Origin of the sequence: Falsiroseomonas sp. (assembly GCF_041690465.1) — a bacterium.
In the GTDB taxonomy this organism is placed as follows: Bacteria; Pseudomonadota; Alphaproteobacteria; order Acetobacterales; family Acetobacteraceae; genus Falsiroseomonas.
Map to the genome: position 1 here is coordinate 1 of NZ_JAWLHG010000033.1, position 55,494 is coordinate 55,494.

The window sequence follows — 55,494 nt, forward strand, 5'->3', positions numbered from 1 at the left end:
ATCTCCGCCTCCAGCCAAAGCTGGACGCCTACGAATCACACCCTGCCGCGCCGCATCCAATCACAAGCCGATTCCAGCCTGGGCTACTCGGGTCTAGCGAAAAACCCGCGCACCGTGTGCGGCGCCCAGCCGGGCGCCTCGGCGATCTGCGCCACTGTCGCCCCCGGAGCATGGCCAGCCCCCGCTCATGCTTCGTGCCCTCGCGCGGGTTGCGCGCGGCGCGCGGCTTCCGCAGGGCGCGGGCGGGCTTGCCCGCCAGTGCACCTCGGAGCGCCTGCCTGGGGCCGTCCAGGGCGCCCCGCGCGGTTGTCTTCGTCAGCCCAGGCGGCCAGCACCGCCGCAGCGGCGTCGCGGAGGCTGGCGCGGGGCGTGGCAGTGGCGGCTGCGAGGGCCTCGTCGAGGAGGGCCACCTTCTCCGCCAGGCGCGGCCTGGGTGGCTTCGGCGGCGGCCGCAGGGCTTTCCCCCGGCGCGACGTCGGGCGCCGTCGTGGACTCCGTGGTGCCAACCGCGTCGCCCGCGTTCGGGTCGAAGCCGATCGCGCGCAGCCCCTCGTCCGTTATGCGCGCCACATTCCAGGTGCCCTCGTCATCCTGCCGCCAGCCGAGCCCGACATGCTCCCGCGGGGCGTTGATCTCGGTGAGCAGGTTGTTCTTCATCAGACTGCGGAACACCGCGTTGCGCAGAGCGGCGGGCAGGAGCGGAGCGCCGGACGGGCCGCGCAAGCAGTGTAGCTGAAGAGAGAGAGTAGTCGGTTCATACGGTCCGGATTGGCTTGCGGCTATGCCTTCTCCACGCGCACCCGCAGCGTCCCGCGGCCCAGATCGACTGCGCCTGCTGTCCCGTTCTGAAACCGCGCGCTGACAGCGTCCGCCGCGGACACCCACGCCGTCAGCGTGACGCCCTGCAGTTCGATCGAGAAACGCGCGCACGCGAAGTCGCCGAGCGCCGCACCGGGCACAGGCACTGTGGTGGTGACGCCTTCGCCGGCGGCCAGGCTGGGAGGATCGAAGCTGACCCGCGCCTGCCGCAGCCCCGGTGCGACCAGCACCCACGCGTTGCCGATCCAGCCCCACTGCGGCAGCGTGGCTGCATCGAACACCACCAGCCCAACAAACGGCGCATAAAACAACCATGCGCCACCAATACGCTGCGCCAGCTGGTTCGGCTGGCCGGCCCAGGCACCGGTCGGGCTGGTGCCGACGATCCAGCATGCTCCCTGTGCCGGCGAGCGGGGCGGCGCATTCAGCCCGATCTGCTGCACGACGGGCTGGACGCGCGCGTCGAGCCGGTTCAGCCCGGCAGCGTGCGTGACCTCCTTCGATGCCTGCCGGAGTGGTGCAAATGGGATCGAACCGTCCCTGGCGCACTCCGCCTAGTAGAATGGCGGCGTAACCGCCCAGAGCACGACGGTTCGGCTCGAGGCCGCGTTTTCGAACCGGTGGAGTAGGCTGCTCCGGAAACGGAAGGCGTCGCCGGCCAACAGGACGCAACCCTGCCCATCAACTTCAAGACGCAAGCTGCCCTCGATCACCAGTCCCGCATCTTCACCGGCATGTGCATATGGCGTAGGGCCCGACGAACCGCCTGGCTCCAACGTGACGTACAGCAACTCGATGGCGCCATCGCCGGCCGGCGCAAGGAGCTCCTTCGTCACGCCACTGGCACCGAGCGAGAGCCTGCGGCGGTCGGCGCGGCGCAGCACCCAGGGCGGTGCGCCGCTGGAGGATGGCGCATCGGAGAAGAACCAGCCGATCGGAACTTCCAGCGCCTCCGCCACGCGCTGCAGCGTACGGATGGACGGCGCGGAGACGCCGCGTTCCATCTGGCTCAGCATGCCGGTCGAGACGCCGCTTTCTTCCGACAGCGCCTGCAGCGTCAAGGAACGCCGGCGACGCAGGTCGCGCAGGCGTCGGCCGATGCCGGCCAGGGCCTGGCCGTCCTGACCGACGGATGCCGCGCCGCCTTCATCCATTGAAATTCTGCCGCCTCCATTTTCACCCTTGCTGTAAGTCCAGCGGGTATGCCTACCATAGCGTTGAAGGGTGGGTCCTTGGAAGGAGAACTATGAGGGTCGGCATCGAGGTTGGCGGCACCTTCACCGATCTCGTCGCGCTCGACGGCGGGCGAGCCGTTGTCGCCAAGGTGGCGAGCACGCCTCGCAGCCCCGACATCGGCGCCTTCAACGCCCTGCTCGCCGGCGACATACCCGCCAGCGCCGTGACCGACCTCGTGCACGGCTCGACCGTGGCCACCAATGCCATCCTGGAGCGCCGCGGTGCGCCGGTGGCGTTCGTCACCACGCGCGGCTTCCGCGACATCCTTTTCCTGCAGCGCCATGACCGGCGCAGCATCTATGACCTGCGCTATGCGAAGCCCGCGCCGCCAGTGCGCCGGCGCGACTGCTTCGAGGTGACCGAACGCGTGGACGCCCGCGGCGAGGTCGTGCTGCCGCTGGACGAGGCGGAGGTCGCGCGCGATCTGATCCCCGCCCTCGCCGCCGGCGACTACGCCGCCGTCGCCATCTGCCTGCTCTCCTCCTATGCGGCACCGCAGCACGAGATGCGGCTTGCCGAGATGATCGGCGCCGCGCTGCCTGGCCTGCGCGTCGCGCCGAGCCATGCGGTCGCGCCCGAGTTCCGCGAGTTCGAGCGCGCCTCCACCACGCTGCTGTCGGCCTATGTGCAGCCGGTGATCGATGGCTACCTGGACCGCTTCGGCAAGACGCTGGCGGAGGCCGGCTTCCGCGGCCGCTTCAGCGTCATGCAGTCCAATGGCGGGCGGCTGCCGGCGGCGGCGATGCGCCGCAACGCCATCACGGCGCTGTTCAGTGGCCCCGCTGCCGGCGTGGTCGGCGCGATCCGCCAGGCCGCGCGGTCCGGGTGCGGGGACCTCATCACCTTCGACATGGGCGGAACCTCCACCGACGTCTCGCTCGTGCAGCGCGGCGAGGCCGCGCTGGCGCCGGAGACCGAGGTGGATGGGCTGCCGATCCGTACGCCGGTCCTCGACATCGTCTCCGTCGGGGCGGGTGGCGGCAGCCTCGTCTGGATCGACGAGGGCGGCATGCTGCGCGTCGGTCCGCGCAGCGCCGGCGCGGATCCCGGGCCGGCCTGCTACGGCCGTGGCGGCACGCTGCCGACGGTCACGGATGCGCATGTGGTGCGCGGCACGATCCGGCCGGAGAGCTTCCTCGGCGGCACGATGCGGCTGGACGAGGAGGCGGCGCACCGCGCCTTCACCGATGTGGCCGCGCGGCTCGGTACCGATGTGCGTGGGGCTGCAGCGGCAGCGATCCGGCTGGCCGTGGCCAACATCGTGCGCGCCATCCAGCTGGTCTCGACGGAGCGCGGGCGGGATCCGCGCGACTACGCCCTGCTTCCCTTCGGTGGCGCCGGCCCGCTGCTGGCGGCCGAGATCGCGGAAGAACTCGGCATCTCCGAGATCCTCGTTCCCCCGAATCCCGGCGTGATCTCGGCACTCGGCCTGCTCTCGGCCGACTACGTGAAGGTCTATGGCGTCACCCGGCGCATGGCGCTGGACGGCGCCGCGCCTGCGGCGCTGCGCGAGGCCGAGGCCAGGCTGCGCCGGATGGCGGAGGAGGAGTTCCGCTCCCTGGACCTCGACGGCGCGTTGGAGTTCGGCCTCGAGGCCGACATGCGCTTCGTCGGCCAGGCGTTCGAGATCCCGGTCGCGATCGAGCAGGGCGCGCTGGCCGGCCTCACCGCCGCCGACCTGGCGGAGCGTTTCACCGCAGCGCATCGCCGCGTCTACCTGCATGGCGGCGAGCCCGGGCGGAAGGCCGAGATCGTCTCGCTGCGCTACGGCGTGCGCCGGCGCCTCGACTCGCTTCCCGAGGTGCGCGAGCGCGAAGGCTCCCCGCCGCGCGCCGCGAGCACGCCGGTGCGCACCGCCGATGGTCGCACCATCGAGGTGCAGCAGATCGCCGCCGCGTCCTTCGCCGGGCAGGTCGCGGGCCCCGCCCTGATCGAGGGCTATTCCTCCACGACCTGGGTGCCGGAAGGCTGGAGCGCCAGCCGCGACACGGCTGGGAACCTGATCCTGCGGAGGGCCGCCTGATGCGCCTCGATCCGGTCGAATACGCCATCCTCAGCCAGTCGCTCATTGCCGCGGCGCGGGAGATGGGCGCGAAGCTGATCCGCTCCGCCTATTCCACCATCCTGCGCGAGGCGCGCGACGGCTCCGCCGCACTGCTCGATGCGCGTGGCCAGACCGTGGCGCAGGCCGAGCTCATCCCGATGCAGCTCGGCACCATCGGGCGCATCTTCGGCCCTTGCGCCGAGATGTTCCCGCCGCAGACGCTGAAGCCGGGCGAGGCGCTGTTCATCAACGATCCCTATTCCGGCGGGCAGCACCTGCAGGACGTGTTCATCTTCCACCCTATCCATGTGGACGGCGAGGTGATCGGCTTCGCCGCCTCCGTGGCGCATCACCTCGATCTCGGCGGCGGCAGCCCGGGGCTGAACCCGGCGGCGGTGGATGTCTATTCCGAAGGCCTCATCATCCCGCCGATGAAGATCGACCTGGCGCGGGACTGGCATGGCGGCGGCTTCGAGCGGCTGCTGCGCGCCAATGTGCGCGTGCCGCACCAGACCATGGGCGACTTCGACGCGCAGATGGCGGCCAATGCCGTCGGCGTGCTGCGCGTTCAGGAACTTGCGAGGCGCTACGGCACGGAGAAGTTGCGCGCGACCATGGCGGCGCTGCAGGACTATTCCGAGACACGCATGCGCGCCGCCATCGCCGCCGTGCCCGACGGCGTCTATGTCGGCGAGGATGCGGTGGACGACGACGGCATCTCCGACACGCCGCTGCCGGTGCGCGCCACCGTGACCGTGAAGGGCGAGAGCATCGCGGTGGATTTCACCGGCACGTCGCCGCAGGTCCGCACCAACCTGAACGCACCCTTCGCTTCCACCGTCTCCGCCACCGTCTCCGCCATCAAGGCGGCGCTGACCAGCCCGGACATCCCGTTCAACGACGGCGCGATGCGGCCCGTCGCGGTGGAGGCGCCGCACGGCTCGCTGCTCAATCCGCGCCACCCGGCGCCGGTGCGCGCGCGCATGGAAGCCTGCTCCCGCGCCTGGAACGCCGTGATGAAGGCGCTCGCCCAGGCGGTGCCGGATCGCGTGATCGCCTGCGGATTCGACACCACGACCTCCTTCTGCCTGTCGCACCTGCGCTCGCATGGCTGGTCCGTCTATCTCGAGGTCTATGGAGGTGGGTTCGGCGCGACGGCGACGAGCGATGGCTGCGACGGCGTGGACAATCCGCTGTCCAACTGTTCGAACACGCCGGTCGAAGCGATGGACCAGGATTTCTCCTTCTTCCGCGTCACCGATTACGCGCTGCGCCCGGACAGCGCCGGCCCGGGCCGGCATCGCGGCGGCGCGGGGTTCATCCGCCGCTTCGAGATCCTGGAGGATGGCACGCGGCTCGCGCTGTACTCCGATCGCTTCCGCCGCGCGCCGGAGGGCCTGTTCGGCGGCGGCCACGGCACGACCGGCTGGTGCGAGGTGCTGCGCGGCGGCCAGCGCATGGCGCTGCGTTCCAAGGACCAGATCGAGCTGCACAAGGGCGATGTGGTGACGCTCGCGCTCGGCGGCGGCGGCGGCTACGGCGATCCGGCGGAGCGCGATCCGGCCGCGCTGGAGCGCGACCGTGCCGATGGCCTGGTCGGCGCGGCAACCGGGGCCGGCTGACGGCATGGGACGCTCGGCGGACAGCCATCGCGACTCGCTCTGGTCCGCCACGGCCGAGGAGCCGGCGGCGGAGGCGCGTTCCCTGGTCGGTGAGGCAACGGCGGAGGTGGCCGTCATCGGCGGCGGCTATACGGGCCTCTCGGCGGCGCTGAACCTGGCGGAGGCCGGGGCGCGCGTCACCCTTGTCGAGGGGCGGGAGATCGGCTGGGGCGGATCGGGCCGCAATGGCGGGCAGGTGATCCCCGGCGTGAAGCTCGACCCTTCGGAACTGCGCGCCCGCTTCGGCGAGGAGCGCGGCGCCGCATTGGCATCGTCTGTCGGCGCCTCGGCCGATGCCGTCTTCGCCCGCATCGCGCGCCATGCGATCCGCTGCGCCCCGGTGCGCCATGGCTGGATCCAGGCCGCGCACGCCGCGCCGGCACTGGCGCGCGTGCAGCGCCGCGGCGCGGAGTGGCAGCAGGCCGGCGCGCCGGTGGAGATGCTGGACGCCCGCGCCATCGCGGCGCGGACCGGCACCGAGGAGTATGTCGGCGGCTGGCGCGACGGGCGCGCGGGCACGGTGCATCCGCTGTCCTATGCCCGTGGCCTCGCCCGCGCCGCGCGGGCGGCCGGCGCGACCTTGCATGCCGACAGCCCGGCGCAGCGCCTCGTACGGGAACAGGGCGGCTGGCGCATCGAGACGCCGCGGGGCGCGTTGCGTGCGCGCAGTGTCGTCGTCGCGACCAATGCCTACACCGATGGCCTTGTGCCCGGCCTGGCGAAGACGCTGCTGACGCTGCAGAGCATCCAGATCGCGACCGCGCCGCTGCGGGAGCCCCTGGCGGCGCGCATCCTGCCCGGCGGCGAATGCGTCTCCGAGACGCGGCGGCTGGCCTTCTACTTCCGCCGCTCGCCGGACGGCCGCCTCATTCTCGGTGGCCGCGGGGCGGCCGGCGAGGAGGAGCGCGCTGCGCTGTTCCGCGCGCTCCGGGGCGCGCTGGCGCGCCTCTACCCGGAGGCGGCGCGGCTGCCGATCGAGTACCGCTGGTCCGGCCAGGTGGCATTGACGCTGGACGGCATGCCGCGCGTGCACGAGCCTGCGCCGGGGCTCTTCGTCGGCCTGGGCTACAACGGCCGCGGCGTCGCGATGGCGACGTTGATGGGGGAATGGCTCGCCGCGCGCATCCATGCCGGCAGGGAGGCGCCCCTGCCGCGCACCGACATTGCGCCGATCGCCTGGCATGCGGCACGCAAGCCGGCCATCGCGCTCGGCATCGCATGGGCCTGGGCCCGCGACAGGATGGGATTCGCCGGATGACCGACGCCGCCCTCTTCACCCCGCTCACGATCCGCGGCGTCACCTTCCGCAATCGCGTGATGGTCTCGCCGATGCAACAGTACATGGCAGAGCGCGACGGACTGCCCAATGCCTTCCACGCGCAGCATTACGGCCGGCAGGCGATCGGTGGCGCGGGCACGGTGATGACGGAAGCGCTGGGCGTGACGCCGGAAGGCCGCGTCACCTGGCATGATCTCGGCATCTGGACCGACGAGCAGGCCGAGACGCTGAAGCCGATCGCGGAGACGCTCGGCGCTGCGGGCGCGGTGCCGGCGACGCAGCTCATCCATGCCGGGCGCAAGGGAAGCGTCGGCCGGCCATGGGAGGGCTACAACCCGCTGAGCGAGGCAGATGCCGCACGGGGCTTCCCGCCCTGGCCGACCCTGGCCGCCAGCGCAGCCCCGGCCAACCCCGGCTGGCACGAGCCGCGCGCGATGGACGAGGACGACATCGCCCGCACCATCGACGCCTACCATGCGGCGACGCGCCGCGCCGCGCGCGCGGGGTTCCGCTTCCTCGAGATCCATGCCGCGCATGGCTATCTCATCCACTCCTTCCTCTCGCCGCTCTCGAACCGGCGCGAGGACCGGTGGGGCGGCGACCGTGCGGGACGCATGCGCTTCCTCCTCGCCGTGACCGAGGCGGTGCGCGCCGCATGGCCGGGCGATCTGCCGCTCTCCGTCCGCCTGTCCTGCATCGACGACCAGCCGGAAGGCTGGACGCTCGAGGACAGCGTGGCGGCGGCGTGCGCGCTGAAGGCCCTCGGCGTGGACCTCGTGGACTGCTCCTCCGGCGGCCTTGGCGAGCGGACAACGACGCGCATGATCCGCCGGCCGGAGGGCTACCAGGTCCCCTTCGCCGAGCGCATCCGGGAAGCGGCCGGGGTGCCGACCATCGCGGTCGGGCTCATCACCACGCCGGCCTTCGCCGATGCGGTGATCCGCGAAGGCCGCGCCGACATCGTGGCGATCGGACGCGAGGCGCTTTTCAATCCGCATTGGGCCCTGCACGCTGCGCAGGCGCTCGGCGCGGATCCGGGCTTCTCGGACTGGCATCCCTCCTGGGGATGGTGGCTGGAGAAGCGGGCGCGCGCCGCCCGCGCACCGGCTCAGTAGGGCGGAACGAGGGAGGAGGACATGAACATGCAACGCAGGACCTTGCTGGGCGCGGGAGCCGGGCTTCTCGCCGCGCCTACCGTCGCGCGGGCGCAGGGCGATCCGCTGAGGGTGGTGGGCGTCTACTCGCTCTCCGGCACCTTCGCCAACATCGGCGACCTGCTCCACAAGGGCACCCAATGGGCCTTCGAGCACTACCGCACGGCGGCCGGACGCCCGATCAGCTACACGCTGCTCGACGACCAGGGCGATCCCGGCCGTGCCGTCCGCCATGTCCAGGAGGCGATGGGCCAGGGCGTGCGCCACGTGGTGGGCTGCACGCTCTCCTCCATCGCGTTGCCGGTGGCCAAGGAAGTGCACGCCCGCGGCGGCGTCTACATCCACATGGCCGGCGCCGACGAGGCGACGGGGTCGGAGTGCAATCGCTCCTCCTTCCGCTGGCCGGGCGCGAGCTACACGGCGATCAACGCAACGCTGCGGCCCTTCATCGAACGCAACCCGAATGCGAAGCGCTGGTACACCATCACCGGCCAATACGTCTTCGGCGACAGCCTGCTGACGAACCTGAAAGCCGTCCTGCAGGGCGCCGGGCACCAGCATGTCGGCAACTCCTACCACGCGCTCAGCGAGCGGGAGTATTCCGGCTACATCACTGCGGCGATCGCCGCGCAGCCCGACGTGCTCGCGATCTGCAACTTCGGCAACCAGACGCTCGACGTCGTGCGCCAGGCCGTCTCCTTCGGCATGAAGCGCAACACGAAGATCGTCGTGCCGTGGTCCACCGGCCTCGACCAGTACCAGGCCTGGGGCCCCAGCATCTGCGAGGGCGTCCATTTCGGCGTGAACTACTGGCACGGGGTGGACGCGCCGGGGAACCGCGTGCTGCAGCAGGTGGTGCGGCAGAAGACGAACGGGCCGACGAATTACCTCCAGGCCTGCGGCTGGGCCGTGGCGCAGATGCTGGTGGAAGGCGTCAACAAGGCCGGCACAGCCGAAGTGCCGGCGCTGATCCGCGCGCTCGAGGGGCTGAGCTACGACGGCCCCACGGGCAGAGAGATCATCCGGGCCGACGACCACCAAGTGATCAAGGACTACTACCTAATGCTCGGCAAGGCGCGCTCAGCCATGCGCGACCCGAACGACTTCGCAGAGATCGTGGCCGGCACCAAGGCCTTCCAGCCGCCGGAGCAGACCGGCTGCCGGATGAGCTGAGCCGGGAACGCGGGCGTGTCGGGCCAGGTCCTCGTCTTCCAGGTGCTGAACGGCATCGGCATCGGGATGATCTATTTCCTGCTGTCGGTCGGGCTGACGATGATCTTCGGCCTGATGCGCTTCGTGAACTTCGCGCACGGGGCGCTGTACCTGGTCGCCGCCTATACGGCCTATGTCATCAGCCAGCTGACCGGCTCGATGCTGTGGGCGCTGCTGGCAGGCCCGCTGGTTGCCGCCCTGGTGGCGGTGACGGCGGAGCGGCTGCTGCTGCGGCACACCTATGCCATGCCGCACGAGGCGCAGATCCTGATCACCTTCGCCGTCGCCCTGATCGTGCAGGAGACGGTGATCCTGATCTTCGACCCGCTCGCGAAGAACGTGCCGGTGCCGGACTTCCTCTCCGGCATCGTGTTCATCGGGCCCTTCGTCTACCCGGCGTACCGCCTCGCGGTCGTGGCGGTTGCGGCCGTCGTGGCGCTCCTGCTCTGGCTGGTGCTGGAGCGCACGCGCTTCGGCGCCATCCTGCGCGCCGGGTCGGAGAGCACGGAAATGGTGAGCCTGCTCGGCATCAACATCCATCGTGTGTTCCTCGGCGCCTTTGCGCTCGGCGGCGCGCTCGCGGGCCTTGCGGGCGCCCTCGCCGCCCCGCTGCGGGGCGTGGAACCCTTCATGGGGCTGGAGGCGCTGGGCATCGCCTTCGTCGTCGTGGTGGTCGGCGGCATCGGCTCCTTCACCGGCGCGCTGCTCGGCGGGCTGCTGATCGGGATCGTGCAGAGCGTGATGAGCAGCCTCTGGCCGGAAGGCGCGCGGCTGATGATCTACGGCGCCATGGCGCTCGTGCTGCTGGCGCGGCCCGCCGGCCTGATGGGGCGCGCATGAGCGCCTTCCGCGAAGGGGGACGCTTCCCCGACTTGAGCACGGCTGGCGTGGCCGTCGCGCTGGTCGCGCTGCCCTTCGTCCTGCCGACCGTGACGCTTGCCTCGGAGCTCGTGGTCTTCGCCGTGGCGGCAATGTCCTGCGCCTTCCTGCTGGGCATGGTCGGGCTGCTGTCCTTCGGCCAGGGCCTCTTCTTCGGCATCGGCGCCTATGTCTCCGCCATCCTGCTGCGGGAGCATGGCTGGGCGACGCTGCCGGCGGTTGCGGTCGGCGCCGCGGCGTCCGGCCTGGCGGCGGGGATGCTCGCCGTGCTCGCCGTCGGCCGGAGGGGCGTGTACTTCGTGATGCTGACGCTCGCCTTTGCGCAGATGGGCTATTTCGCGATGCTCGCGCTGAAGGACTACACGGGAGGCGAGAATGGCCTGACGGGCGTCCCGCGACCGCCGCTGCTCGGCGGGCTTGGGACGCTGGCGACCGCCGAGACGGCCTATGGTCTGCTCGCCCTCCTGGCCTTCGCCGCCTTCCTGCTCGTGCAGCGGGTCAGCGCATCGCCCTTCGGTTCGGTGCTCCGCGCGATCCGGGAGAACGAGGCGCGGGCCGAGGCGCTGGGCTACGACGTCCGCGCCTTCAAGATCGCCGCCTTCGCGCTGGCGGGGATGCTGGGCGGGCTCGCCGGTGCGATGCACACCATCTTCCTCGGCTTCGTGCCCCCCAATGTCATCGAGCTCGAGATCAGCGAGCGGCTGATCATCATGGCGATCATCGGCGGCACCGGGGCGCCGGCGGCCCCCTTCCTGGGCGCGGGCTTCTACGTGCTGATGGCGGACCTGCTCTCCTCCCTGTGGCCGCGCTGGCTCATGCTGGTCGGCTTCATGCTGATCGCCATCGTCCTTTTCATGCGCGGCGGGCTCTGGGGCGGGGCGGCGAGCCTGTTCCGCCGCCTCCGGCCAGGGAGGACGCGCTCGTGACCGAGCCTCTCCTGGCGACCCAGGACATCGGCGTCCGATTCGGCGATTTCCGCGCGCTGTCCGAGGTGACGCTGAGCGTGATGTCCGGCACCGTGCATTCCGTCATCGGCCCGAACGGCGCCGGCAAGACCACGCTCTTCAACGTGCTCACCGGCAGGCTCTCGCCAAGCGAGGGCCGGGTGGTGCTGGCCGGGCGCGACGTCACGCGGCTGCCGGCGCATCGGCGCGTCCATCTCGGCATGGCGCGCTCCTTCCAGGTGACGAACATCTTCCCCGAGCTGACGGTGGGAGAGAATCTCCGCCTCGCCCTGCAGGCCGTCTCCGGCGCGCAGCCCTGGATCTTCTGGCGCGGCGTGGACCCCGACCTCGGGCGCATGCAGGCGGTGGCCGAGGAGGTGGGGCTGACGGCGCGGATCTCGTGGCGGGCCGGCGACCTCTCGCATGGCGGCCAGCGCGCGCTCGAGATCGGGATGGCGCTTGCGGCGGATCCGCGGATCATCTTCCTCGACGAGCCGCTCGCCGGGATGGGCATCGACGACGTGCATCGCACGAAGGAGCTGATCCGCGGCCTCGCACCGGCACGCACCGTCGTCCTGATCGAGCACAACATGCGCGTCGTGCTCGACATCTCGGAGCAGGTCACGGTGCTTGCGCAGGGTCGGACGATTGCGGAGGGCCCCCCTGCCCTGATCCGCGGCGACGCCGCCGTGCGTGAGGCCTATCTGGGGTCCGGGATGTGACAGCGCTGCTGGAACTCGATGCAATGGAGGCCGGTTACGGCAAGAGCCGGGTCCTGCATGGCGTGACGCTCAGCATCGGCGCCGGCGAGACGGTCGCATTGCTGGGCCGCAACGGGGCGGGGAAGTCCACCACGATGCGCTGCATCACGGGGCTGCTGCGCCTGCAGGCAGGCCGCGTGGTCTTCGGCGGGCGCGACCTGCGCGGCATGCCCCCGCATGCGGTGGCGCGCCTGGGCCTGTCCTTGGTGCCCGAGCATCGCGGCATCTTCGCCGCGCTGACCGTCGAGGAGAATCTGCGCATCGCGGCTCGCCGCGGCTCGCGCTGGACCTTCGAGGCGGCGATGGCGATGTTCCCGCAACTCGCCGCGCGCCGCCGCACGCCGGGCGGCAAGCTCTCGGGTGGCGAACAGCAGATGCTCGCGATCGCGCGGGCGCTGATGCCCGGCCCGCGCCTGCTGCTGCTCGACGAGCCGACCGAAGGCCTTGCACCGGTGATCGTGGAGCGCCTGGTCGCGCTGCTCCGCACGCTGAAGGACGAGGGGCTGCCGATGCTCCTCGTCGAGCAGAGCCTCGAGGTCTGCCGTGCCGTCGCCGATCGTCACGCCATGATCGACGAGGGGCGGATCGTCTGGACCGGCGACACGCAGGCGCTTGCCGCGGCGGATGATGCGGTGCGGCGGCATCTGACGCTGGAGGAAGCATGAGCGACGGGCGGTTCAGCGGCCGCGCCGCCATCGTCACGGGTGGCGCCCGTGGCATCGGGGCCGCGACCGCCGAGCGGCTTGCGCGCGAGGGCGCCTCTGTCCTGCTGGTGGATCGCGACGAGGCGGTTTCGGACCGCGCCCGCGCGCTCGACTGTCATCCGCTCCGCATCGATGTTGCGGAAACAGGCGCAGGTGAGCGCATCGTCGAGGAAGCGCTTCGCAACTTTGGCCGCCTCGACATCCTCGTCAACAACGCCGGCATCAGCGGCTCGCGTCCGCTGCGGGACTGCGACGACGAGCTGCTTGACCTCATCATCGGCACCAATCTGACGGCCGTGTTGCGCGTGACGCGGGCAGCATTGCCGCATCTGCCGCGGCCTGGCGGACGGATCATCAATGTAGCGTCGGTATTTGGTCTGGCGGGTTATCCCGGCTCTACGCCCTATGCCGTGGCCAAAGCCGGGGTGGCGCAACTCACGCGCCAACTCGCGGCCGACCTGGCGCCTGAAGGGATAGCTGTGAACGGCGTTGCGCCCGGCCTGATCGAGACGGCGATGACGGCCGACCGTCTGCATAACGACCGCTATTATCAGCGCGCCATGCTCGAGCCGACACCGATGCGTCGTGCCGGACGACCGGAAGAGGTGGCTGCCGTCATCGCGTTCTTGGCCTCTTCGGACGCATCCTTCGTCACCGGCGAGGTGGTCGCCGTAGATGGCGGCTGGCTTTCAGGCCGCCATCCGCCACGCGATCCATCTTGACGAGACGAGATCCTCCAAAGGGGGTGGTGGGGTTCCCGCGTGCCTCTCCCTCGTGTCTTCCTCAACCTTGCTCCACCCGCACCCGCAGCATGCTGCTGCCGAGATCGATCGCGCCGCCCGTCCCGTCTTGAAACCTGACGCTGACGATGTTCGCCGCCGACACCCACGCCGTCAGCTTGATCCCCTGCAGAACGATCGAGAAGCTCGCGCGCGAAGTCGCCAAGCGCGGCGCCGGTGACGGTCAGGTCGGTGGTGACGCCTTCACCGTCAGCGAGGCTCGGCGGATCGTAGGTCACGCTTGCCTGCGGCAGCCGCGGCGCGACAATCACCCAGGCGCTGCCGTCCCAGCGCACCTGCGCGAGCGCGATGACATCGAACACCACCAGCCCGACGAAGGGCGCGAAGAAGGCTCATGTGCCGCCGATGCGCTGCGCCAGCCGGTTCGCCTCGAGCCGGTTCACCGGAACGCCTTCCTCCGCTTCCGGCGCGAGTTGGTTCGCCGGAGGCTGAACCGAGCGTTGTTCGAGTGATCAGGCGCCCGTTCGAGCTGAAGGGAGTAATGGTTCGAACCGACAAGGTTTCTGACACCACGCCAGTCCCAGCCGCCAGCATCCGCGGCGACGGGAAAGGCACGCTGGGCGGGTCATCGGCGGCGCAAGTCCGTGCACGGCTGCAAGGCGCACGTGGCAGCGGACGAGGACGCCGGCCTGCGCCGGCGTGTCGAGGTTGCCACCGAACAGCGATTGCCCTCCCCCGGGCCAGCCCCGACCCGCTGGTCGCGTGGACGACAACGCTGGAAAGTCGCTCGGCCGATGGTGGTGGGCCTTATCTTCCGGGCCGTGGCCCTGCCTATCCGAGCAGTGCATCCGACGCGGCCGGCGGCCCGGCAGCCGGCGCGAGCGAGATGTAGTCACCCCCGCCGCTGCTGTTCGGGAAGACCACGAGGTCCTCGATAAGTCGCGTGCCCCCCGTCGTACCATCGCTGGTCCAGGGCTCTGCACCATGCGCCACGTCCGTGGCGACAAAGACAGCGACACCTTCGCGCAGCAACGCCAGACCCGTTGGATCGCTGCCCTGCTCCCCGGGCTCGATGTCGCGCGCCAAGCACGTACCCTGCGCCGTACCATTCGTCTGCCAGAGCTCACGCCCATGCGCCGCATCCGTTGCTGCGAACAACACGGAGCCGTCGCCGAACGCCAGGAAGCCGGCCGGATTGCTGCCCTCCTGCCCCGGCTCGATATCCGCCAGGAGATGCGTGCCGGGACGCGTCCCATCCGTGACCCAAAGTTCCATTCCGCGCTTGCCGTCATCCGCGCCGAACAGCGCGCGCCCGTCGCCCGCTGCGCCGATGTCGCCCGTAGCGCCAGAGACCGAGCCGCGGGCAAGATCGCGTAGCAGGAAGGTGCCGGACAGCGTGCCGTCCGTGACCCACAACTCCGTCCCATGCTTGCCGTCATCGGCACGGAACACCGCGCGGCCGTCGCCGAGCGCGACGAAGCCCGAGGGATCGCTGCCCGCCTCCCCGGGCGCGATATCGGCGAGCAGGCGCGTGCCGGCTTCCGTGCCGTCACTGATCCAGGCCTCGCGTCCTGCCACGCCGTCATCTGCGGTGAAGAGCAGAACCCCCTCGCCAAGCGCCGCGAAGCCCGCCGGATCGCTGCTCGCAACACCCGGCGCGATGTCGGCAAGCCGGCGCGTGCCCGCCTCCGTGCCGTCCGTAACCCAGGCTTCGGTACCAATCCCCGGCGCGTGCGCGGCGAAGGCGGCGAGCCCTTCGCCGAAGGCGATGATGCCCAAAGGATCGCTGCTTGCCTCCCCGGACGCGATATCGGCGAGTAGGCGCGTGCCGGCTTCCGTGCCATCGCTGACCCACAGTTCGCGCCCCGCTTCTGGCGTGCTCGCGCTGAGGACCGCGTGTCCGCCGCTGAGCGGCGTGATCTCCCCCGGCCGGCTGCCCGGCTGACCGGGGTAGATGTCCGCGACCAGCCGCGTCCCTTCGCGCGTGCCGTCGCTCACCCACAGCTCGTCATAGGCTTGGTTCGATGGAAAAGAGCCGCCCCCCGGGCTGTAGGTGGCGGCATAGAGCGCACGCCCATCCCCGAGTGCGGCGAAGCCGTGCGGCTGGGCGCCGCCAAGGAACGGCGTCGGAAAGATCTGCGTTCCCTCCGGCGTGCCGTCGGTAACGTAGACCTCGGGGCTGCTGCCCGGAGCGTATCCACCCGGATTTCCCGCGCCGAACAGGGCCCGACCGTCGCCGAGTGGCGCTGGCGGGGTAGGGTTGCTCCCCCAGTTGCCTGGGGTGAGGTCCACCAGCAGTCGGGTGCCCTCCGGCGTTCCGTCGGTCACCCAGGGCTCGATCCCATACTCCGGATGACGTGCTGTGAAGGCCACGCGCCCGTCGGCGAGTGCGACGAAGCGATAGGGCGAGGGGATCTTTTGTCCCACCTGAGTAGGCGTGCCAATATCGCTCACCAGCAGCAGCGTGCCCTCCTCGGTGCCGTCCGTGACCCGGAGCGGGCCGCCGCCGCTGAACACGACCCTGCCGTCGCCGAGCCGGGCGGCGGCGCCGATTGAACTCAGGGAACCCCCGGGCCCCGGCGTGGCATCGAGCACCCGGGTACCTTCCGCCGTGCCGTCACTGACCCAGAACTCCGCACCATGTTCCGCATCGCTTGCGCCGAACAGGAAACGTCCGCCGGACAGCAGCCCATACCACCGCGGGATGCTCAGGCTGGCATCCTCCACGTCGAGGTAGCGTTCGGTGCCCTCGGCGGTGCCATCCGTGATCCAGAGCGAGAAGCCGCCTGCCGGGCCTCCTTGAGACACGATTGCGGCGACGCGCCCGTCATCGAGTGCCACGAAGGTGCCCGGCGCCAGGTCGGGGAGCAGCCTGGTGCCCTGCGGCGTCCCGTCGGTGATCCAGGGTAACCGGCCATGTTCCTCATCCGTTGCGAGGAAGATCGCCTGCCCGGTCCCGAGCCGCGTGAACTGCGACGGATCGCTGCTGCCTGCCGCGATGTCGCGGAGCAAGCGCGTGCCTTCCGGCGTGCCGTCCGTTACCCACGGCTCCGCGCCGTGCGCCGCATCACGCCCATTCAGCAGGACCAGCCCCGAGCCGAGTTCCAGCGCGGCAGTCGCATCCACACCGCCGAGCGGCCGCGTTCCGGCGGGAGTGCCGTCAGTCACCCAGAGTTGCTCGCCGCTGCGGAACAGCGCCAGCTCGTCGCCGAGGGCGAGGACGTGCGTGAAGTCACTGCCATCCGGGCCCGGTGTGAGGTCGCCCAGCAGACGCGTGCCCTGCGCCGTGCCGTCGGTGACCCAGGGCTCTGGCCCCGTCACGCCGTCATCGGCGCGGAACAGCGCAAGACCATCGCGGAACGGGCGGAAGGAGAAGCTTGGCGGCGGCGCTTCCGGCGACAGGGTCCCCGGCCGAATGTCGCGCAACAGCTGCGTTCCCTCTGGCGTGCCGTCCGTCACCCAGGGTTCGATATCGCCGCGCGGCCCGCCGGCGAACACCGCGACGCCTTCACCGAGCGCGGTCACCTGAGCGGGAATGATCGAAATGGGCGCCAGGCGGACCGTGCCTTCCGCCGTCCCGCCGCTTGCCCACAGGGCATGCGAGAATCCGCCTGCCTCGTCGGGTCCGGCGGCAGTGAAGAGGATCAGTGGCTCGGCGGGGGGCTGAGGCGGCTCCGGCGGCTCGGGAGGGTCCGGCGCCTCGCTGTGCTTCCGTCCGTAGTTCGGCCCATGCTCCTCGCGAGGCCTTGGGTGGTCGTGACGTGGGTGGTGCCCAGTCTCGTCACGGTGCGGATGGTCGGTTTGTCCGTGGCTGCGCATGGCACGGCTCATTCCCTCATCCTGCGAAGGCAGTCGCTAAAGTAACCAGCGCCGGAGGGTTCGGATCCAGGACTACGGCACGCCAAGGCGGCCACGCTCCATCACCTGCACGCGAGAGTCTTGTCGCCGGAAGCACCCTTGTTGCCAACCGGCTGGGGCTCAGACGACCCTCCTCCAGGAGCTCGCAACCGCTGGTATACAGCCTCTCCCTTCCACGCCTCCGCAGGCGTCGGAGCAGGGCACGCACAGCGTGGCCGACATCACCCGATTCTTTTTGCGTAGCCAGGGGCGCCGCGGCGAGATCAATCGTCGAAGCTGACGTCGTGTCGTCATGCGCACCTTGTCGGTCCGCTAGACGTGGTAGTTGAGCACGAGGGCAATGTTGCTGGTGTCGAGCGAGGCATCCGCGACGGCGCCCCGCCACGGCCTGGGCACCGTGACATCGACATTCGCCGTCGCACCGGCGGCGAGGTTCGGCAGGTCCCAGCACGTCGCCAGCGCCAGGGTGCACGTCCCTGCCGGCAGTCCGAGGCACCTCGCCGGCGCGTCATCCGGCAGGCCGCAGAGCCGCAGAGCCTCGAAATCGAACTGGCGTCGTCCGCCGATCCGATACGCTATGCCTTCCCCACGCGCACTCGCAGCGTCCCGTTCGACAGATCGATGGCGCCCCCCGTCCCGTTCTGAAACCGCACGCTGACCGTGTCCGCTGCCGACACTCATGCGGTGAGCGTGATCCCCTGCAGATCGAGCGAGAAACTCGCGCGCGCATAGCCGCCGAGTACTGCGCCGGTGCCGGTCAGGCTGGTGGTGACGCCAGTGCTGGCGGCGAGGGTCGGCGGATCGTCGGTGACGCTCGCCTGCAGCAGCTGTGGCGCGGCAAGCGTCCAGGCGATGCCGTTCCAACTCCACTGCGCCAGCCGGTTCGCCTGCCCGGCCCAGACGCCGGTCGGGCTGGTGCCGATGATCCAGCATGCACCATCTGCCGGCGAAGCTGGCGGCTTGTTCAGCCTGATCTGCTGCACGATCGGCTGCACCGGCGCATCGAGCCGGTTCAGCCCGGCCGCGTGCGTGACCTCCTTCTGCGCCCGCTGGGTGAGGATGTAGGGCAGCGCGAGACGCGGGGCGGTGGTCATAGGATGGCCTCCCAGGCCGCGCCGCGGCCGACGGTGTCGCTGATCTGCTGGATGCGCGCGCGGATCGCCCCGGGCGGCCCGCCGATGGTGCCGCCGACGATGCTGTCGGCGACGGAGAGGGCGAGCGCGGCCATGGGTCAGAGCCTGTCTCGGGAGGACCGCGAGTTTGTGGTGGTTGGGCGGGAAGCAAACCCCACGGGCGGCCTTAGCATTTGACCGGCCGGCGAAGGGTCCAGAATGCGAGCGCGCCCAGCGCATAGGCCGCCATGGAGAGCCAGAAGCCGAGGCGATAAGATCCTGTCAGGTCGAACAGCAGCCCCGCCGCCCAGGAGCCGATCCCGGCGCCGAGCCCCGAGCCGATGGTGATCACGCCGAGAATGGTGCCCAGCCGCGGGCCGGGGAACAGGTCCGCCGTCTTGGCGGTGATCGCCGGCCCGCGGGCGCCCCAGGTGATGCCGAAGAAGCAGGCGTGCAGCCAGAACATGACGTGCTGCGAGGAATCCTCGATGAACAGGGCGCAGGCCACGCCGAAGATCGAGATGCCGTAGGTCACCAGGGCGGCGGTCTCCCGCCCGATGCGGTCGGACAGCGTGCCGGTGACGATCACGCCGGGCAGCGCCAGGAAGGCGCCAAGCCCGAGCACGCCGGCGGCGTAGAGCGGTTCGAACCCCATCCCCACGGCGAAGGCCATCTGGTGCAGAGAAACGAGGAAGCTGCCGATGCTGGTCAGCATGTAGACGAGGCCCAGCACCCAGAACTGCCAGGTCGCCGCCGCCTCGGCGAGCGTCCAGTCCCGCACGCCCGCCGTCGCGCCGGCCGCCGGCGGCTCCCGCTCGCGGCGTGGCAGCAATCTCGCCAGCGGCACCAGCACTGTCAGCACGGCTGCCAGCAGCAGGTAGGCGTTACGCCAGCCCATACCGCTGACCAGCAGTTGCGCCACCGGCGCGGAGATGGCGCGGCCCACGCCGTTGGCAGACTGCAGCACCGAGACCGCCATGCCCCGCCGGGTGGCGAACAGCCGCGAGATCAGCGGCACGAAGACCACCATGCCGACGAAGTTCGCGCCCAGCGTCATCACTACGCCGTAGAGCACCACCACCTGCCACAACGTCTGCGCGAAGGCGCTGAGCAGAAGGCCCAGCGCCAGAAGGCAGCCGCCGAGCATGACCATGCGGCGCGAGCCCAGACGGTCTGCCAGTCCGCCCGCGAGCGGCGAGCTGACGCCGGCGACCACCTGCCCCACCGAGTAGGCGATGCTGGCCTCGGCGCGGGTCCAGCCGAACTCCACCACGAAGGCCAGCAGGAACACCGTGTAGGCGTGCATCAGACTGGCGCTGAGGGTGAAGGCGAGGAAGCAGCCCCCGAGCACCCACCATGCCAGGCGGGTGCGGTCGCGCTCCGAGAGTGCGGGAATGGCGGCGGGCGGTTCGGTCATTGCGCCACCCTAGTCCGCGATCACCCTGACGTGCAGGCCGCAGGCGGGCACACCAGGGCAGTCAAGGCGTCCCGCGTGTCCGCGTTCCCGACGAGCTGCGAGGACCGCTCTGGAACCCAGAAGTCGCATCCATCAGTGCGGATCTTCCCGGGAGACCACACCGGGCAGGCGGTACATCAGCGCTCTTGCGTTGTCCTGCACGATTCTATCCTGCCATTCGGGCGTGAGGCCGTGCTCGACGACGCGGCGGATGCCGGCCCAGGCGTGAATCATGCCCAAGCCCTCTGAAAGAGTGGTGACGCTCGCGAGATGCTGCGGCTGCCGCCCAGCGCATGAGCAGCACGGCACCGGATTCCAGGTCCGCAGTCCGGCTGCACTGGCGCTCGACGCAGGTGCGCAGGCTGATGCCGTCCGGCAGGCGAGTGTAGCCGGGCGGCTGATCCTGCACGGGCAGGCCGAGCGCCTGGGCGACGCAAACCACCAGGCCGCCGCAGTCCACGCCGACGCCGCGGAGCCGGGCCTGTTGCCGCAGTGGCGTGCCGAGCCAGCGCCTCGCCTCAGCGACAACGTCGTGCCCCGTCATCTGCCTCATCCCTTACTGTTCGCGGACAGCATGATCATGGCGCTCGTGATCGGCGACGGCTGATTGCATGGATTACCTGCGGGTCAGCGGCCCATTGCCTTGCGCGATCCACAGGCGCGCCATAGGCTTCTTCGGAGCAAGTCTGGAAGGCACGCCCCATGCGCCTGATCGTCACCTCCTTGCTCGCCGCCCTGGCCTTCGCCGCCGTGGGTCCAGCCTCCGCGCCAGCGCAGAATCTGGCGATCGCAGTACAGCAGGAGCCGACCTCGATCGACCCGCATTTCCATTATGCGGCGCCGAACAATCAGGTTGCGCGGCACGTCTTCGACAATCTGATCCACACCGATGCGCGGCTGCAGCCCATGCCGGGGCTGGCGGAATCCTGGCGCGTGGTGGATGACCGCACCTGGGAGTTCCGCCTGAGGCGGGGCGTATCCTTCCACGACGGCTCGCCCTTTACGGCAGAGGACGTCGCCTTCACATTCCAGCGTGTGCCGCAGGTGCAGAACAGCCCCGGCAGCTTCGCGCTGTTCACGCGCGGCAAGATGGTGACGGTGATCGATCCGCACACCATCCGCATCACGACCGCCGCGCCCTATCCGCTCATGCTGAACGACCTTGGCATGGTGGCAATCGTGTCCCGCCGCGCGGCGGAGGGCGCGACGACCGAGCAGTTCAACAGCGGTCGCGCGGCGATCGGAACGGGCCCCTTCCGCCTCGGCGAGTTCCGGCCGGGCGAGCGCGTTGAACTTGCGGTGAATGACGGCTACTGGGGCGAGCGGCCGGGGTGGCGGCAGGTGATGATCCGCCTGATCCGCTCCAATCCGGCCCGCGTTGCGGCGCTGCTCGGCGGCCAGGTGGACGTGATCGACCATGTCCCGACCACCGACATCACGCGGCTGCGCGGCACCGCCGGCGTCTCCGTGGTGCAGGTGCCCTCGAGCTACGTCGTCTTCCTCTCGCTCGACAGCAACCGCGACGTCACCCCGCATGTCCGGGACAACCAGGGCCGGCTGCTGCACCCCAACCCGCTGCGCGACGCGCGCGTGCGCCGGGCAATGTCGCTCGCGGTCAATCGCGATGCGATTGTCGAGCGCATCATGGACGGCGCCGCCGTCCCGGCCGGGCAACTCGTGCAGGAAGGCTTCCTCGGTCATGATCCGGCGCTGCGCCCTGATCGCTTCGATCCGGCGCAGGCGCGCGCCCTGCTGACCCAGGCCGGCTATCCCGAGGGCTTCCATATCACGCTGCATTCGCCGAACGACCGCTACGTAAACGATGCGCGCATCGCCGAGGCGGTGGCGCAAATGTTCACCCGCGCCGGCATCCGCACGACGCTCGAGACCTATACGCGCAACGTCTTCTTCACCCGAGCAACATCGGGCGGGGAACTCGGCACGCCGGAATTCAGCGTCTACCTCACTGCCTTCCCCGCAAACGGCGAGGCGCTGTCGGCGCTGACAGCAACACTGGCGACGCAGAACATGGCCGCCGGGCTCGGCACCAACAACCGAGGGCGCTATTCGAACGTACGTCTCGATGCGCGGATCGCGCTTGCCGCGCGCACCACGGACAGCGCCGAGCGCGGCCGCATACTGGCCGAGGCGCAGCGCATCGCGATGCAAGATGCCGCGCTGATCCCGCTGCATTTCCAGATGAACACCTGGGCGCTGCGCGGCCGGCTCACCATGGTCGGGCGCGCCGACGAATCCACCTTCGCTTTCGACATCAAGCGACAGCCATAGGAACGCGCACAGTGCAGGAGATCAGCGTCGTCATCACCATGGACTGTGAGCCGAGCACGGCGACCAGCCATCCGAAGGCCACCGGCCCGCGCGACTGGGCGATGGGCGAGCGCGCGGTCACCGGCTATGTCGGCATCGCGCGCGAATACGGCTTCCCCTGCACCTTCTTCGTCCATCCCGAGACGATCACCGCCCAGGCGGCGATGTTCAGATCGCTGGAGGCCGACGGCCATTGCGTCGGGCTGCACATGCATCCCTGGAAATACGCCTTCTCGCGCTACCAGGGTGCGAAATACCGCTGCCATTTCGGCGACCTCACCGAGCAGGAAGGCACGGCGCTCCTCGCCGAGGCCTCTGTGCTGTTCCACGAGGCGATGGGCCGCCATCCAAGCTGGTTCCGCCCGGGCACCTTCTCGGCCAATGACAGCACCTTTCGCGTGCTCGCCGCGCTCGGCTTCCGCGGCGGCTCGATCTCGGCGCCAGAGCGAGTGTATCGTGCGACGCGCTCGGTCTGGACCGGCTGCGAGCCGGACCCGCACCGCGCCAACGCCACGTTTCGCCAGCTCGCGGGCGAGCTCGAGTTCGGCAACATGCCGCTCTCAGCGGATTTTTCGCAGGTCCTGACGGCGCCGAACGGCCGCCGCATGCCAGCGGACTTCCGCCCCGACACGGATTGGAAGGGTCAGTTTGGCATCACCTATCGCAGCATCGCCGAGAACATCGTCGACCAGGTAAAGGCGCGCGCGCCGGCAGTGCCGGTGCTGAACGCGATCAGCCACAACATGTTCGAGTTCCGGGACGCCGCCGATCCTTTCACGCAGCGCTTTCGCGAAATGCTGGACGAGATGTGTGCTGCTTGCGCACGGGCCGGGCTGAAGCCCGTTGGCACCACGCTCGCCGACATCGTCGAACGCGCACTGCAGGTCCGGCCGCCGGAGGAGGAGTTCGCCTATATCTGAGGCGCGCATCAGCGTGCTCTCCTGTCGTCCGGGTCATCGTGCGTCGGGATAGCGGCAGGTGGCGTCGGTGCCGGGGAGGTGCGGGAGGCTGCGGAAACTGGCGCCATTGGCGAGGCGATCGCGGCAGGTGGCCAGGCGCTTGTCGCAGCCGGCAGTGATCGAGACGGTGTCGCCGACGACGAGCGGCGCCGCAAAGGGCTCCCACAGCTCGATCAGCCCGTCCGCGCCATGGCTGCGCACCTCGCGCCGAGCGCCGGCATTGGCGCCGCTGTTGATGGTGACCCGGCCGTAGTCCGCCCAGCCCGCCTGCCGGGTGAAGGCGGCCGCGACAAAATCGGTGTCCGACAGCCCGGCCGTGATCGCCGCCGTACGGGTCCAGGTTGCTTCCGAGACGCCGCACGCCGACGAGAACAAATCGACACCCGGCATTCCGGCGTGTGGGGGTCGAGCACCGACCGATCGAGCAAGGCGGAGGGCAGCAGCAGTTCCGCCTCGAGACGGGTCTGGCCGGCCGTGACTCGCCCGATGCGTTCCGGCAGCACCACCTCCGGCGCCGGCGGCCAAAAGCCCGCGCGCGAACACCGCGGGAAACCCGCTGCTCGCGGCGAGGCCGAAAGGCCGAGATAGGCGTTCCGGTCTGCGGGGGTGGCGTAGCGGTGAGAACTGGGAACACAACTCTCTCTGGCCTCTCGGCCTGCTGGCGCCCGCGAGGCGTCTCGCCCGAACCATCCGCCTCACGTCGCGAGCCTCGCCGCGACGGCGTGTTCCAGCACCTCCGGCGCAAGGATCACCAGGGCGCCGCGGCTGCGTGCCAAGACACCCTCGCGCAGCAGCCGCGCCACCTCGCGCGACACTGCCTCGCGCCGGGCGCCGATGCGCAGCGCGAGGATTTGCTGAACCGGCGGAGGCGACATGCTGCGGCTGCCATCCGCGGCGGGCGGCGCCGCGGCGCGCAGCAACTCGCTATAGAGACGGTGACGGATATCGAGGCTTGTCAATTCCAGCATCCGGGCGTTCGCCTCGCGGATGCGCGCGGTCAGAACCTGCATCATCCGTCGGGACAACACCGGCGCCTCGGCGAGGATCGCCATGAAGGCCGCCCCCGGCAGGCGGCATATCCGAGTTCGATGGAGAGCCGTGACGGACGCCGAGCGCGGCGCGCCGTCGATCGCCGCCATGTCCCCAAAGAAGCCGCCCGCGGGCACGTCATCCAGGATCAGCTCGCGTCCACCGGGCGTGCGCACCGTGACGCGCACGCCACCCGACAACACGAAGAACACGTCGTCCGACGGATCGTCGAAATCAAGGATCAGCCGTCCCGGCGCGGCGACAAGCCACAGCGCGCGATCGCCATGGGGGCGCAGCGTCTCGGCGGGCAGGCCGCGGAAGAACGGGATGTCCGCCAGCGTGCCGCTCATGCGGTGACGTCCCGCGTGCGGCTCGGCCGGGCAGGCCGTGGATCGAGGCCGAGGGCATTCGGCGGCTTGCGCTCCCGCACCACCGCGCGCGATGGCGGCACGACCGGCAGGCCAGGCCCGGCACGCTGCCCGGACGCCGCGCTGCACCCTCCGTCCTGCCGCATCCTCGCCTCCCGAGCCGGCGGCCGCACCGCCCGCGGCACGACGTCATGTGCGGTTTCGCACATCCGGGGCGCCGGCGCGACGGCAGGCTGGAAGGCGTCGAGCGTCCTCTCCCTGCCGGAGGTCCCCGCAATGCCCGCCCACCTTTCCCGCCGCGCGGTGGCCGCGGCCGCGCCGGAGGTAGTGACCGCCGCCGGGCAGGGCTGTCCGCAGTATGCCTTCCAGGACTTCGTCGGCGTCGGTGGCCCGCCGCGATGACGCCCGGCGAGCCGTCATGCCGGCCGCCACGCATGGCTGGGGGTTCGGAAGGGCGCATGACGGGACGGCAGCGGGAGGACCGGACGGGGCGGCGGGCGGCGATGCTCGGCGCGCTCGGGCTGGCGCTCGCCGCGCCCGCGCGCGCGCAGAGACGCATCCATCGCCTCGGCGTGCTCGCGCCCGGACGCTTCTCGATTGAGGGCGTGCGGCGCTGGACGCTGCCCGAGCTCGCCCGCCTCGGCTTTGTCGAGGGTCGCAACCTCGAGGTCATGCTGCGCAGCACGGATGGCGAGGCGACGCCGCTGCCCGCGCTGGCGGCGGAGCTCGGCGCAGCGCGGCTCGATGTCGCGATCGCGGTAAGCAACCCGGTGGCGCGGCTGCTGCGCGCCGCCGATCCGCGCCTGCCCATCGTCATGGGCTTCGCCGGCAACGACCCGGTGGCCAATGGCCTCGCGGAGAGCCTGGCGCGGCCGGGCGGCCTGGTGACGGGCATCGTCATGCTGGGCGAGGAGCTGGACACCAAGCGGCTGGAATTCGCGCGCGCCCTTGCCCCCGGCGCGGCGCCGATCGGATTCCTTGCCGGCGCCACGCTGGCGCCCGACCGCATCGAGGCCGAGGCCGCCGCGCTCGGCATCCCGATCGCGCTGGCGCGGGCCGGCGGCCCGGAGACCTACGCAGCCGCGCTTGCCAAGCTGCGCGACGGCGGCGCGCGCGTGGTCGTGGTCGGCTCCTTCCCTGGCTTCGCCGGCAATCCTGCGCTGCTCGCGGCCCACGCGGCCGAGGTCGGGCTGCCGCTGCTCTGCGACTGGCGGCACATGGCGGAAGCCGGCTGCGCGGTGAGCTATGGCGCGAGCAATGCGGAGCTGCGCCGGCGCAACGCCGCGCAGGTGGCGCGCATCCTGCGCGGCGAGCCGCCCGGCGCGGTTCCCATGGAGCGGCCGGAGCGCTTCGAGCTGGTGGTGAACATGGCGGTCGCGACGCGCCTCGGCTTCGACATCCCGCCCCTGCTGCTCGCCCGTGCCGATGAGGTACTGCCATGAAGCGGCGCGAAGTCCTCGCCATCCCGCTCGCATCGGCGGTGCCCGCCCTGGCCCAGACCCGCCGGCCCCGCCGCATCGGCTATCTCCATTCCGTCAGTATCGCGCCCACCAACAACGCCCTGCGCATCATCTCGACGGACTGGCAGCACGCGGGATTCGTGGCGGGCCAGAACGCCTTCCTGCGGGCCGGCGGCGGCATGCCGGAGCGTCTGCCCGGCCTGGTTGCCGAGTTGCTGGCGCACGACCCCGGTGTTCTGATTGCGGTCGGCGCGCCGGCCGTCCTCGCCGCGGCGCGGCATGGCCGGGGCGTTCCCGTGGTCGCCGCCGACCTCGAAACCGATCCGATCGAGGCGGGGCTTGCGGCAAGCGAAGCGCGACCCGGCGGGCATGTCACCGGGCTGTTCCTCCATCAGCCCTCCATCGCCGCCAAATGGCTCGACCTGCTGATGGAGGCCGCGCCGCGCATCCGCCACGTGGTCTTCCTGTGGGAACCCTCGACCGGGATGCATCAGCGCCAGGCAGCGCAGACGCAGGCCGCCGCACGGCGGCTCTCCTTCGAGGTGCTCAACCCGTTCGAAGTGAGCGACCATGCCGCCGCCGTCGGACGGCTGGATCACGCCCGCACCGGCGTCGTGATGCTGACCGCGCCCGGCTACACGGACATGCTGCCGCGGCTCAGCGCCGCGCTGCGTGATGCCGGGCTGCCGGCCATCGCCTTCCTGGCCAATTTCGTCGGCCACGGGCTGCTGCTCGGCTATGGCCCCGACCAGGCACACTACTATTCGCGGGTGATGCCGATCGTGGAACGCATCCTTGCCGGGGAGGATCCCGGCAGCCTGCCGCTCGAGCGGCCGACCCGCTATCGCTTCGCCGTGGACCTTCGCGTCGCCGCCGCACTCGGCCTGCATCTTCCGCCGCCGCTGCTCGCGCAGGCCGATGAGGTGATCGAATGATCGCGCGCCGCACGCTGTCGCTGCTGTGTCTCCCGCCCGCTCTCGCCCGCGCGCAGCGCCGCCTGCCCGTGGTGGGCTTCGTCGGCTTCGCCTCGCCCGAGGGCGACCGCCTCACCGTCGAGGCCTTCCGCGAGGGAATGCGCGCGCAGGGCCAGGTGGAGGGCCAGACCTGGCTGTTCGACCATCGCCACGCCGATGGGGATCCGGCGCGGGGCGCCGCAATCATCCGCGACCTCACCGCGCTGCCAGTGGATGTGTTCATCGTGCCCGGCCCCGCGGCGGCGCGCGCGGTGCGGCGCGCCACCGCCATCCCGCTCGTTGCCATCGGACTGCCGCCGGTGCAGAGCGACCCGGAGCTCTTCGCCTCACTCGCCAGGCCGGGCGGCTCGGTCACGGGATTCGCAAGCTTCGGCGAGGAGATGTCGGCCAAGCGCATCGAGTTCCTGCGCGAGACCATCCCGGACCTGGCCGCCATCGGCGTGGTGCACAATGGGACCGACCCGACATTCGACGCGTGGGGAAGGCTGACCGAGGCCTCGGCCCGCGCCCAGGGGCTGCGCGCGCTGCGCCTGCCGCTCGCATCGCGCGACGGTGCGGCGCTGGCGGCCGGCATGCAGGCGCTGCGGGCCGATGGCGCGCAGGCGCTGGTCGTGGTGCGCGACTTCCTCACCAGTTCTATGATCTCGGAGATCATTGCGGCGGCGATGGCCGAGGGGATCGCGGTGATCGGCGACCAGGCGCGTTTCGCCGAGGCCGGCGCGCTGTTCAGCTATGGCGCCAGCCTGCCTGACCTGTTCCGTCGCGCTGCAGGCTATGTCGTGCGCATCCTGCGGGGCGAGCGGCCCGGCGACCTCCCGGTCCAGCTACCGACCGCGGTGGAGTTTGTCGTCAACCTGCGCACGGCGCGCGCCCTCGGCCTCACCGTTCCGCAGGCCGTGCTGGCGCGGGCGGAGGAGGTGATCGAATGAGGCGGCGCCCATGGCTCGTGATGCTGCCGACCGGCCTGGCTGCCCCACGCCTGGCCGCCGCGCAGCCTGCCGAGCGGCGGCGCCGCATCGCCGTGATCATCTCCAGCGCCGAAGGGGACCCGGACGCCATCGGCCGCGCCGCAGCACTGCGCGAGGGGCTTCGTGCGCTAGGCTGGATGGAAGGGCGCAACCTGCAGGTCACCTATCGCTGGGGCGCGGGCGACGTGGCGCGCGCCGAGGCGCATGCGCGTGACCTCGTCGCGATGGCGCCGGAGGTCATCGTATCCAACGGCACGCCGCAGCTGGCGGCCCTGATGCGGCACAACCGCCATATCCCGGTGGTCTTCGTCGTCGTGGTGGACCCGGTCGGAGCCGGCTTCGTGCAGAGCATGGCCCGCCCGGGCGGCCACGTGACCGGCTTCGCGACCTACGAGCCGGAACTGGGCGGCAAGTGGCTCGCCCTGCTGCGCGAATTCGACCCGCGATTGCGGCGTGTCGCCATCGTCGGGGACCAGGAGTTCCGCGGCTTTGCAGGTCTCTCGGCCCGTATCCTGGCGCGGGCGCCCGCCCTCGGTCTCGCCGCGACGGACCTGCCCTTCCGGTCTCCGGGGGAAGTCGTCGAAGACCGGCTGGCGGCGTTCGCGCGCGAGGGTGGGGCCGGGATGATCGTGCTGCCCACCGCGCTCAACCTGCTCGCACGCACGCGCCTGATTGGCGCAGCGGCGCACGCGCGCATGCCGGCGATCTACCCCTTCCGCCCCTTCGTCGAATCCGGCGGGCTGATGTCCTATGGCTTCGAGCCGCTCGACCTGTTCCGCCGCGCGGCGGCCTATGTCGACCGGATCCTGCGCGGCGAACGGGCCGCCGACCTGGCGGTCCAGCTGCCGACGCGCTTCGAGTTCCTGATCAACCTTCAGGCGGCGCGCACCCTTCGCCGGGAGTTTCCCGGCATGCTCGTCGCCGCTGCCGACGAGGTCATCGAATGATCGCGCGCCGCTGCCTCTCCGAACCTCCGTCTCCGCGGGCGGCAGAGGATCCGCCCCGGCTTCTCAGGCGGTCCTTGACCGCTGCCTTCCTGGCCTCGCCGCTGCTGCACGGATTGTCGGCCGCGGCTTCCGGCAGGCCGCTGCGGGTCGGATACGTCGTCAACGGACCTGAGAGGACGATATTCGAGGAGAAGTTCGAGCTCGGGATGCGGGAGAACGGGTATATGGTCGGAAGAAACCTGACGATCGACTACCGCCACCAGCTGCGTCCCGACCACGACCTCCGCGACGTCATGAAGTCCTTCGTCGCTGCCAGGGTGGACGCGATCGTCGCGTCCACGCGGGGCGGTGTCCTGGCAGCCAGGGCAGCAACGACGACGATCCCGATCATCTTCGGCGCGACGCGCGACGCCATCCAGGACGGGCTCGTCCAGAGCCTCGCCCGGCCGGAAGCCAACGTGACCGGCCAGTCGTTCCATGCTGGCGAATTGTCGGCCAAACGCGTGCAGCTGATGCGCGATGCGTTTCCGCAAGCCGGCAGGTTCGCGGTGATCTTCAACACCTATTACCCCTCGCAGATCCAGATCGATGAGGCGTGGCGGGCCCAGGCGGCGCTCGGCATCGACCTGGTCTTCCGGGGAATCGCCGTCCCCGAGGGGCTGGACGACGCATTCGCGGCGCTGAAGCGCGACGGCGTGGCGGCGACCTTCGTGGTCTCGGATGTCTCCACCATCACCAGTCGCGTGAGGCTCGGCGAGGTCGCGATCAGGCACGGCATGCCGCTGATGCTGTCGAACAAGCGCTATCTAACGGGCGGTGGCCTCATGAGCTATGGGCCCGACATCAGCGAAGGCTTCCGCCGGGCCGCTCGGCAGGTCGTGCGGGCGGCCAACGGCACGCCGATCAGCCACCTGCCGGTCGAGAACCCCACCCGCTTCGAATTCGTCATCGACCTGCGCGCCGCCAGGGCGCTCGGCATCGAGATTCCGCCCTCGATCCTGGATCGCGCCGACGAGATCGTCGAATGATCCCGCGCCGGGTGCTGTTCTCGACTCCCCTGCTCTCGATGCCGCTGCTGGTGATGACCGCCCGCGCGCAGGCGGCCCCGCGACGCATCGCGGTGCTGGCGCTCACGGCGCGGGCGATCGAACTGCTTCGCGAGTACCTCCTGCCGGAGCTTGCCCGGCGCAACCTGCGGGAGGGGGCGAGCTTCACCCTTGAACCCTTCGTCGCAGGCGCGCGGCTGCAGCCGCAGGCAGCGGCGGAGGCCGTGCGCCGCGCGCCGGACGCGATCGTCGCGATCAGCGGGCCGGCCATCGAGGCCGCGCGCCAAGCCACCACGACCATTCCCATCGTCATGTTCGGCGCGGATTTCCGGGTTCTCGCTGGAACCAGCATGGCACGCCCGGGCAGCAACACCACCGGCGTTGCGCTCAACACCGTCGAGTCCGAGGTCAAGCGGGTGGAGCTGGCCGCCGAGCTGACGCCAGATGCCAGCGTCGTCGGCGTGCTGTTCTATCGCGACACCATCGGCCAGGAGCAGCGCGAGGCGGCGATGCGCAGGTCTGCCGAAGGGATCGGGCGCGCGCTTCGCGTCTATGGGATCGGCGAGGCCGGTGAGTTCCGCGCCGCGCTCGCGGCGATGCGCCGGGATGGCGTCGGCGCCGTCGTGCTCGGGGGCACGCCCGAGACGCTGGGCGACATACGTCTGCTCGCCGCGCAGGCGAGGGAGGCCGGGATCGCGACCGTCTGCCTGTTCGGCATCATGGTCGAGGAGGGATGCATGCTGAGCCACGGGCCGAGCATCGCCGCCATCTACCAGCGCATCGGCCATCACCTCGCCCTGGTCCTGCGCGGCGTGGCGCCCGCCGACATCCCGATCGAGGCGCCGACACGGGTGGAGACCGTGATCAACCTGCGCATCGCCGAGGCCATCGGCCTTGCCGTGCCGATCCCTGTTCTCGCGCGTGCCGATCTCGTGCTGGACTGAGGCCGATGCATCGCCGCACGCTCCTCGCCGCGCCTTTCCTGGCTGCCGCGCCCGCCAGGGCGCAGCCTTCGCGTCCCCTCGCGCGGATCGGGTGGCTGACGGCGCAGCGCGAAGCGAGCCTCACGCCCTTTCTGCCCGCGCTGCGCGCCGGGCTGGCGGAGGCCCGGCTGGTGGAGGGCCGCAACCTCGAGATCGCCTACCGCTTCGGCGATGACGACGCCGCGCGCCTGCCCGCACTGCTGGCCGAGCTCGTCCGGCTGCCGGTGCATGTGCTGCTCGCGCAGGGCGTCGCGGTCGCGCCGGTCATCCGCGCCCGGCCGCCCGTGCCGGTCGTCTTCGTGATGAGCAGCGATCCGGTCGCGGCCGGGCTCGCGGAGAGCCTGGCGCGTCCCGCACCGGGCACCACCGGCGTCACCTTCCTCTCCGCCGAGATGAACGGCAAGCGCGTGGAGCTGCTGCGCGACCTCCTGCCGGGGCTCACGCAGCTCGCGATCCTGGCCAACCCCGCCCATCCCGGCGAAGCCATGGAACGCGCCGTTGCGGAAGGCGTCGCTGCGCGGTTCGGCATCGCCACGGCCATGCACCACACGCGCAACGCCGCCGAGCTGGAACTGGCCTTCGCCAGGCTCGCCGCCGCGCCACCCGGCGCGCTGCTCGCCTTCGCCGACGGCTTCGCCCTGCAGAACCGCGCGGCCATAGCGCGCTTCGCGATGGCGCTGCGCATTCCCCTGGTGTCCGGCTGGCGCGCCTTCGCGGAGGCGGGGGCGCTGCTCTCCTACGGCCCGGTGCTGCCCGACTCCTATCGCCGGCTGGCGCATTTCGTGGATCGCATCCTGCGCGGCACGCGGCCGGAGGCGATGCCGATCGAGCAGCCGCGCAGCTTCGAGCTGGTGGTGAACCAGCGCACCGCCGCCGCCATCGGGCTCGAAGTGCCGACGCATTTGCTGGCGCGGGCCGAGGCGGTGATCGAATGACCGGGCCGAGCCGCCTTGCACGGTCGCCGGGCGTCGCATCGCCGGCTACGCTGCCGGTCCTGGCCGGGCAGGTGCCGGAATGAGGCTGCGGCGCACCCTCTCCCTGACGCAGCGCCTGATCCTGTCCTTCCTCGGCCTGGTCACGGCCGTGCTGGTCGTGAACGGCAGCATCAGCATGTGGTTCGCCTATCGGGAGGCGACCGAGGCGGCGGTGCGGTTCGCGCAGGAGAAGGCGGATGCCGCCGCCGACCGCGTGGCGCAGTTCGTCACCGAGCTCGAGCAGCAGATGGGCTGGACCGCGCGTGCCGACTGGGCGCGCGTGACAATGGAGCAGCGACGCTACGACTTCATCCGACTGCTGCGGCAGGCGCCGGCGATCACCGAGCTGCTCTACGTCGATGGCGCCGGGCGGGAGCGGCTGCGTCTGTCCCGGCTGGAGCCGGACGCGCTCGACAGCGGCGCCGACCTGTCCGCCGACCCACGCGTACTGGGCGCGCGAGAGGCGCGCGTCTGGTACGGTCCGGTGAACTTCCGCCGCGGCTCGGAGCCCTACATGGCCGTCGCCATGGCGCATGCCGGGCGCGGTGCCGGCGCGACCATCGCGGAGGTGAACCTCAAGCTGATCTGGGAGGTCATCACCGCGATCCGCGTCGGCGGCACCGGCTACGCCTTCGTCACCGACACGGCGGGCCGGCTGATTGCGCATCCCGACATGAGCCTGGTGCTGCGCGACACCAACCTTTCCGGCCTCCCGCAGATCGCGGCCGCCATGGCCGCGAGCAGAGCGGTGGGTGATTCCGGGCGCGTGGTCGCGGCACGCGCCCTCGATGGCCGCCCCGTACTTTCGGCCCACGCGGTCATCGCGCGCCTCGACTGGATCGTCTTCGTCGAGCAGCCGAGAGCCGAGGCGCTGGCGCCGGTCTATGCCACGTTCTACCAGACCCTGGCACTGCTCGCCCTCGGCGTGCTGCTCGCGCTCGGCGCAGGCGCGTTGCTGGCGCGCCGGCTGATCGGCCCGATCCGCCAGCTCCAGGCCGGCGCCGAGCGCCTCGGCGGCGGCGCTCTTGCCGAGCGAATCACGGTCCGCGGCAGCGACGAGATCGGTACGCTCGCGCTGCGCTTCAACGAGATGGCCGAGCGCATCCAGGACGCGCAGGAAACGCTGGAACGGCGGGTGGACGAGCGGACGCGGGAGCTGCGGGAAAGCCTTGACCATCAGACCGCGACCTCGGACGTGCTCAGCATCATCTCCCGCTCGACATCGGACACGAAGCCGGTCTTCGAGGCTATCGTGAGCAGCGCAGCCAAGCTTTTCCCGTCGTGGTCGGCGAGCATCGTCATCCTGCGGTACGGGATGTTCCACTTCGAGGCGGCGGCCTCCGCCTCGCGCGAGGACGCGGCCCTGATCCTGAGCCAGATGCGTGCCGTGTATCCCTTCCCCTTCGATCCCGCGACCTCGCAGGCCTCCCGCGCTGTCCACGAGCGACGCGTCGTCGAGCTCACCGACGCCGCGGCAGAGGAGCCGCCGACGGTGTCGCGCCGGGTGCAGACGGCAACGGGCTTCCGCTCGACGACCTTCGTGCCGCTGCTCGCCGATGGTGCGGGCATCGGTTGCATCATCATGACCCGAAGCGAGCCTGGTTGCCGGCTCGACCCGGCGCAGCTCACGCTGCTGCAGACCTTCGCGGACCAGGCGGTGATCGCGATCGAGAATGCACGCCTCTTCCAGGAGGTGCAGGCGCGGACCACCGAGCTGCAAAAGTCGCTCGACGAGCTGCGCACGGCGCAGGACCGGCTGATCCAGACCGAGAAGCTCGCCTCGCTCGGCCAGCTCACGGCAGGGATCGCGCACGAGATCAAGAACCCGCTGAACTTCGTGAACAACTTCGCCGATCTCTCGGTCGAACTGCTGGACGAGCTGGAACAGGCGCTGGCCGCGGCGGGGCCTTCCCTCGCGCCTGGGCTGCGCGAGGAGGTGGCGGACCTCGCCCGGACGCTCCGCGGCAATCTCGCGAAGGTGATCCAGCACGGGCGGCGCGCCGACAGCATCGTGCGCAACATGCTCGCCCATTCGCGCGAAGGCGGCGGGGAGCGGCGTCTCGTGGACCTCAATGGACTGATCGAGGAGTCGCTCAACCTCGCCTACCACGGCGCGCGGGCCGAGAAGCCGGGCTTCAACATCGCCCTCGACAAGTCCCTCGACCCCGCGCTGGGTATGGTCGAGCTCTACCCGCAGGAGTTCACGCGCGTGCTGCTCAACCTGATCGGCAACGGCTTCCACGCGGCCTATGCGAAGCAGCTGACGGAGGGGGGCGGATTCCAGCCGACCCTCTCCGTCACGACGCGTGCACTCGACGACCAGGTGGAGATCCGTGTCCGCGACAACGGCTCCGGCATCCCGGCCGCGGTGCGGTCGCGCATCTTCGAGCCGTTCTTCACGACCAAGCCGCCCGGCCAGGGAACGGGGCTCGGCCTGTCGCTGAGCCACGACATCGTGGTCAAGCAACACGGCGGCACGATCGAGGTGGCGACCGAGCCCGGCCGCTTCGCGGAGTTCGTCGTGACGCTGCCGCGTTCCAGAGCTGCCGTGGGGAAGGCTGCGTGAGCGTGCTGGTCCTTGTCGTGGACGACGAGCCGGACATCGAGGCGCTGTTCCGCCAGCAGTTCCGCCGCGACGTGAAGGCAGGCCGATTCGACCTGGAGTTCGCCACCTCTGGCGAGCAGGCGCTTACCATCGTCGTCGAGGCGCGCGAGCGCGACATCATCCTGCTGCTGTCGGATGTGAACATGCCGGGCATGGGCGGCTTCGACCTGCTCCGTCGCGTGAAGGAGCAGCGCCCCGACCTGCCCGTGATCATGATCACCGCCTATGCCGATCCGCAGACCAGGCGCCGTGCCCTGGAGCAAGGTGCGGACGACCTCCTGCCGAAGCCCGTGGACTTCGCCAGCGTGCGGGCCGAGGTGGATCGTCGCCTGGCATCGTGGACGGGCGGGAAGCCTGCACCATGAGCCGGATCCTCGTGGTGGACGACGAGCCGGACCTCGAGGCGCTCATCCTGCAGAAGTTCCGGCGCGAGGTGCGGGACGGGGCGCTGTCCTTCGCCTTCGCGCGCGACGGCGTCGAGGCGCTGGAGGCGATCGCGCGGGATCCGGGCATCGCGCTGGTGCTGGCAGACATCAACATGCCGCGCATGGATGGTCTCACGCTGCTCGGCCACCTGCAGCGCACCGACGACCCACCGGCCACCGTGATCGTCTCCGCCTATGGCGACATGGCGAACATCCGCACCGCCATGAACCGCGGCGCCTTCGACTTCCTGACCAAGCCGATCGACCTGGCCGACCTGGACGCGACGCTCATGCGGACGCTTCGCCACGTCGCGGCGATGCGCGATGCGCGCGCGCGCCGGGCAGCGGCAGAGCGCGCGCAGGCTGCGCTGTCGCGCTACTTCTCCCCCAATCTCGCGGCGCAGCTCGCATCCGATGCGCGGTCGCTGGACCTTGCCAGCCAGCGGCGCGAGATCACGGCGCTCTTCACCGACGTCACCGGCTTCACGGCGCTGGTGGAGACGATGACGCCGCAGGCGCTCGCAAGCCTGGTCAATGGCTACTTCGCCGGCATGACCGAGATCATCTTCGCGCATGGCGGGACAGTGACGAAGATCATGGGCGACGCGCTGCTGGTGCTGTTCGGCGCGCCGGAGGAACAGCCGGATCACGCGGCGCGCGGCGTCGCCTGCGCCCTCGCCCTGGATGGCTACGCGGAAGCGTTCCGTGCGGCGCGCGCCGCCGAGGGCATAGGCTTCGGGCCAACGCGCATCGGCATCCACTCCGGCGAAGCCCTGGTCGGTGATTTCGGCGGCGGGCGCTACTTCGACTACACGGCCTACGGCGACACCATCAACATGGTCGCGCGGCTGCAGGCAGCCAACAAGGCGCTCGGCACCCGCATCTGCGCCAGCGCGGCGGTGGCCGAGCGCGTGCCGCGTTTCCAGGGCCGGCCGGCGGGCGACCTGCTGCTGCGGGGGCGGACCGAGGCGCTGCGAGCCTTCGAGCCGCTCTCGCCCGACCGCTTCGCCCTGCCATCCACCACGGCCTACGGCGTTGCCTTCGCGAAGCTCGCGGCGCGTGATCCGGTGGCGCTGCCGGCCTTCGCAGTCCTCGTCGGAGCGGCCGAAGCCGATCCCCTGGCCAGCTTCCACCTTCGCCGCCTGCTCAACGGAGGCAGTGGCGCGCAGGTCGAGATCGGCTGATGGACGCGCCACCCGCAGCCTCGCGCCAGGAAGCGCCCCGGCGCCGGTCGCAGGAGTGGATGCGCGAGGCGGGTGCGGGGGCCAGCACCGGCTTGGTCGTGGCCGCGCAGAGCCTGACGCATGGGATGCTCGCCTTCGCGCCGCTCGGGACCGGCGCGACCGCGACGGGCATGGCGGTGGCGCTTGCGGTCTCGGCGGCGGCCGGCCTCTGCGTCGCCGCGCTCGCCGCGACCCGCCCCCTGATCGGGACGACGACGGCGGCCACGGCGCTGGTCACCGGATCGCTGCTCGCGGCGGCCGAGCCGGATACGCCCGGCGCCGGCATCCTGCTGGCGATGCTGCTCGCGCTCCTCGCGGGGCTCCTGATGCTGGTCATGGTGCGGAGCGGTCTCGCACGTCTCGCCTCGCACATCCCGACGCCGGTGACGATCGGCATGGCGAACGCCGTGGTCGTGTTGATCTTCGTCGGCCAGGCGCCGGTGGCGCTCGGCATGGCGCCCGGACAGGGGCTGGTGGGCGAGGCGTTGCGCCCGGCCTCCCTCGGCGTGGCCGCGCTGGCTTTCGCCTTGATGGTCCGGCCGCTGCCGCTGGTTCCCGCACCCGTCGTCGCCTTGGCCGCGGCGACGGTCCTGCACCATGCGCTGGCCGAAGCCGGTCTGGCGGTCGGCCCGGCGGTGATGGCCGCGCCCTCGCCAGCCCATGTCGCCGACGCGGTGCTGGGCGCGTTCGGCGCCTGGCCCGCCCTCGCGGGGCGGGATGCGGTCCTGACGCTGCTGCCCGCCGCAGCAGCATCGCTGGCATTGCTCGCGACGGCCGAGACGCTGATGGCCGCCGCTGCCTTGCGCGAGCGCACCGGACGGCGCGCCGAGCCGAGGCGGGACGTGGCGGGTGCCGGAGCCGCCATGCTGGCAGGCGGGGCACTCGGCGGAGTGCCTGGGAACGCCCTGACAAGCGCCTCGGTGGCGTGCCATGCCTGGGGCGGGCGTGGGCGGCTGGCGATGCTCGTCCGCGCCCTGGTCGCGCTGCTTGCCCTGGTCTTCGCGGGCCCGCTTGTCGCGTTGCTGCCCTTCGCCGCACTGGCAGGCATGCTGATGGGAGCGGTGCTGCGGCTGCTCCAGTTGCAGCCGCTCTTCCCCAAACCCGGCCCGGGCCGCGCACGGAGGGCCGCCGACGCCGCGGTCATCGCCGTGGTCGTCGCTTCGGCGCTGCTGCTGGGCCTGATCCCGGCCATCGCCATCGGCGTGGTGATCTCCATCGGCATCTTCACCTTCGCCATGGCGCAGTCCGCGGTGCGGCGCACCATGCACAATCCGGCCGGTCGCTCACGCGTGCGGCGGCCCGCGCTGGAGGAACGGCTGCTGCGCGAGGCGGGCGACCGCATGGTGGTGCTGGAACTGCAGGGGGCGATCTTCTTCGGCAGCGCCGAGGGAATCCTGCTGCGGATCGAGAAGCTGCGTGCGGCCGGCGCTGAGGTTGTCATCCTCGATCTGGGCCGCGTGACCTGGATCGACCTTTCCGGCGCACAGCGCCTGCTGGAGGCGTGTCGCGCCTGGCCCGGCCGTGTCCTGCTGGCCCCGATGCATGCGGCCAGCCGTGCCGGGTCGGAGTTCGAGGCGCATGGCCTGCGAACGGCCTTGTCGCCCGGCGTGGGGTTCGAGAGCATCGCGGCTGCGGTCGAGGCGGCGGAGGAGACGCTGCTCCAGGCACTGCAGCCGGGTTGCCCTTCCGGCCGCGGCGCGACGGAGGTTCTACATGCGCTCGGGTTGCCACCGCGCGCGGTCGCCGCGCTGCTGCCGAGCATGCGGGAGGTCGCCTTCGAGGCAGGCGCGGTGATCTTGCGCCGGGGCGATCCGGCGGATGCGGCTTATGTGCTGCTTGAGGGCCAGGTCGCCATCAGCCTGCCGGCCGCGGCCGACCGCCCCGCCACGCGCCTGGCCGTGCTCGCGGCCGGGATCGTCTTCGGCGAATCGGCGCTGCTCGGGGCCGCGCATCGCTCCGCCGACGCGACCGCACGGCAGGCCGTGCGCTGCCTGCGCCTGACGACGGACGATGTGCAGGTCCTGAGGACGTCCGATCCCGATGCCGCCTGGTCGCTGATGACAGCCGTCGCACGGCAGCTCGCCAGCAATGTCTCGGCCGCCAACGCCACCATCGGCCGGCTCGAGGAGTGAAGCGGCGATTGGAGGACCTTGAGGGCCTGCTCGCTCGGCTTCCCTTGTCCCTGACGGCTCAGGACGATCTGCGCGCGCGCCTTTGCGCCGCGGGTCGGCACTACCGCGGCGCAGCCCATGCCGCGCTTCTTTGGCAGCACCACAGACGGTTCGCAGCGAGCCTGTGGTTGACGTCGGAGCCGTGGGACACGCGCATCGCCTGTGCCATTGCGTTTCACGATGCGATCTACGATGCACGCAGGCGGGACGACGAGGCGTCGTCGACGGCCCATTTGCGGACCGCCGCCCGCAAGGTGGATTCCGAAACGGTCCATTGGGTCTCCGGCACGATCGAGGCGACGGCGGATCACCTGATGGCGGAGCCGGACGCCGGGATCGCGCCGCAAGCCTGGAAGGCGCGCGCCTGGGTGCTCGACCTTGACCTCACCCCGCTCGGCGAGACGGCGGATGTGTTCGCCGCGAAGCCGTCATGCGCCTGGCAGCGAATGAAGCGGATCGCCGCGCGCTGGATTCCACCCGCCATGATCCGAACCTGCTGGTGCCCACTACGTTGGCTGGTCGAGAAGGAGATCCGGATCGGGCAGAGAGCGGCCGGGCACCCCTTATCCCATGGTGTAGTTGGGAGAAAGTTGCCGCCGCAGGAGCCCGAACTCTTCCGGTCGGCCCTGGTGAACCTCGTCGATCCCCGCCATCCCCTGGCGCTGCCGACCCGCCCCATGGTCGGGCCGCACCTGATCAGTAAGCGGCGACTGACGGCTGCGGCCACGGCGGCTTGAGGGGGGCTCAGGTGGCGTCGGGCTGCAGGCTCCACGGGGCGAGTTCGCCGATGCGGTTGATCGGGTGGGCGGCGATGCGGTCGAGGAGCACGCACAGACAGATGCGGCAGCCAGCGCTATTTTTCGGCTCTCGCACGACGTGCCGCTGGTGGACAACCGTCAGATCGAGTGCAGACTTCTACACCAGATCCGACATCCGTCAGCTCAATCCGATAGTTCGACACGCGAGCATTCATGCAGGTTGCATCAGGCCTCGATCACCGCGATCGCCGCCATCTCGATCAAGAAGTCAGGATGAGTGAGGCAGGAGACCTGCACGCCAGTGCTCGCCGGCGGATGCGCAGCAAAGTCCTCGCGCAGTGCCCACGCCTGCGGCCCGGCGGCGCTGCAACGTCTGGTCATGGTGCCAATTGCGCCGCTCGCAAAGCCCATGCGCCTGTCCGCGGATGACCAGCGAATCGCTCTTGCGGCCTGAAGCGCCGCTCCTCGATCCCGGACGGAACTGCTGGCGTGTGGAGACGGCGCACCGGGCCGCCTGCATCGTCGATGGGGAGGCATACTTCTCCCTGGCCAAGCAGGCGCTGCTACGGGCGCGCCACTCCGTCCTGCTCCTCGCCTGGGACTTCGCCGAGCGCGCGCGTCTCGAGCCTGGCGAGGCCGATCCCGCCGAGCCGGACCGCATCGGAGATCTGCTCCGGGCCCTTGCCGATCGCCCGGACGGCCCCGAGATCCGCGTGCTCGTCTGGAGCAAGGCCGCGCTGCTGGGGCTTCGGCGCTGGCGCTTGCCCGGCGCGCAGGCCAGGCATCTGGACGGCGGCCGTCTTCGCTACGTGCTCGATGATCGTCACCCGGCCCTCGCCTGCCATCACCAGAAGGTTCTGGTGGTGGACGACGCGGTCGCGTTCTGCGGCGGGTTTGACTTCGCGGCGAACCGTTGGGACACCCGGGCGCATCTGTCGGACGACCCGCGGCGGCACAGGCCTTCCGGCAGCCCCTATGAACCCCACCACGACCTGATGATGGCCGTGGATGGCCCCGCTGCGCGGGCACTTGGGGAACTGGCCCGGGACCGCCTGCAGCGCGCGACTGGCGAGCGGCTGGAGCCGGCGCCTCCTGGAGGTGATCCGTGGCCTGAGGCCCTCCGGCCAGACTTCAAGGACGTCCCAGTCGGGATCGCGCGAACCGTGCCAGCGTGGCGGGACCAGACGGAGGTGCGGGAGGTCGAGCGGCTCTACGCCGACGCGATCGCCGCCGCGCGTGAGACCATCTACATCGAGAACCAGTACTTCGCCTCTCCGGTGATTGCGGAGATGCTCGCGCGGCGCCTGGCCGAGCCGCACGGGCCCGAGATCGTGATCGTCAACCCGAAGATGGCCCCGAGCGCCGCCGAACGCGTGGCCATGGACAGCGCGCGTAGCGATAATGCTGGCAGGCTACGTGCGGCCGACCGCTTCAACCGCTTCCGCCTTTACGCTGCGCTCACGAGGGGTGATGCGGAGGTGATCGTCCATTCGAAGGTGATGGTCGTGGACGACCGGCTGCTGCGCATCGGCTCGGCCAACCTGAATAATCGCTCGATGGGCGTGGACACCGAGTGCGACCTGGCGATCGAAGCTGTGCCAGGCACGGCCGAGGAGGCGGTGGTCCGGCAAGCGATCCGGCGCGTCCGCGACGCACTCATCGCCGAGCAGGTCGGCGCCTCGGCGGAGCGCCTGTCGCGGGTCATCGCCGAGCAGAAATCCATGATCCTGGCCATCGAGCGCCTGAACGGCAGTTCGTCGCGTCGCCTGATGGAGTTTCCGCCGCCGAGGCCCGACGGGGCACCCAACTGGCCGCACCAAGTCCTGACGGACCCGCTCCGCCCACCCCTTCGACCGGCGCGAGAGTGGCTCGGCTTCAGCCCGAGCGCCTTGCGCCCCGTTGGCGCCGTAGCCCTTGGGGCGGCACTGATCGGTCTGGCCGCAGCGTGGTGGCTCGACAGGCGACGACACCAACGGCCTTTCGGCCGGCGCTGACCGGATGGGGCCCAGCGCGGGGGACGGGCTGTGGCGGAACTGGGCCAACATCCAGCAGTTCCGGCGTGATGGCGTGCCGCTCTGCGGCATGACTTGGTACAGCGTGACCGACCAGATCGACTGGGACATGGCACCGCGCGAGAAGAATGACCGCGTGAACCCGCTGGGGCTTTTCGACCTGGACCGGACGATCCGGCCGGTGGGTGAGGCCTACCGCAGGCTCATCGCGGACTGGTGCGACACGCAGCTGCTGCCGGACGGCCCGCTGATGCTGGTCGGCATCGACGACAGCCACTATGATCTGGACGACCGCGGCGCCGCGCATTCAGCGTGCCAGCAATTCGGGGCCGAGCTCGGCGAGCGATGCGACGCCGAGAAGACCGAGGGCGCGGTGCATGTCGTCCCGCAGGATCTCGATGGATCGCGTCACACCCTCCTGCCCCGCGGCGGCGACGCCGTAGAGCGCAGCGCGGCCGATCTGCACCGCGTCCGCCCCGAGCGCCAACGCCTTCAGCACATCCGCGCCGCGCCGAATGCCGCCATCCACCAGGATCGTAAGCCGGTCCCCGACGATGCGCCGCGCCTCGGGCAGGCTGTCGAGGCCTGCGACGGCACTATCGAGCTGGCGCCCGCCATGGTTCGACAGCACCACCCCAATCGGCGCCGATCTGCGCCGCGCGCGCGACGTCGTCGGCGCGCAGCAGGCCCTTGATGAGCAGCTTGCGCGGCCAAAGATCGCGGATCCGCGCGACCGTGTCCAGTCAAGACCCTTGTCCATCTGCGAGCGGACCCAGAAGGCGCTGTCGTAGAAGCCGCGCTTCTCCTGCGGGACGAAATCGATGATGTTCTCGAACACAGGCATGCCCCGGCGCCGCACCATCGTCGCCGCCAGCCAGCGCGGGTGCCGCGCAGCGTCCAGCATCGCGCGCCAGGTCAGGTGCCCTGGCCTCGTGAAGTGGTGCCGGGCCCAAGCGCGGTTGCCATAGATCTGCGCATCGGTCGTGACCACCAGCGCCTCGCAGCCTGCCCGCTCCGCCCGTGCGATCAGTGCTTCGCGGACCTCCGGCGGGCCGAAGACGTAGAGCAGTCACCGATGCCGCAGGTTGAGCCCGGCACTGACTTCCTCCATTGCCATGTTGGACATGGTGCTCTGCGTGAAGGGGATGCCTGCCTCGGCGGCGGCTTCGGCCAGCATTCGGTCGGCGCCCGCACGGAACAGCCCGTTCAGCCCGGTCGGCGCGATGACGAGAGGCAGCGGGAGCGGACGGCCGAACAGCGTGCCTGCAATGCTGCGCTGCGTGACGTCCACCAGTGCATGCGGCACGAAGCGCCAGGCCGCCAGTGCTGCCAGGTTGCGGGCGAGTGTCTGCTCCTCCTCGGCGCCGCCTTCGAGGTAGGACAGCGCAAAGTCCGGCAGGAAACGATGCGCCATCGCCCGCAGGTCATCGACGGTGATTGCGCGGGCGGGGTCGCGGCCGGCGTAGAGCTGCCGCGAGGGTGAACCGCCGAGCTGTGCAGGGCTCGGCGCAAGGGGCGAGAAGGCGGCGCCGGCCGAGGTTGCCGAGAACGGGATCCCGGGGCGAGCCAGATCGCGCATGGCAGCGGCCGGCATGTCGTTGACCTCCCCGCAGTCGGATTGTCGGGCGGCGTACATGATTTCGCAGCGGCCGGGCCGCAGCTGCGCAAAGCTTGGCGTCAGGCGGCGTTCCGTCCGCGGACCTTTCGGCTGCAGGCCGGCGGACCGCAGCGCAAAGATCTGAAGGGACGTGACCGCGATGCTCTGGCGCTCCTCGACACTTCTCGGCAGCGGCATCCGAGCGATGGACGGCTCGATCGGCAGCGTCTCGGACCTGCTCTTCGAGGATACCAGCTGGGCTGTCCGCTGGGTCGTGGTGGACACCGGCACATGGCTGTCCGGCCGCAAGGTGCTGCTGCCGCCCTCGTCTCTCGGAAGGCTGGAGCTCGAACCGCAGGAATTCGCCGTCGAACTCTCCCGCAGGCAGGTCGAGGAAAGCCCGGAGGTGGACTTCGACGCACCGGTTTCCCGCCAGCTCGAGACGCGGGTCTACTCGCATTATGGCTGGGGTCCCTATTGGGAGTACCCGCCGCTGATGCCTGTCGGCGTGGCGGGCGTCGCGCCGCTGCCGCTTGCGGACGAGGTGCAGCAACGCCCGGAGCGGCGCGACGAACCGACCGGCGACCCGCACCTGCGCAGCGTGACGGAGGTCACGGGCTACTACGTGCATGCGACCGACGGCGATATCGGCCATGTCGAGGAGGTGCTGGTCGAGCAGGAGCGGTGGGCCATCCGCTACGTCATGGTGGACACGCGGAACTGGTGGCCCGGGCGCAAGGTGCTGGTGGCGGCCGGATCGGTGGGCGACATCGACTGGAGCGCGCAGAAGATCAGCGTCGATCTCACGCGCGATCAGGTGAAGAGCAGCCCGGAATACGACCCCGCCGCGGCGCTGGAGCGCCGGGACGAGGAACGGCTGAACGCACATTATGGGCTGACGCCCTACTGGACCTGAGCTGGCCGATACCACGGGCCGGATTGGCGCCGCCGGGTACGGAGCATGGACCGGCAGGCCAGCGACGTGACGATCCCGCCGCTTGGCCTCGGCGGCGTCTTCGCGCGCCCCGACCCGGGCGCCAACGTCGTCGTCTTTGCCCATGGGCAGCGGCAGCGGGCGGTTCAGCCCCCGCAACCGCTTCGTCTCGAGGCGCTGCGCCGGGCCGGGCTCGGCACGCTGCTGTTCGACCTGCTCCTGCCGGAGGAGGCGGAGGACCGCCGCAAGGTCTTCGACATCCCCCTGCTCGCGCACCGGCTCGCGCAGGCGACGGAGTGGCTGCACAGCGCGCATGGCGCGGGCGGCGCCGTCCCCGTCGGCTATTTCGGCGCCAGCACCGGCGCAGGCGCCGCCCTGCTTGCGGCAGCGGAACACCCGGCCGCGGTGCGCGCGGTGGTGTCGCGCGGCGGACGTCCCGACCTTGCCGGGGTAGAGGCGCTGGGCCGGGTCCGTGCGCCGACGCTGCTGATCGTGGGCAGCCTCGATCCCGAGGTGCTGGCACTGAACCGCGAAGCGGCCGCGCAACTCGGCGCGGAGGCGGAGGTTCGGGTGGTGCAGGGCGCAAGCCATCTGTTCGAGGAGGCCGGGACGCTGGAGGCGGTGGTGGTCCACGCACGCGACTGGTTCGTGCCGCGCATCGGCCGGGAGCGTGGCCAGCCATGAGCTTCGGCAGCCACGAGCAGCCTCGCGCATGAGGGCAAGAACAGGCAGCGGAGCGGACATCCGGACATCCCGCCACTCTCGCCGCCGGGCAGGCCCGGACCGCCGCCGCCGCTGCCCGGATCCCGGCGCCACGCCGCTCCGGCCACCGCAAGGACGCGCGGCGCAAGCCCCGCGCGCGGCACAGGAGGATCCGCACCATGGCACCGCGCCAGCAGACCGGCCCTGACACGGGCGGGCGGGAGGAGGCGGAACTCGCCCGCCTGATCGGCGCCGCGGCCGAGCCGCTGCCCGATCCCGGCGAGGCCGAGGCGTTCGGCGCCTGCTTCGACCGCTTCGCCGGCGCGCGTGTCGTGCTGCTGGGCGAGGCCACCCATGGCACGAGCGAGTTCTACCGCGCCCGCGCCGCCATCACGCGCCGCCTGGTCGAGCGGCACGGCTTCACCATCGTGGCGATGGAGGCGGACTGGCCGGACGCAACGCAGCTCGATCGCTGGGTCCGCGACCGCCCGGCTGCGCCGGACGACGGCGCCGACGCGCCCTTCGCGCGGTTCCCCTCCTGGATGTGGCGCAACGCGGAGACGCGCGCGTTCACCGGCTGGCTGCGGGAGTGGAACCTCGGCCAGCCGCCGGCGCGCCGCGCGGCGATCCGGGGCCTCGACATCTACTCGCTCGGCGGTTCCATCGGATCGGTGCTGGGCTATCTCGACGCCAATGACCCGGAGGCGGCGCAGGCCGCGCGGCGTCGCTATGGCTGCCTGACGCCCTGGCAGCAGAGCCCGCAGGATTACGGGCGCGCGGTGCTGATGGGCGCGCAGGACACGTGCGAGGCGGCTGCGGTCGCGCAACTCGGTGCCCTTTTGGACGAACGCCTGCGGCGGATGGCAGAGGATGGCGAGGAGCTGTTCGACGCCCGCCAGAACGCCCGCGTGGTGCGCTCCGCCGAGCAGTACTACCGGTTGATGTACCGCAGCGGCACCGAGAGCTGGAACCTGCGGGACCGGCACATGTTCGACACGCTCCGTGCGCTGCTGGACCATGGTGGCCCGGACGCCAGGGCGGTGGTCTGGGCGCACAACAGCCATATCGGCAATGCCGCCGCCACCGAGATGGGCTGGCAGGGCCAGTTCAACATCGGCGAGCTTTGCCGGACCGCCTTCGGCGAGGAGGCGGCGCTGATCGGCTTCGGCACGGATCGCGGCACGGTCGCGGCCGCGCATGACTGGGGCGGGGCAATGGAGGTGATGCGCGTGCGCCCGGTGCGGCGCGACAGCCATGAGGCGCTGTTCCGCGCCGGCGCGCCGGCACGGTCCCTGACGCCGCTGGCGGGGCCGCACGCGGGCGAGTTGCGCGATGCGCTCTCCACGCCGCGGTTGGAGCGGGCGATCGGCGTCATCTATCGGCCGGAGACGGAGCTGCAGAGCCACTACTTCGAAGCCGTGCTGCCCGAGCAGTTCGACGCCTTTGTGTGGTTCGAGGAGACGACGGCCGTCACTCCGCTGGCCGGGGCAGGCGCCAAGGGGGAGCCGGAGACCTTCCCCTTCGGCGTGTGAGGCACGGCAATTTCAAGGTCTGGCAGCGTACCGGCTTCGGACCGTCGTCACCGTCACGGGCGCGAACGACAGGGCGCGGCGGCGTTTGCATCGGCAGGCGCGGCGTCGCGCGAAGCCCGCGAGCGCCGCCGGCATCTGCAGCTTTGGAAAGGAGATACGCATGGCGAACAGGCGAATCCGGCTCCTGTTGAGGACATCCATGGTGGCCGCTTCGGCCGCGGCCATGCTGGCGGCATCGCCGCCTGCGTTTGCCCAGCAGGCCCAGGATCGGACGCAGCCGCAGCAGCAGCGCACAGAGGCCGACGCCCAGCTGAGCCGGGCGGCCGACGAGGTGTTCCGGGCGCTGGACCGCAACCAGGGCACGGAAGCCTATTGGGACGCGATGGAGGAGGCGACGGACACGCTCTATCGCTACGGGCTCATCTCGCGCAACGTCGAGCGCTTCTACGATCGTCGCGAAAGCCGTGCCGACTGGAACTGGGACGAGCGGCGCGCCGCGATCAACCCGCGCTACCACGACCACGTCCTGGAGGTGCTGCGCCGCAATCGCGGGACCCCGGCCTACTACCAGGCGATGGAAGCTGCCTCCGACGAGCTCGAATGGGAGGGCATGGTCTCCGACGCGACCGAGGAATACTTCGACCGGATGGCTGGCCGCGCGGGCTGGGGCGGCTATGGCTACTGGCGGGGCGGCTACCCGGCCTATGGGGGCACCTATCCCTATGGCCCCTATGGCCCCGCGTACCCCGGCTACGCCGCGGGCGGCTGACCAACCGGGCGGCCCGTGCGACGCGGGCCGCCCTCGCCGCTCAAACCTGAAGAAGGAGAGGTGATCCCATGTGGGGCTTCATCATCTTCCTTGTCCTGCTCGCCCTGATCATCGCCGCCCTGCCGACATGGCCCTACAGCCGGCGCTGGGGCTATGGCCCGGTGGGCGGCGCGACGGCGCTGCTCGTGCTGTTCCTGCTCCTCGTCTGGTTCGGCATCATCGCGGTCGCCTGGCCGGGTTACTACTAGGACTTGCCGGAGCTATGGCGCCCAAGCGGAGCGTGTCCCGATCGGGTGGTGGCTGCGCCTCCCGGCGCAGTCACCCCCCCGCACGTCCGCACGGGCGGGTGCGGCTGCGCTGGTACGGCCCCGGACTGCTCTGGATGCTCTCCTCCGTCGGGTCGGGTTCGGTGCTTTTCACGCCGCGCGTCGGTTCGCAATACGGCTACCACCTGCTCTGGATCGCACTGGTCGTCGTGCTCTTCCAATGGGCCATGATCCGCGAGGTCGGGCGCTTCACCGTCTGCACGGGGCGCACCTTGCTGGACGGCTTTCGCGACCTGCCAGGGCCACGCGGCTGGGCAGTCTGGTTCATCTTCCTGCCGCAACTGCTCGCCGCAGTGGTGACCATCGCCGGCATCGCCGCATTGGCCGGCAGCGCGATGATGATCGCGCTGCCGGGCTCGCAGGCCCTCTACGCGACCGACCTGATCCTGCTCTCGATCCTGCTGGTGGTCAGCGGACGCTACAAGGCGGTCGAGCGCACCAGCGCAATCCTCGCCGCGGTGCTGGTGCTGGCCGCGGTGGCGAGCGCAATCGCCGTCCTTCCCGGTCTGGGCGCCTTGTCGCGTGGCGCCGTGCCGAGCTTCCCCGACGGTTTCGATCCCTATTTCGTCCTGCCCTGGGTGGGCTTCATCCTTGCCGGGGCGGCGGGCGTGCTCTGGTTCTCCTACTGGGTGGCCGCGCGCGGCTATGGCGGCCCTGTCATCGAACCCGGACAGCAGGAGCACCATGCCGCCGGTGCGGACGCGGCCGAATCCAAGCCGTTGGACGAGGCAGAGCGGCACGCAAGGCTGCACGGCTGGACCGGCCTGATGGACCGGACGGCACTGCTTGGCGTGTGCGGCGGCGGGCTGGTCGTGCTCGCCTTCCTGATCCTTGGGGCCGAGGTGCTGCGGCCGCAGGGTGTCGTGCCGGAGGGGATCAAGGTCGCCGAGGACCTGACCAGCCTGCTCTCGGAGGTCTGGGGTGCTGCCGGCCGCTGGATCCTGCTGGTCGGCATCATCGTCGCACTGGCGGGCACCATCCTCGCCGACCAGGATGGCTGGGGGCGCACCTTTGCCGATTCGACGCTGCTGCTGACGGACCGGCAGCGCTGGCGCGAGCGCGGCGGCTGGGCCGGCTGGCTGCTCGGCGACCGCGAGCATCTCAAGAACGCCTACGCCGTCGTCGCGACGGCGGCGGTGCCCCTCGCGATCTTCTTCGTCGTGCGCAAGCCGGTCGAGATCCTGTCGGTGGGCGGCATCGTCGCCGCGGCGCATACGCCCGTCGTCGTCTTCCTGACGCTGTGGCTGAACCGCCGGCATCTGCCAGCCAGCCTGCGCGCCGGCTGGACCATGACATGCGTCGCCGCGGCCGCGGGTCTCTTCTTCACCGCCTTCGCGGTCATCTACTTCGCCGACCTCGCGGGCGTGCAGATCATCGGTGGCGAGGACCAGGGGAACGGCGTAGCCGGCGGGAACGCGGCGGATGAAGACGACGACCGACCAACCGCAAATCAGGAGAGCCTTGATGGCAGCAGATGACACGAACCGCTCGCATGGGCTGAACCTCCCTCGCAACCCGCTCGAAGACAAGACGCTGCCGGGCACTCCTCCCGGGCAGGCACAGCCGTGGCCCGGCAGCGACGCCGCGCTGCGCCCGCAGGCGGACCATGGCGAGGAAAGCTATCGTGGTGGCGACAAGCTCCCAGGACTGAAGGCGCTGATCACCGGCGGCGATTCCGGGATCGGGCGCGCCGTCGCCATCGCCTTCGCGCGCGAGGGCGCCGACGTCGCCTTCACCTATGTGGAGGGCAAGGAGGAGGAGGACGCGAAGGAGACGACCCGCTGGATCGAGAAGGCCGGGCGTAAGGCGCTGGCCATCGGCACCGACCTGCGGCGGCAGGAGAATTGCCGCGCAGCCGTGGAGCGGACGGTGCGCGAACTCGGCGGCCTGAACATCCTGGTCAACAACGCCGCCTTCCACATCGAGGCGAAGGACTTCCGCGACATACCCGCGGAGCAGTTGGAGAACACCTTCCGCACCAATGTCTTCTCGTATGTCTGGATGGCGCAGGAAGCGGCGAGGCGCCTGAAGGGGGGCGACGTCGTGATCAACACCGGCTCGGTGGTGGCGCTGATGCCCTATCCGCAGCTGACAGACTACTCCGCGACCAAGGCGGCAGTCCTGAACCTGACCAGGAACATGGCCGTCGCCCTTGCGCCGGAGGGCGTGCGGGTGAACTGCGTCGCACCGGGTCCGGTCTGGACACCGCTGATCGCCGCGACACGCGACGAGGAGTTCGTCGCCGAGTTCGGCGCGAAGAGCCTTTGGCACCGCCCTGCGCAGCCGGCGGAGCTGGCGCCGAGCTACGTGTTCCTCGCCTCCACCGACAGCCGGTACTACACCGGCGAGGTGCTGTGCCCGAGCGGCTATCCGACGACGACGCGCTGATGACGACCGGCCCAATCCGAGGAGATCCAGCATGGAACGGAAGACTTGTCCCGCGGGCCCCTCGCGGCGCCGGGTCGTCACCGGGGTTGGCACCGCCCTGCTGGGCTCTGCCTTGCCGGTCGGCACGGACCCCGGCTTATCTTGCCCGCGCGCGCGCGCAAGCCGGATCCACCCCGGACCGCAACGCCGCGGATGCGTTCGAGCGGGACTACGTCGATAACGCGGTCGAGCGCCACGTCAAAAGGGCGGTCTTCTCAGGGCCGCGCCTGTCGCTGTCGATGCTCGACCTGGCCTTCAGCAAGGAGGCAGCCCTGACGCCCCACCTCTGGGGAGGAGGGGCTCTCCGCAGGCGAAACCGCCCCGGCAGGGCTATATCTTCACCCGCACCCGGCGAACAGCCGCGACCCGCGGCATTGGCCCGATCCCGAGGCATTCAATCCCGATCGCTACCTGTCGGCGCCGACCAGCGCCGAGGTCGACGAGGCACGGTGCCAGCAGATCGGGCTGGCGCGCTGCCCGTTCAGCGCCACCTCCGCACCCGTTAAGGACGGCCGTGATGCGGCAATGGCGAATAGTGGGTTCGGCACCGTCCACCCAGTGTCGGCGGGAAAGCCTGTCCCATCGTCGATCACGCCGGCTACGCGCCCTTCGGCTTCGGCTACCGCCGCTGCGCCGGGGAGTGGCTGACAGTCGATCTCTTCAAGGATGTCCTGCGGAAGGTCTGGCGCGACGGGCTCGCATTCGAACGCTCAGCCTCGACAGCCCGGAAAAGCTGCCGGTCTGGCCGGCGCCGGTGATCGACGACGACATGGCGTTCCGTGTCACGCGGTAGACCCACCGCCTGCGCGTCCGACCGCCGGCACGGATCGTAACCACCGACCCGGCGCTGCCGCCGGAAAGCGAAGGACCCGCATGGGCACGCAGGAACTGGGCTTCAGGTCACTACACGAAGAGGTCGGGCCGGTGGACCTCGCCGTCACCGGCCGCATTCCGCCATGGCTTCGCGGTGCCCTGGTGCGCACCGGCCCGGCATTGTTCGAGGTGGGTTCTTCCAGCTATCGGCACTGGTTCGACGGGCTGGCGATGCTGTACCGATTCGGGTTCGGAGGCGGCGGCGTGCGCTACGCCAGCCGCTTCGTGCGAAGCCGCGGCTACGAAGCAGCCCGCACCGAGCAACGAATCGCGCATGGCGAATTCGCGACGGCACCGGATCGCGGCGTGCTCGGCCGCATCGGTGCGCTGTTCCGCGCCTCCGAGCCGTCCGACAACGCCAATGTCAACGTCCTGATCCGCCGGGATGGCGCATTCGCGCTGACCGAGACGCCACGCCCGGTGGCCTTCGATCCTGCCACCCTCGAAACGCTGGGGCCCACGCCGTTCACGGACGGCCTGAACGGCCAGGTGACCACCGCGCACCCGCATATCGATGCGCGGCGCGGCGTGCAGGTGAACTATCTCCTGGAGTTCGGCCGCCGCTCCTGCATCCACGTCCTCGAGCAGCCGCTGGACGGCAGGGAAAGGCGGCTGCTGGCCAGCGTGCCGGTCGACCGACCCGCCTACATGCACAGCTTCGGGCTGACCGACCGCTACGTGGTGCTGGTGGAGCCGCCCCTTCGCGTCCACCCGCTGCGCATGCGCTTCAGCACCAGGCCATTCATCGCCAGATACCGTTGGCAGCGTGGCGAGGGCACGCGGTTCCGGCTGGTGGACCGGTCCGACGGCAGCGTGACGACGGTCGAGGGCGAGTCCTGCTTTGCCTTCCACCAGGTGAACGCCTTCGACGACGGGGACGATGTCACCATCGATCTCTGCGCCTATCCCGACGCCGCCATCGTGGACAATCTCAGCCTCGATCGCCTGCGCGGCCCTGGCACTTCGGGGGTCGCGCGCAGCCGCCTTCTTCGCTATCGCCTGCCGAGAACCGGAGGCACCGCAAGGGTCGAGGAGATCTCGCCGGAGCCCGCCGAGTTGCCGCGGATCCACGAAGGCGCTTCCGCCGGCCGCCGCTATGCAAGCCTTTGGGCCGCAAGCACACGCAGCGCCGAGAGCGGGTTCTTCGACCGGATCAACCGCATCGATGTCGAGAACGGCTCGCGGGCGGCGAAATGGGAGCAGGACGGCTGCTATGCTGGCGAGCCGCTGTTCATCCCGCGGCCGGGCGGCAGCAGCGAAGCTGACGGCGCGGTGGTCTCGCTGATCCTGGACTCGGTCGCACAGCGCTCCGCCCTGCTTGTGCTGGACGCAAAGGACCTTGTGGAGCTGGCACGCGCCGAACTGCCCCACATCGTCCCCTTCAACTTCCACGGCCGACATACCAGCGGAGCGGAGCCAGCGGACACGGTGGCCTGACCGGGGCCGGCATCGGGCAACATCGCTTGCACCTGCGCGCCCCGATGGACCGATCCCGGAGAGGCGCAAGATCAGCGGATCATCCGAATGCAGCCTGGAGCTCGGCGGAGCCGCCGAGGATGGCGCCGTAGATGATCTGTCCGACCAGGGTGGTGAGCGGCGTACGGCGGCCGCAGTTGAGCCCCATGAAGCGGGGAGGCTCGATCTGGCGCAGCCTCGTCGGCCCGTCATGCTCCGACGCCATGCGCGAATGCAGGAATGGCAGCAGCGGCAACACCCCAGCCAGAAGCACGAGTCCGTGCAACACGCCCAGCACCGTGCCGAGCCACCAGGTGCTCCTGCCCGGGCTGACGAAGACCAGGAAGTAGCCAAAGGCGAAGATCCAGCCTCCGGCGACGTAGAGCAGGAAGCCGAGCACCCTGGCCCACCGCCTGTTGCCGGTCAGGAAGGTCCCAGCCAGGAAGGGCAGGCTCAGCCGCGACAGGCCCGCGCCTTGCGCGCCCTGCAGCACGGCGGTGATGGTGGAAACCACGATTCTCCGCTTGCCGGCCATGCTGTCCTCCCTGATCAAAGGTTACGGAGCAGACGGCGCGCCTCCGCTATCCCGCGCGCCAGAAGCGGCACCAGCCATCCGCGCTGACGTCCCCGATCACGACCGAGCACTGGTCCGGGGCGGAGAAGTAGCGACAGCCTGCGCAGCGCTGGCCGTCCTTCGGATTGTCCTGGTAGTTCGCCGTTTCCTTCGACACCTCCGTCTGCGCCGCCGCAGCGTTCGGCCTCCCGAAGGCGACGGCGGCCAGCCCGAGGGCAGGGCCCGTCAGGCTGCGACGCAGAAACAGGCGGCGCGTTGAGCATTCTCGAAGGGCGCGCCTCTGGTGTCTCATCGTCGTGCTTTCTCCCGGGCGTCCTTCCGTGTCCTCGCCTCGTCCGCCGCGATGCGTCGCAAGCCACAACCACGCGCCATGATCTCGGTTTCTCACAGGGGCGTGCCGCAAAGCCCAAAGATGGTGCCGTGGCGTCCAGCGTGGTGCGTTGCCCTGGCTCGCCAGGACATGCCGTCGGAGGGCTACCCGGATGACCACGGAGCCGGTCCAATCAGGCCGTTGCGGAGGGTGGTTCCGTCACGCCGGCGCACCCCGGCGACCGGTGCGGCGTTCCGTCGGGTGAATCGCGGCGACCTAACCCGGAAAGCTGTACGAGAATGCCCGACCCTGTTCTCCTCTCCCTCGGCAGCGTCAACGCGGATTTCCAGGTTCGGGTGGACCGCGCCCCGGGTACCGGCAGCACGCTGACCGGCAGCGGCTTCGTGCGGCTCGGCGGCGGCAAGGCGGCCAACCGGGCCGTCTGCGCCCAGCGGCTCGGGGTGTCCTCCGCGCTGCTGGGCCGGGTGGGCGACGACGAGCTGCGCGAGCAGGCGCTCGCACCTCTGCGCCGCGCGGGCCTGAACCTGGACGCGGTCTCGGTTGCGCCCGGACAGGCCACCGGGGTGGCGATGATCGCCGTGCTGCCGGATGGCAGGAAGTGCATCGTTCTGGCCGCCCATGCAAATGGCGACTGGGATGCGGCGGCTGAGGAAGCGGCGGCTTCGGCTATCGCCGCGGCGCCGGCAGGCTCCGTGCTGGCGCTGGACTGCGAGGTTCCCGCCGGCGTCCTGGCGCGCGCCGTCGCGGCGGCACGCGGAGCCGGCCTGGACGTGGTAGTGGACCCCTCTCCTCCTGGCCGCGCGCCGCCGGAGGCGGTCGCCAAGATGGCCGCCATCACGCCGAACCCCGAGGAGACGGAGGCCCTGACCGGCATCGCGGTGGACGGGCCCGATGCCGCGGCGAAGGCAGCGGAGCGCCTGCTTGAGCTCGGAGCCGGCCTCGCCTGCGTCAAGCTGGCTGATGGGGGCTGCGTCGCCGCCTGGGCCGGCGGGGCCTGCCACGTGCCGCCCCTGCCGGTACAGCCGGTGGACAGCACCGGCGCCGGGGACGCCTTCGCCGCTGCCCTTGCCGTCGCGCTGATGGAGCACCGGCCACAAGCGGAGGCAGCCATGTTCGCAGTGGCCGCCTCAAGCCTCGCCGTGACCGCCTATGGCCCGCAACCGGCCTATGCGGAGCGTGGCCGCGTGGAGGCGGCGCTGCCCAGCTTCGCGGCGCGGCTGCGCCCTCTCGCACGGGCCTGACATGGCGCCGGTCCCGCATGCGCTGTTCGCCTGCAAGAGCTACGAACCTGCTGCCGAGGGACGGCGGGAATCGCTGTTCGCGCTCGGCAACGGCGTGCTGCTGGTTCGCAGCTGCCCGCCTTGGGCGGATGCCGACGGGGTGAACTATCCCGGCACCTATCAAGCCGGCCTCTACGATCCGGTGGACCAGATGGTCGCCGGCGAGCACCTGCGCTTCGACGCGCTCGTCAACCTGCCGGACGGGCTGTCGCTCACCTTCCGGCTGCCGGGTGAAGCGGCCTGGTTCTCGCCCGTCGCGCTACAGGCGGGCATGCCCGCGCGTGGTTGGCAGGAGGCCTATCACGGCCAGGTCTTCTGGGACGAGATCTTCGTCCAGCCCTTCCTCGCGACGCGGTTCCCGGAGCTTGCGCGCTCACTGCTCCTGTATCGCTGCGCCCGGCTTGATGCGGCACGCGAGGCGGCGCGCCGGCATGGCTTCGCGGGGGCCATGTTCCCCTGGCGCAGCGCCAGGTCAGGCCGCGAGGAGACGCCGCGGCGCCAGCCCAATCCGCTGTCGGGCCGCTGGATGCCCGACCATACGCGGCTGCAGCGCCACATCGGCGCCGCCATTGCGTACAACATCTGGCAATATGCTCTCGTGACCGGCGACGAGGAGTTCCTGGTCAGCCATGGCACCGAGGTGATTCTCGAGATCGCCCGGTTCTTCGTGAGTGCGGCGAGCTTCGATCCGGCCCTCGGCCGCTGGCGGATCCGCGGCGTGGTCGGGCCGGACGAGTACCACGGCGCCTATCCGGGCGCGGAGACCCCCGGGATCGACGACAACGCCTATACCAACGTCATGGCGGCCTGGACGCTGCGCCTGGCGATGCAACTGCTCGACCGGCTGCCGTCCGCGGCGCGCCACGCGCTGTGCGACCGCCTGCGGATCGGCGCCGAGGAGCCCGCGCTCTGGGACGCGGTCGCCCGGGGGCTCCGGCTCGCCTTCCATGCGCATGGCAGGCTCGAGCAGTTCGACGGCTTCGGCACTTTGCGGCCGCTCGATCAGCAGGCCATCGCGGAGCAGCACCCGGGCGAGCGCGTGGACTGGGTGTTGGAGGGGCGCGGCGAGACGGCCGATGCCTATCAGGTCGTGAAGCAGGCCGACACCTTCATGCTGCCCTACCTCCTGCCCGGTGCGGAGCTGGACGAGGTGGTGCACGGCATGGGCTATCGTCTCCCGCCCGACGCGCTGCGGCGCACCGCCGACCACGACCTGGCGCGCACCACGCATGATTCCAGCCTCTCGCGCGTGGTCTGGGCCGGCGCGCTGGCACGCCTGGATCCGGCGGCTTCCTGGCGCCTGTTCCGCCACGAGGCGGTTCCCGACCACGACGCAACGAGCGCCTCGGCCGCGGCGGATGGCCTCCATCTCGGCGCGATGGCGGGGGTGATGGACGTGCTGCAGCGCCACTACCTCGGCTTCCGGGTGCAGGCGGATGCGATCATGCTGGACCCCGCACCGCCGCCGGAACTCGGCCATGTGCGGCTGGGCCTGCGGTGCCGCTTCGGCGCATTTGCGCTGGACTGGTCGGGATCGGTCCTCACCCTGCACTCCGATCCCTCCAACCCCGCGCCCGTGAAGGTGCGGCTCGGAGACGGGTCGGA

General features: G+C 70.7%; 56 protein-coding genes and 1 pseudogene (1 of these 57 only partly in view). 38 read left to right on the forward strand and 19 right to left on the reverse strand.

Going from position 1 to position 55,494, the window contains the following annotated elements; translation table 11 throughout:
* Positions 1–83: 83 nt before the first annotated feature.
* From ACESM1_RS22910 to ACESM1_RS22925, 4 genes and pseudogenes are all read right to left on the reverse strand, one after another.
* A pseudogene (locus ACESM1_RS22910) lies at positions 84–158 on the reverse strand (hypothetical protein); the annotation flags it as partial.
* A gap of 157 nt (positions 159–315) precedes the next feature.
* Complete coding sequence (locus ACESM1_RS22915; RefSeq protein WP_372623535.1) at positions 316–657, reverse strand: hypothetical protein; 342 nt, start codon at positions 655–657, stop codon at positions 316–318.
* A 122-nt stretch (positions 658–779) separates the two neighbouring features.
* A complete protein-coding gene (locus ACESM1_RS22920) occupies positions 780–1,349 on the reverse strand; it encodes a DUF2793 domain-containing protein (RefSeq protein ID WP_372623594.1) in 570 nt (189 codons plus the stop codon).
* Positions 1,350–1,373: 24 nt separating this feature from the next.
* Positions 1,374–1,973 (reverse strand): helix-turn-helix domain-containing protein, encoded by a 600-nt coding sequence (locus ACESM1_RS22925; RefSeq protein WP_372623536.1) that lies wholly within the window; start codon positions 1,971–1,973, stop codon positions 1,374–1,376.
* 92 nt (positions 1,974–2,065) lie between these two features.
* On the opposite strand from ACESM1_RS22925, the gene ACESM1_RS22930 reads away from it, so the two are divergent.
* The 11 genes from ACESM1_RS22930 to ACESM1_RS22980 all read left to right on the forward strand — a co-directional run bounded on the left by ACESM1_RS22930 (position 2,066) and on the right by ACESM1_RS22980 (position 13,945).
* Positions 2,066–4,078: a hydantoinase/oxoprolinase family protein gene (locus tag ACESM1_RS22930; protein WP_372623537.1), complete on the forward strand. Its 2,013-nt coding sequence runs from the start codon at positions 2,066–2,068 to the stop codon at positions 4,076–4,078.
* The gene (locus tag ACESM1_RS22935) at positions 4,078–5,721 is read left to right on the forward strand and encodes a hydantoinase B/oxoprolinase family protein (protein ID WP_372623538.1); all 1,644 of its coding nucleotides are present in this window, start codon (positions 4,078–4,080) and stop codon (positions 5,719–5,721) included. The genes ACESM1_RS22930 and ACESM1_RS22935 overlap by 1 nt, the downstream gene beginning before the upstream one ends.
* Positions 5,722–5,725: 4 nt before the next feature.
* Positions 5,726–7,018: an NAD(P)/FAD-dependent oxidoreductase gene (locus ACESM1_RS22940; protein ID WP_372623539.1), complete on the forward strand. Its 1,293-nt coding sequence runs from the start codon at positions 5,726–5,728 to the stop codon at positions 7,016–7,018.
* On the forward strand, positions 7,015–8,154 hold the full coding sequence (locus ACESM1_RS22945) for an NADH:flavin oxidoreductase/NADH oxidase (RefSeq protein ID WP_372623540.1): 1,140 nt from the start codon (positions 7,015–7,017) through the stop codon (positions 8,152–8,154). The genes ACESM1_RS22940 and ACESM1_RS22945 overlap by 4 nt, the downstream gene beginning before the upstream one ends.
* 27 nt (positions 8,155–8,181) lie before the next feature.
* The gene (locus ACESM1_RS22950; RefSeq protein WP_372623541.1) at positions 8,182–9,366 is read left to right on the forward strand and encodes an ABC transporter substrate-binding protein; all 1,185 of its coding nucleotides are present in this window, start codon (positions 8,182–8,184) and stop codon (positions 9,364–9,366) included.
* A gap of 15 nt (positions 9,367–9,381) precedes the next feature.
* The gene (locus tag ACESM1_RS22955) at positions 9,382–10,245 is read left to right on the forward strand and encodes a branched-chain amino acid ABC transporter permease (RefSeq protein WP_372623542.1); all 864 of its coding nucleotides are present in this window, start codon (positions 9,382–9,384) and stop codon (positions 10,243–10,245) included.
* Positions 10,242–11,210 carry a branched-chain amino acid ABC transporter permease gene (locus tag ACESM1_RS22960; RefSeq protein ID WP_372623543.1) on the forward strand — a complete coding sequence of 323 codons (969 nt, stop codon included), beginning with the start codon at positions 10,242–10,244 and terminating at the stop codon, positions 11,208–11,210. Before ACESM1_RS22955 ends, ACESM1_RS22960 begins: the two co-directional genes overlap by 4 nt.
* The gene (locus ACESM1_RS22965) at positions 11,207–11,950 is read left to right on the forward strand and encodes an ABC transporter ATP-binding protein (protein ID WP_372623544.1); all 744 of its coding nucleotides are present in this window, start codon (positions 11,207–11,209) and stop codon (positions 11,948–11,950) included. The genes ACESM1_RS22960 and ACESM1_RS22965 overlap by 4 nt, the downstream gene beginning before the upstream one ends.
* Positions 11,947–12,654, forward strand: coding sequence for an ABC transporter ATP-binding protein (locus tag ACESM1_RS22970; RefSeq protein ID WP_372623545.1), 708 nt, complete (start codon positions 11,947–11,949; stop codon positions 12,652–12,654). The genes ACESM1_RS22965 and ACESM1_RS22970 overlap by 4 nt, the downstream gene beginning before the upstream one ends.
* Positions 12,651–13,415: an SDR family NAD(P)-dependent oxidoreductase gene (locus tag ACESM1_RS22975; RefSeq protein ID WP_372623546.1), complete on the forward strand. Its 765-nt coding sequence runs from the start codon at positions 12,651–12,653 to the stop codon at positions 13,413–13,415. The genes ACESM1_RS22970 and ACESM1_RS22975 overlap by 4 nt, the downstream gene beginning before the upstream one ends.
* Positions 13,416–13,561: 146 nt before the next feature.
* A complete protein-coding gene (locus tag ACESM1_RS22980; RefSeq protein WP_372623547.1) occupies positions 13,562–13,945 on the forward strand; it encodes a hypothetical protein in 384 nt (127 codons plus the stop codon).
* A 319-nt stretch (positions 13,946–14,264) separates the two neighbouring features.
* Here the strand turns inward: ACESM1_RS22980 and ACESM1_RS22985 are convergent, their stop codons facing one another.
* From ACESM1_RS22985 to ACESM1_RS23010, 6 genes are all read right to left on the reverse strand, one after another.
* Positions 14,265–17,264, reverse strand: coding sequence for an ELWxxDGT repeat protein (locus ACESM1_RS22985; protein ID WP_372623548.1), 3,000 nt, complete (start codon positions 17,262–17,264; stop codon positions 14,265–14,267).
* A gap of 339 nt (positions 17,265–17,603) precedes the next feature.
* Complete coding sequence (locus tag ACESM1_RS22990) at positions 17,604–17,972, reverse strand: hypothetical protein (RefSeq protein WP_372623549.1); 369 nt, start codon at positions 17,970–17,972, stop codon at positions 17,604–17,606.
* Entirely contained in the window at positions 17,969–18,385 is a 417-nt protein-coding gene (locus ACESM1_RS22995; RefSeq protein ID WP_372623550.1) for a DUF2793 domain-containing protein, read from the reverse strand. The genes ACESM1_RS22990 and ACESM1_RS22995 overlap by 4 nt, the downstream gene beginning before the upstream one ends.
* On the reverse strand, positions 18,382–18,519 hold the full coding sequence (locus ACESM1_RS23000) for a hypothetical protein (RefSeq protein ID WP_372623551.1): 138 nt from the start codon (positions 18,517–18,519) through the stop codon (positions 18,382–18,384). Before ACESM1_RS23000 ends, ACESM1_RS22995 begins: the two co-directional genes overlap by 4 nt.
* A gap of 71 nt (positions 18,520–18,590) precedes the next feature.
* The gene (locus tag ACESM1_RS23005) at positions 18,591–19,820 is read right to left on the reverse strand and encodes an MFS transporter (protein ID WP_372623552.1); all 1,230 of its coding nucleotides are present in this window, start codon (positions 19,818–19,820) and stop codon (positions 18,591–18,593) included.
* 132 nt (positions 19,821–19,952) lie between these two features.
* Positions 19,953–20,093: a hypothetical protein gene (locus tag ACESM1_RS23010; protein ID WP_372623553.1), complete on the reverse strand. Its 141-nt coding sequence runs from the start codon at positions 20,091–20,093 to the stop codon at positions 19,953–19,955.
* On the opposite strand from ACESM1_RS23010, the gene ACESM1_RS23015 reads away from it, so the two are divergent.
* The 3 genes from ACESM1_RS23015 (at position 20,092) to ACESM1_RS23025 (ending at position 23,107) form a co-directional block, all read left to right on the forward strand.
* Positions 20,092–20,466, forward strand: a complete 375-nt coding sequence (locus tag ACESM1_RS23015) for a hypothetical protein (protein ID WP_372623554.1) — start codon at positions 20,092–20,094, stop codon at positions 20,464–20,466. The two genes, ACESM1_RS23010 and ACESM1_RS23015, sit on opposite strands and share 2 nt — an antisense overlap.
* 95 nt (positions 20,467–20,561) lie before the next feature.
* Positions 20,562–22,148, forward strand: coding sequence for an ABC transporter substrate-binding protein (locus ACESM1_RS23020; RefSeq protein ID WP_372623555.1), 1,587 nt, complete (start codon positions 20,562–20,564; stop codon positions 22,146–22,148).
* Positions 22,149–22,159: 11 nt separating this feature from the next.
* Positions 22,160–23,107, forward strand: coding sequence for a polysaccharide deacetylase family protein (locus ACESM1_RS23025; protein ID WP_372623556.1), 948 nt, complete (start codon positions 22,160–22,162; stop codon positions 23,105–23,107).
* Positions 23,108–23,140: 33 nt separating this feature from the next.
* On the opposite strand, the gene ACESM1_RS23030 is transcribed toward ACESM1_RS23025, so the two are convergent.
* From ACESM1_RS23030 to ACESM1_RS23040, 3 genes are all read right to left on the reverse strand, one after another.
* Positions 23,141–23,521, reverse strand: a complete 381-nt coding sequence (locus ACESM1_RS23030; RefSeq protein ID WP_372623557.1) for a phage BR0599 family protein — start codon at positions 23,519–23,521, stop codon at positions 23,141–23,143.
* A gap of 320 nt (positions 23,522–23,841) precedes the next feature.
* Positions 23,842–24,525 carry a Crp/Fnr family transcriptional regulator gene (locus ACESM1_RS23035; protein WP_372623558.1) on the reverse strand — a complete coding sequence of 228 codons (684 nt, stop codon included), beginning with the start codon at positions 24,523–24,525 and terminating at the stop codon, positions 23,842–23,844.
* Positions 24,522–24,689 (reverse strand): hypothetical protein, encoded by a 168-nt coding sequence (locus ACESM1_RS23040; protein ID WP_372623559.1) that lies wholly within the window; start codon positions 24,687–24,689, stop codon positions 24,522–24,524. Before ACESM1_RS23040 ends, ACESM1_RS23035 begins: the two co-directional genes overlap by 4 nt.
* Positions 24,690–24,819: 130 nt before the next feature.
* Here ACESM1_RS23040 and ACESM1_RS23045 point away from each other — a divergent pair, with 130 nt between their 5' ends.
* The 13 genes from ACESM1_RS23045 to ACESM1_RS23105 all read left to right on the forward strand — a co-directional run bounded on the left by ACESM1_RS23045 (position 24,820) and on the right by ACESM1_RS23105 (position 39,056).
* A complete protein-coding gene (locus tag ACESM1_RS23045) occupies positions 24,820–24,945 on the forward strand; it encodes a hypothetical protein (protein WP_372623560.1) in 126 nt (41 codons plus the stop codon).
* A 56-nt stretch (positions 24,946–25,001) separates the two neighbouring features.
* A complete protein-coding gene (locus tag ACESM1_RS23050) occupies positions 25,002–25,985 on the forward strand; it encodes an ABC transporter substrate-binding protein (RefSeq protein ID WP_372623561.1) in 984 nt (327 codons plus the stop codon).
* The gene (locus ACESM1_RS23055; RefSeq protein ID WP_372623562.1) at positions 25,982–26,938 is read left to right on the forward strand and encodes an ABC transporter substrate-binding protein; all 957 of its coding nucleotides are present in this window, start codon (positions 25,982–25,984) and stop codon (positions 26,936–26,938) included. The genes ACESM1_RS23050 and ACESM1_RS23055 overlap by 4 nt, the downstream gene beginning before the upstream one ends.
* Positions 26,935–27,906 (forward strand): ABC transporter substrate-binding protein, encoded by a 972-nt coding sequence (locus ACESM1_RS23060; protein ID WP_372623563.1) that lies wholly within the window; start codon positions 26,935–26,937, stop codon positions 27,904–27,906. The genes ACESM1_RS23055 and ACESM1_RS23060 overlap by 4 nt, the downstream gene beginning before the upstream one ends.
* Positions 27,903–28,892 (forward strand): ABC transporter substrate-binding protein, encoded by a 990-nt coding sequence (locus ACESM1_RS23065; RefSeq protein ID WP_372623564.1) that lies wholly within the window; start codon positions 27,903–27,905, stop codon positions 28,890–28,892. Before ACESM1_RS23060 ends, ACESM1_RS23065 begins: the two co-directional genes overlap by 4 nt.
* A gap of 74 nt (positions 28,893–28,966) precedes the next feature.
* Positions 28,967–29,920, forward strand: coding sequence for an ABC transporter substrate-binding protein (locus ACESM1_RS23070; protein WP_372623565.1), 954 nt, complete (start codon positions 28,967–28,969; stop codon positions 29,918–29,920).
* Positions 29,917–30,882, forward strand: a complete 966-nt coding sequence (locus tag ACESM1_RS23075) for an ABC transporter substrate-binding protein (protein ID WP_372623566.1) — start codon at positions 29,917–29,919, stop codon at positions 30,880–30,882. The genes ACESM1_RS23070 and ACESM1_RS23075 overlap by 4 nt, the downstream gene beginning before the upstream one ends.
* 5 nt (positions 30,883–30,887) lie before the next feature.
* A complete protein-coding gene (locus ACESM1_RS23080) occupies positions 30,888–31,856 on the forward strand; it encodes an ABC transporter substrate-binding protein (protein WP_372623567.1) in 969 nt (322 codons plus the stop codon).
* A 79-nt stretch (positions 31,857–31,935) separates the two neighbouring features.
* On the forward strand, positions 31,936–34,461 hold the full coding sequence (locus ACESM1_RS23085; RefSeq protein WP_372623568.1) for an ATP-binding protein: 2,526 nt from the start codon (positions 31,936–31,938) through the stop codon (positions 34,459–34,461).
* The gene (locus ACESM1_RS23090; protein ID WP_372623569.1) at positions 34,458–34,865 is read left to right on the forward strand and encodes a response regulator; all 408 of its coding nucleotides are present in this window, start codon (positions 34,458–34,460) and stop codon (positions 34,863–34,865) included. The genes ACESM1_RS23085 and ACESM1_RS23090 overlap by 4 nt, the downstream gene beginning before the upstream one ends.
* Complete coding sequence (locus ACESM1_RS23095; RefSeq protein WP_372623570.1) at positions 34,862–36,109, forward strand: adenylate/guanylate cyclase domain-containing protein; 1,248 nt, start codon at positions 34,862–34,864, stop codon at positions 36,107–36,109. The genes ACESM1_RS23090 and ACESM1_RS23095 overlap by 4 nt, the downstream gene beginning before the upstream one ends.
* On the forward strand, positions 36,109–38,280 hold the full coding sequence (locus ACESM1_RS23100) for a SulP family inorganic anion transporter (protein WP_372623571.1): 2,172 nt from the start codon (positions 36,109–36,111) through the stop codon (positions 38,278–38,280). Before ACESM1_RS23095 ends, ACESM1_RS23100 begins: the two co-directional genes overlap by 1 nt.
* Before the next feature lie 8 nt (positions 38,281–38,288).
* On the forward strand, positions 38,289–39,056 hold the full coding sequence (locus ACESM1_RS23105) for a hypothetical protein (RefSeq protein WP_372623572.1): 768 nt from the start codon (positions 38,289–38,291) through the stop codon (positions 39,054–39,056).
* A gap of 246 nt (positions 39,057–39,302) precedes the next feature.
* Here the strand turns inward: ACESM1_RS23105 and ACESM1_RS23110 are convergent, their stop codons facing one another.
* Entirely contained in the window at positions 39,303–39,488 is a 186-nt protein-coding gene (locus ACESM1_RS23110) for a hypothetical protein (protein ID WP_372623573.1), read from the reverse strand.
* Positions 39,489–39,502: 14 nt separating this feature from the next.
* Between ACESM1_RS23110 and ACESM1_RS23115 the strand changes: the two genes are divergently transcribed.
* Positions 39,503–41,071 (forward strand): phospholipase D-like domain-containing protein, encoded by a 1,569-nt coding sequence (locus ACESM1_RS23115; RefSeq protein WP_372623574.1) that lies wholly within the window; start codon positions 39,503–39,505, stop codon positions 41,069–41,071.
* A 325-nt stretch (positions 41,072–41,396) separates the two neighbouring features.
* On the opposite strand, the gene ACESM1_RS23120 is transcribed toward ACESM1_RS23115, so the two are convergent.
* From ACESM1_RS23120 to ACESM1_RS23130, 3 genes are all read right to left on the reverse strand, one after another.
* Positions 41,397–41,723, reverse strand: a complete 327-nt coding sequence (locus ACESM1_RS23120) for an alpha-hydroxy acid oxidase (protein ID WP_372623595.1) — start codon at positions 41,721–41,723, stop codon at positions 41,397–41,399.
* Complete coding sequence (locus ACESM1_RS23125) at positions 41,686–41,832, reverse strand: alpha-hydroxy-acid oxidizing protein (protein WP_372623596.1); 147 nt, start codon at positions 41,830–41,832, stop codon at positions 41,686–41,688. Before ACESM1_RS23125 ends, ACESM1_RS23120 begins: the two co-directional genes overlap by 38 nt.
* A 326-nt stretch (positions 41,833–42,158) precedes the next feature.
* Entirely contained in the window at positions 42,159–42,683 is a 525-nt protein-coding gene (locus ACESM1_RS23130) for an alpha-hydroxy-acid oxidizing protein (protein WP_372623575.1), read from the reverse strand.
* Between the two features lie 154 nt (positions 42,684–42,837).
* Here ACESM1_RS23130 and ACESM1_RS23135 point away from each other — a divergent pair, with 154 nt between their 5' ends.
* The 8 genes from ACESM1_RS23135 to ACESM1_RS23170 all read left to right on the forward strand — a co-directional run bounded on the left by ACESM1_RS23135 (position 42,838) and on the right by ACESM1_RS23170 (position 51,686).
* Positions 42,838–43,602: a hypothetical protein gene (locus ACESM1_RS23135; RefSeq protein ID WP_372623576.1), complete on the forward strand. Its 765-nt coding sequence runs from the start codon at positions 42,838–42,840 to the stop codon at positions 43,600–43,602.
* Between the two features lie 45 nt (positions 43,603–43,647).
* Positions 43,648–44,304, forward strand: coding sequence for a dienelactone hydrolase family protein (locus ACESM1_RS23140; protein WP_372623577.1), 657 nt, complete (start codon positions 43,648–43,650; stop codon positions 44,302–44,304).
* Between the two features lie 197 nt (positions 44,305–44,501).
* Positions 44,502–45,854: an erythromycin esterase family protein gene (locus ACESM1_RS23145; protein WP_372623578.1), complete on the forward strand. Its 1,353-nt coding sequence runs from the start codon at positions 44,502–44,504 to the stop codon at positions 45,852–45,854.
* A gap of 160 nt (positions 45,855–46,014) precedes the next feature.
* Positions 46,015–46,623: a hypothetical protein gene (locus tag ACESM1_RS23150; protein ID WP_372623579.1), complete on the forward strand. Its 609-nt coding sequence runs from the start codon at positions 46,015–46,017 to the stop codon at positions 46,621–46,623.
* Between the two features lie 68 nt (positions 46,624–46,691).
* A complete protein-coding gene (locus ACESM1_RS23155; RefSeq protein WP_372623580.1) occupies positions 46,692–46,871 on the forward strand; it encodes a DUF3309 family protein in 180 nt (59 codons plus the stop codon).
* Between the two features lie 98 nt (positions 46,872–46,969).
* Entirely contained in the window at positions 46,970–48,427 is a 1,458-nt protein-coding gene (locus ACESM1_RS23160; protein WP_372623581.1) for an Nramp family divalent metal transporter, read from the forward strand.
* Positions 48,414–49,337, forward strand: coding sequence for an SDR family oxidoreductase (locus tag ACESM1_RS23165; RefSeq protein ID WP_372623582.1), 924 nt, complete (start codon positions 48,414–48,416; stop codon positions 49,335–49,337). Before ACESM1_RS23160 ends, ACESM1_RS23165 begins: the two co-directional genes overlap by 14 nt.
* A gap of 705 nt (positions 49,338–50,042) precedes the next feature.
* Positions 50,043–51,686, forward strand: coding sequence for a carotenoid oxygenase family protein (locus ACESM1_RS23170; RefSeq protein WP_372623583.1), 1,644 nt, complete (start codon positions 50,043–50,045; stop codon positions 51,684–51,686).
* Positions 51,687–51,765: 79 nt separating this feature from the next.
* On the opposite strand, the gene ACESM1_RS23175 is transcribed toward ACESM1_RS23170, so the two are convergent.
* Together ACESM1_RS23175 and ACESM1_RS23180 are read right to left on the reverse strand one after the other, a co-directional pair.
* On the reverse strand, positions 51,766–52,239 hold the full coding sequence (locus tag ACESM1_RS23175; RefSeq protein ID WP_372623584.1) for a hypothetical protein: 474 nt from the start codon (positions 52,237–52,239) through the stop codon (positions 51,766–51,768).
* Between the two features lie 46 nt (positions 52,240–52,285).
* A complete protein-coding gene (locus ACESM1_RS23180) occupies positions 52,286–52,435 on the reverse strand; it encodes a high-potential iron-sulfur protein (protein ID WP_372623585.1) in 150 nt (49 codons plus the stop codon).
* A 452-nt stretch (positions 52,436–52,887) separates the two neighbouring features.
* On the opposite strand from ACESM1_RS23180, the gene ACESM1_RS23185 reads away from it, so the two are divergent.
* Positions 52,888–53,850 carry a PfkB family carbohydrate kinase gene (locus ACESM1_RS23185; protein WP_372623586.1) on the forward strand — a complete coding sequence of 321 codons (963 nt, stop codon included), beginning with the start codon at positions 52,888–52,890 and terminating at the stop codon, positions 53,848–53,850.
* A gap of 1 nt (position 53,851) precedes the next feature.
* Positions 53,852–55,494: the 5' portion of a hypothetical protein gene (locus ACESM1_RS23190; protein ID WP_372623587.1), read on the forward strand. The gene runs 52 nt beyond the window's last position; the window shows 1,643 of its 1,695 coding nt (coding positions 1–1,643); the start codon lies at positions 53,852–53,854; its stop codon lies beyond the right edge, outside the window.

Coding starts and splice junctions, on each gene's coding strand:
- ACESM1_RS23060 (WP_372623563.1), top strand. CDS start 26,935: ATGATCGCGCGCCGCACGCTGTCGCTGCTGTGTCTCCCGCCCGCTCTC.
- ACESM1_RS22985 (WP_372623548.1), bottom strand. CDS start 17,264: ATGAGCCGTGCCATGCGCAGCCACGGACAAACCGACCATCCGCACCGT.
- ACESM1_RS23010 (WP_372623553.1), bottom strand. CDS start 20,093: ATGATTCACGCCTGGGCCGGCATCCGCCGCGTCGTCGAGCACGGCCTC.
- ACESM1_RS23150 (WP_372623579.1), top strand. CDS start 46,015: ATGGCGAACAGGCGAATCCGGCTCCTGTTGAGGACATCCATGGTGGCC.
- ACESM1_RS23050 (WP_372623561.1), top strand. CDS start 25,002: ATGACGGGACGGCAGCGGGAGGACCGGACGGGGCGGCGGGCGGCGATG.
- ACESM1_RS23045 (WP_372623560.1), top strand. CDS start 24,820: ATGCCCGCCCACCTTTCCCGCCGCGCGGTGGCCGCGGCCGCGCCGGAG.
- ACESM1_RS22995 (WP_372623550.1), bottom strand. CDS start 18,385: ATGACCACCGCCCCGCGTCTCGCGCTGCCCTACATCCTCACCCAGCGG.
- ACESM1_RS23055 (WP_372623562.1), top strand. CDS start 25,982: ATGAAGCGGCGCGAAGTCCTCGCCATCCCGCTCGCATCGGCGGTGCCC.
- ACESM1_RS23175 (WP_372623584.1), bottom strand. CDS start 52,239: ATGGCCGGCAAGCGGAGAATCGTGGTTTCCACCATCACCGCCGTGCTG.
- ACESM1_RS23075 (WP_372623566.1), top strand. CDS start 29,917: ATGATCCCGCGCCGGGTGCTGTTCTCGACTCCCCTGCTCTCGATGCCG.
- ACESM1_RS23185 (WP_372623586.1), top strand. CDS start 52,888: ATGCCCGACCCTGTTCTCCTCTCCCTCGGCAGCGTCAACGCGGATTTC.
- ACESM1_RS22930 (WP_372623537.1), top strand. CDS start 2,066: ATGAGGGTCGGCATCGAGGTTGGCGGCACCTTCACCGATCTCGTCGCG.
- ACESM1_RS23095 (WP_372623570.1), top strand. CDS start 34,862: ATGAGCCGGATCCTCGTGGTGGACGACGAGCCGGACCTCGAGGCGCTC.
- ACESM1_RS22940 (WP_372623539.1), top strand. CDS start 5,726: ATGGGACGCTCGGCGGACAGCCATCGCGACTCGCTCTGGTCCGCCACG.
- ACESM1_RS22980 (WP_372623547.1), top strand. CDS start 13,562: ATGTTCGCCGCCGACACCCACGCCGTCAGCTTGATCCCCTGCAGAACG.
- ACESM1_RS22975 (WP_372623546.1), top strand. CDS start 12,651: ATGAGCGACGGGCGGTTCAGCGGCCGCGCCGCCATCGTCACGGGTGGC.
- ACESM1_RS22915 (WP_372623535.1), bottom strand. CDS start 657: ATGAAGAACAACCTGCTCACCGAGATCAACGCCCCGCGGGAGCATGTC.
- ACESM1_RS23065 (WP_372623564.1), top strand. CDS start 27,903: ATGAGGCGGCGCCCATGGCTCGTGATGCTGCCGACCGGCCTGGCTGCC.
- ACESM1_RS23165 (WP_372623582.1), top strand. CDS start 48,414: ATGGCAGCAGATGACACGAACCGCTCGCATGGGCTGAACCTCCCTCGC.
- ACESM1_RS23145 (WP_372623578.1), top strand. CDS start 44,502: ATGGCACCGCGCCAGCAGACCGGCCCTGACACGGGCGGGCGGGAGGAG.
- ACESM1_RS23170 (WP_372623583.1), top strand. CDS start 50,043: ATGTCCTGCGGAAGGTCTGGCGCGACGGGCTCGCATTCGAACGCTCAG.
- ACESM1_RS23015 (WP_372623554.1), top strand. CDS start 20,092: ATGCCCAAGCCCTCTGAAAGAGTGGTGACGCTCGCGAGATGCTGCGGC.
- ACESM1_RS22960 (WP_372623543.1), top strand. CDS start 10,242: ATGAGCGCCTTCCGCGAAGGGGGACGCTTCCCCGACTTGAGCACGGCT.
- ACESM1_RS23155 (WP_372623580.1), top strand. CDS start 46,692: ATGTGGGGCTTCATCATCTTCCTTGTCCTGCTCGCCCTGATCATCGCC.
- ACESM1_RS23035 (WP_372623558.1), bottom strand. CDS start 24,525: ATGAGCGGCACGCTGGCGGACATCCCGTTCTTCCGCGGCCTGCCCGCC.
- ACESM1_RS22990 (WP_372623549.1), bottom strand. CDS start 17,972: ATGAGTGTCGGCAGCGGACACGGTCAGCGTGCGGTTTCAGAACGGGAC.
- ACESM1_RS23130 (WP_372623575.1), bottom strand. CDS start 42,683: ATGCCGGCCGCTGCCATGCGCGATCTGGCTCGCCCCGGGATCCCGTTC.
- ACESM1_RS23040 (WP_372623559.1), bottom strand. CDS start 24,689: ATGCGGCAGGACGGAGGGTGCAGCGCGGCGTCCGGGCAGCGTGCCGGG.
- ACESM1_RS23085 (WP_372623568.1), top strand. CDS start 31,936: ATGAGGCTGCGGCGCACCCTCTCCCTGACGCAGCGCCTGATCCTGTCC.
- ACESM1_RS23000 (WP_372623551.1), bottom strand. CDS start 18,519: ATGGCCGCGCTCGCCCTCTCCGTCGCCGACAGCATCGTCGGCGGCACC.
- ACESM1_RS23140 (WP_372623577.1), top strand. CDS start 43,648: ATGGACCGGCAGGCCAGCGACGTGACGATCCCGCCGCTTGGCCTCGGC.
- ACESM1_RS23005 (WP_372623552.1), bottom strand. CDS start 19,820: ATGACCGAACCGCCCGCCGCCATTCCCGCACTCTCGGAGCGCGACCGC.
- ACESM1_RS23115 (WP_372623574.1), top strand. CDS start 39,503: ATGACCAGCGAATCGCTCTTGCGGCCTGAAGCGCCGCTCCTCGATCCC.
- ACESM1_RS23100 (WP_372623571.1), top strand. CDS start 36,109: ATGGACGCGCCACCCGCAGCCTCGCGCCAGGAAGCGCCCCGGCGCCGG.
- ACESM1_RS23080 (WP_372623567.1), top strand. CDS start 30,888: ATGCATCGCCGCACGCTCCTCGCCGCGCCTTTCCTGGCTGCCGCGCCC.
- ACESM1_RS23020 (WP_372623555.1), top strand. CDS start 20,562: ATGCGCCTGATCGTCACCTCCTTGCTCGCCGCCCTGGCCTTCGCCGCC.
- ACESM1_RS22935 (WP_372623538.1), top strand. CDS start 4,078: ATGCGCCTCGATCCGGTCGAATACGCCATCCTCAGCCAGTCGCTCATT.
- ACESM1_RS22945 (WP_372623540.1), top strand. CDS start 7,015: ATGACCGACGCCGCCCTCTTCACCCCGCTCACGATCCGCGGCGTCACC.
- ACESM1_RS22925 (WP_372623536.1), bottom strand. CDS start 1,973: ATGGATGAAGGCGGCGCGGCATCCGTCGGTCAGGACGGCCAGGCCCTG.
- ACESM1_RS23110 (WP_372623573.1), bottom strand. CDS start 39,488: ATGGGCTTTGCGAGCGGCGCAATTGGCACCATGACCAGACGTTGCAGC.
- ACESM1_RS22950 (WP_372623541.1), top strand. CDS start 8,182: ATGCAACGCAGGACCTTGCTGGGCGCGGGAGCCGGGCTTCTCGCCGCG.